This is a genomic window from Streptomyces sp. WM6378, from assembly GCF_001279695.1.
In the GTDB taxonomy this organism is placed as follows: Bacteria; Actinomycetota; Actinomycetes; order Streptomycetales; family Streptomycetaceae; genus Streptomyces.
In genome coordinates this window covers 113,977-165,421 of the sequence record NZ_LGDD01000293.1, presented here as the reverse complement: position 1 = coordinate 165,421, position 51,445 = coordinate 113,977, and the positions used below count along the sequence as shown (strand labels likewise).

Here is a 51,445-nt window from a genome sequence, read left to right as displayed (position 1 = left end):
GCCTGCTACGACCCCGCCATCCACCGAACCAACGGGAAGATCAATACGCCCGCCGACCCGCCCCAAGCGCCATAGAGGTTGACTCAGGGAACTCATGACCAGACGTCCAGTCGCAGGATGCCCGCGGCCAGGCACATCACGGCGCCGATGGACAGGAGCACGATCAGGCTCTTCGGCATCCCCTGCTTGACGAAGGAGATGATTCCGCCGATCAGGAAGAGGCCGACCACGATCAGGATGGTGTTGAGACCGTTCATGCTTACAGGGCACCCTTGGTGGAAGGAAGGATTCCGGCAGCGCGCGGGTCACGCTCGGAGGCATAGCGCAGCGCCCGGGCGAGCGCCTTGAACTGGCACTCCACGATGTGGTGCGCGTTGCGCCCGTACGGTACGTGGATGTGGAGCGCGACCTGGGCCTGGGCGACGAAGGACTCGAAGATGTGCCGGGTCATCGTCGTGTCGTACTCGCCGATCATCGGCGCCATGTTCTCGGGCTCGGTGTGCACGAGGTAGGGGCGGCCCGACAGGTCGACGGTCACCTGGGCGAGCGACTCGTCGAGCGGGACGGTGCAGTTGCCGAAGCGGTAGATGCCGACCTTGTCACCGAGCGCCTGCTTGAAGGCGGCGCCGAGCGCGAGCGCGGTGTCCTCGATGGTGTGGTGGGTGTCGATGTGCAGATCGCCGTCGGTCTTGACCGTGAGGTCGAACAGGCCGTGCCGGCCGAGCTGGTCGAGCATGTGGTCGTAGAAGCCGACGCCTGTCGACACGTCGACCTTTCCGCTGCCGTCGAGATCGATCTCGACGAGGACGGACGTCTCCTTGGTGGTGCGTTCCACTCTGCCAACGCGGCTCATGCGCTCTGCTCCTTCTTGAGTTGACGGACCGCGTCGAGGAACGCGTCGTTCTCGGCCGGGGTGCCCGCGGTGACCCGCAGCCATCCCGGTACCCCGTTGTCCCGGACCAGGACGCCCCGGTCGAGGATCTGCTGCCAGACGGTGTGGCTGTCGTCGAAGCGGCCGAACTGGACGAAGTTGGCGTCCGATTCGGTCACTTCGTAGCCGATCGCGCGCAGCTCGCCGACCAGCCGGTCCCGCTCCCGCTTGAGCTGCTCGACGTAGCCGAGCAGGGTGTCCGTGTGCTCCAGGGCCGCGAGCGCGGTCGCCTGGGTGACGGCGGACAGGTGGTAGGGCAGGCGGACGAGCTGGACGGCGTCGACCACCGCGGGGTGCGCGGCGAGGTAGCCCAGGCGCAGCCCGGCCGCGCCGAAGGCCTTCGACATGGTCCGCGAGACCACCAGGTTCGGGCGGCCCTCGATGAGCGGGAGCAGCGAGTCGCGGTGGCTGAACTCGACGTACGCCTCGTCCACGATCACGATCGACGGCTTCGCGGCCTGGGCGGCCTCGTACAGCGCGAGGACCGTCTCGGCGGCGACCGCGGTGCCCGTGGGGTTGTTGGGCGAGGTGATGAAGACGACGTCCGGCGCGTGCTCGGCGATGGCCTGCTCGGCGGCGGCGAGGTCGATGGTGAAGTCGTCGTTGCGGGGCCCGGAGATCCAGCCGGTGCCGGTGCCACGGGCGATCAGGGCGTGCATCGAGTACGAGGGCTCGAAGCCGATCGCGGTGCGGCCGGGGCCGCCGAAGGTCTGGAGCAGCTGCTGGATGACCTCGTTGGACCCGTTGGCCGCCCACACGTTCTCGACCGCGACCGGGTGCTTGCCGGTCCGGGTGAGGTACTTGGCGAGCTCGGTGCGCAGCTCGACCGCGTCGCGGTCGGGGTAGCGGTTGAGGCCCCGGGCCGCCTCGGCGACCCGCTCCGCGATCCGTTCGACCAGCGGCTCGGGGAGCGGGTACGGGTTCTCGTTGGTGTTCAGCTGGACGGGAGTGTCCAACTGGGGCGCGCCGTAAGGGGACTTGCCGCGCAGCTCGTCCCGTACGGGGAGGTCGTCGATTCCGAACGTGGTCACTTCTGCGGCACCTTCCAACCGAAGCGGGCCTTCAGGGCAGCCCCGTGCGCCGGCAGGTCCTCTGCTTCGGCCAGGGTCACCACGTGGTGGGTGACCTCGGCGAGCGCGTCGCGCGTGTAGTCGACGATGTGGATGCCGCGCAGGAAGGACTGGACGGACAGGCCCGAGGAGTGGCAGGCGCAGCCGCCGGTGGGCAGCACGTGGTTGGAGCCGGCGCAGTAGTCGCCGAGCGAGACCGGGGCCCAGGGGCCGACGAAGATCGCGCCCGCGTTGCGGACCCGGTCGGCCACGGCCGCGGCGTCGGCGGTCTGGATCTCCAGGTGCTCGGCGCCGTAGGCGTCGACGACCTTGAGGCCGTCTTCGAGGGAGTCGACCAGGACGATCGCGGACTGGCGCCCGGCGAGCGCCGGCTTGATCCGGTCCTCGATGTGCTTGGTGGCCGCGACCTGCGGCTCAAGCTCCTTCTCGACCGCTTCGGCGAGCGCGAGGGAGTCGGTGACCAGGACGGCGGCCGCGAGCGGGTCGTGCTCGGCCTGGCTGATCAGGTCGGCGGCGACGTGCACCGGGTCGGCGGTGTCGTCGGCGAGGACGGCGATCTCGGTCGGGCCGGCCTCGGTGTCGATGCCGATGCGGCCGGTGAAGTAGCGCTTGGCGGCGGCGACCCAGATGTTGCCGGGGCCGGTCACCATGTTCGCGGGTGCACATCCGTCGGCACCCGAGGTCCCGTACGCGAACATCGCGACGGCCTGGGCGCCGCCCGCCGCGTACACCTCGTCGACGCCGAGCAGCGCGCACGCCGCAAGGATCGTCGGGTGCGGCAGGCCGCCGAAGTCCGCCTGCGGCGGCGACGCGAGCGCGATGGAGGTGACGCCCGCCTCCTGCGCCGGGACCACGTTCATGATCACGGAGGACGGGTAGACCGAGCGGCCGCCGGGCGCGTACAGGCCCACGCGCTCGACCGGCACCCACTTCTCGGTGACGGTGCCGCCGGGTACGACCTGGGTGGTGTGCGGGTCGCGGCGCTGCTCGCGGTGGACGATGCGGGCCCGCCGGATGGACTCCTCCAGAGCGGCCCTGACCTGCGGGTCGAGTTCCGCCAGGGCTTCCTTGAGCGCCTCGGCGGGCACCCGGACCCGGTCAAGCCTCACGCCGTCGAACTTCTCCGCGTACTCGATCAGCGCCGCCGTGCCGCGATGATGCACGTCCTCGCAGATGGGCCGCACCTTCTCCAGGGCGGCTTCCACGTCGAACTCGGCACGGGGCAGCAGGTCGCGCAGGGCGCCACCCTCGGGGAGGGTGTTGCCGCGCAGATCGATTCGGGAGATCACGTATCCAATTCTCTCAGACGGCTCCGGAGCACTGGACGCCTGTATCAGTGGCTGATACGCAACCCGGAGGTCACCCGCTGTCACCCGTGGCCACTAGCGTTCCTCCTGTCAGGGTGGACGGCGAGGGGGACGGCATTGACCGAGGCGCCCGATCTTGGTGAGGCTCCGGACTGGCTCAGCCCGGCGGAGCTGGGCATGTGGCAGGCCTTCCGCAACGGCAGTACCTACGATCTGCGCACCCGCAATCCGGTACGCGACGATCCGTTCGCGGCGCGCCCCTGGGGGCCCGAGCGCAGCGTGCGGGCCCGGGTGGTGGCGCTGCTCCTGCTCAGCGGTCCGCCCGCGCTGCCCGGGCGGGTCGCGGCGCTGAAGCTGAACGGGGTGCAGATCACCGGCACGCTCAACCTGTCGGGCGGCACGATCACCCCGTACGTCGAGCTGAACAACTGCCGCTTCGAGAACGAACTCCTGCTCCCCGAGGCCCACTTCACGACCGTACGCATGGTGAGCTGCTCGATTCCGCGGATCGAGGCGGCCCGGCTGACCACCGAGGGCGATCTGCACCTGCCGCGCTGCCGGGTCGCGGGCGGCATCCGGCTGACCGACGCGCACATCGGCACCGACCTCCTGATCAGCCAGGCCGTGGTGCACAGCGACCGCAACGGCCGCTCGATCGCCGCCGACGGGCTATCGGTCGCGCAGGACCTCCAGGCCGATCTGATCGAGTCGTACGGGGAGCTGAGCCTGCGGGCCGCGAAGGTCGGCGTGACGCTGAGCCTGCGCGGCAGCAGGCTGATCAACCCGGACGGCCAGCGGGCGCTGAACGCCCCGCAGCTGATCGTCGAGCGCACCCTGTATCTCACCTCGGCGGCCGTCTACCCGAGCGGCAACCAGGCGGGCACCACTCCCCCGTACGGGACGAACTACACCAACACGCCCGTGCGGGGCACCCTGATCCAGCCGTTCGAATGCCGGGGCGGGCTACGGCTCGACGACGGGCGGTTCGGGGACGCGGTGGACCTGGCGCAGTCCCGGGTCGTCATGACCGACGCACAGGAGCTGTCGCTGCGCCGCATCCAGACGCCGGAGCTGCGCTTCACCGGGCAGCGTCCCGAGCGCGGCAAGGTCGTGCTCTCCGGGGCCCGGGTCGGCAACCTGGTCGACATGGCGGACAGCTGGCCCGGTCCCGGCCACCTGACGATGAACGGTTTCGCCTACGAGAACCTCATCCCGATCGGCACCTTCACGCTGGCCCAGCGCCTGGACTGGGTGACGGCGGCGACCCCCGAGTACGCGCCCGAACCGTACGAGCGGCTCGCGGCCGTGCTGCGGGGCAGCGGCGAGGACGCGGACGCCCGCGAGGTGCTGCTCGCCAAGCAGCGCAGGCGCCGCGAGACGCTGCCGCTGGCCGCCAAGGCATGGGGCGTGCTCCAGGACCTGACGGTGGCGTACGGCTACCGGCCGGGCCGGGCCGCGCTGTGGATGGCCGTCCTGTGGGCGGCCGGCACCCTCGCCTTCTCGCACTACGACCCCCAGCCGATCAAGGCCGACGAACACCCCGAGTGGAACGCGTCGCTGTACGCGCTCGACCTCCTCATCCCGGTGGTCAACCTGGGCCAGGACGGCTACTGGAAACTCACCGGCGCCTGGCAGTGGGGGGCGGCCCTGCTGATCATGCTGGGCTGGATCCTGGCGACGACGGTGGCGGCGGGCGCCTCCCGGCTGCTGCGGAGGGGGTGAGTTCCGGGCGGGCCGAGCCGACGGTTCCCGTACGCGGGCCGCAGGGTTTTCGCGGGCTCCGCGCAGGGTCTTCACGCGCTCCGCGCGAGCCCGCGCTGACTGAATTTGCCGGGCCTTGACCCCGTGCCGTACAACCCTCACCACCGATACAGAAGCTTCACAGTGGCCCCCCTGGCGCCGCCCCCACCTGCGGATTTCAATGGTCCGCACCATGACTTTCGTATCCGCGCTGATCCGCACCGCACGGCGGGCCAGGCATACGCCTGTTCTCGCCACGGGCCTGCCCGATGGCCGGGAAGTGCTGCTCGACGCCCCCGACGCCCGGCTCGCTCCCGCGCTGGTCTCGGCCGCGCTCGGCGAGTACGAGGCAGCGGCCGAACTCCTCGCCACCACCCGCGAGCTGGCCGAGTGGGAGAACCGGGACCGCTACACGGTCCGGCTCGCGGCCTTCGCGGTCGGCAGACCGGACTGGCTCGCCAACTGGCTGGCCGACGCGCCCCGCGACCCCGACGCGCTGCTCGTCAAGGCGGAGCTCGCGATCGTCCAGGCCTGGGGCTCGCCGGCCCGGGCCGAGCGGCTGCGCGAGGTGGCGCCGCTGATCCACTCGGCGGCCGAGGGCGACCCGGCGGACCCGGTGCCCTGGCGGATCGCGCTCGACCACGCCCGCGGCACCCATGCGCCGCACACCGTTTTCGAGGAACTGTGGGGCGAGGCCATACGCCGTTCCTCGCACCACTACGGCTGTCATGTGGCGGCGCTCCAGTACCTCTCCGCCCAGTGGTACGGCTCGCACCGCGAGTGCTTCGACTTCGCCGAGCGGGCCGCCGAGGACTCCCTGCCGGGCTCCCTGATCCGCGCGCTCCCGGCCCGCGCGGCCTTCGCCTACCTCGTGGGCGGCGCGGGCCGGGCCATCCCGTACGAGCGGATCGACGCGGCGGCCGACCTCGGCATCGAGCTGTCCGCCGCCTACGAGCCGGGCGACCCGTGGCCGGCCGAGGTCCGCAATCTGCTCGCCTATGTGCTCGTCGTGCGCAGACGCTGGCCGGAGACACTGGAGGAATTCCGGCGTATCGGGCCGTATGCCACGTCTTTCCCGTGGCTGCATCTCGCCGCCGACCCGCTGGGGCAGTTCCTCGAACTGCGCGAGTTCGTGGGAACCGAGGTCGCCGCGGGCATGCCGTGGGGACGGGACCGTCAGAAGCCCGGACGAGCCCGGTCCGACGGCCATTACGCTTGAGCGTTGTGACCACCGCACGCCTTCCGCTCTTCCCGCTCAACTCGGTGCTGTTCCCCGGGCTCGTCCTGCCGCTGAACATCTTCGAGGAGCGTTATCGCGCCATGATGCGCGATCTGCTGAAGACCGGCACCGACGCTTCCGGCCCCTCCGGCTCCGGCGACGAGGCCGGCGACGAGCCGCGCCGCTTCGCCGTCGTGGCGATCCGCGACGGCCGGGAGGTCGCGCCGACCGCCCCCGGGCTGCCCGACCAGACCGCGCAGCCCGAGAAGGGCCCGGCGGCGGGCTTCGGGTCCGACCCGATCCAGGCCTTCCACCGGGTCGGCTGCGTCGCGGACGCGGCCACCATCCGGGAGCGCTCGGACGGCAGCTTCGAGGTGCTCGCCACCGGTACGACCCGGATCCGCATCCTGTCGGTGGACACGAGCGGGCCGTATCTGACGGCCGAGTACGAGGAGATCCCCGAGGAGCCGGGCGAGGAGGCGGGCGCGCTCGCCGAGGGCGTGCTTCGCGCCTTCCGCTCGTACCAGAAGCGGCTCGCGGGGGCCAGGGAGCGCTCCCTGGCCGGCACCGCGGACCTGCCCGACGAGCCGTCGGTGGTGTCCTATCTGGTCGCCGCGGCCGCGGTCCTGGACGTGCCGGCCAAGCAGCGCCTGCTCCAGGCGCCCGACACCGCGACCCGGCTGCGCGAGGAGCTCCAGCTCCTTCGCGCGGAGACCGCGGTCATCCGCCACCTGCCCTCGCTCCCGGCGGTGGACCTGACGCGCGCCCCGACCAGCCCCAACTGACGTACCGGAGAGCCGAGTTGGCCAAGAAGAAGCAGCAGAGCGGGGGGACTCCGGCGACGGTGGCCCTGACGAAGGCGGGCACCGCGTTCACCGTGCACGCCTACGAGCACGACCCGTCCGCCGCCTCGTACGGCGAGGAGGCGGCGCAGGCTCTGGGGGTCACCCCGGACCGGGTGTTCAAGACGCTGGTCGCCGACGTGGACGGCGAGCTGACCGTCGCGGTGGTCCCGGTGGCCGGATCGCTCGACCTGAAGGCGCTGGCCTCGGCGGTCGGCGGCAAGCGGGCCGCGATGGCGGACCCTGCGGCCGCCGAGCGCTCCACCGGCTATGTGCGCGGCGGCATCTCGCCGCTCGGCCAGCGCAAGAGGCTGCGCACGGTCCTGGACGACTCGGCGTCCGGGCACGCCACGATCTGCGTCTCGGCGGGCCGCCGCGGCCTGGAGGTCGAGCTGTCCCCGACCGACCTGGCGGCCCTCACGGGGGCACTGCTCGCCCCGATCGGGCGTGTTTAAGGGCTCGACGCGCCCCTCGTCCTCGACTAGAACCCGAGGGCGGGAGGTACGCCCATGTCGAAGCGGACCCGCAAGCGGAAGTGGCGCATCAAGAAGGGCCGGGCCAACCACGGGAGGCGCCCGGCCTGACGCACCGTCAGAGGCCGGCCGAGTCCGGCCTTCCCGGTCCCGGGTCCTCCAGCGGCGGCACCTGCCACACCGGATCCGGGTCCCGGGGCCCGAACAGCGCCGTGAGGCCCAGGTGGACGGCCATGGCGGCGATCGGCCAGGCGAGCAGCGCGCCCTTCGCGTCGAGCTTCAGCGGGGCGTCGAACGTGACGCCCTTGCCGGCCGCCTTCGCCGCGGCCACCACGTCCTGGTTCGGGCCGAGCCAGATGCCGAGGCGCCAGGCGAGCACCGAGCCGAGCAGCGCGCCGACCGCGAGGCCGACGACCAGGGCGATGCCGCCCTTCTTGCGGAACAGGAAGACCGCGGCCGCGCTGAGCGCGCCGAGTCCGAGCGCGAGCAAGATGAACGTTCCGTCACCGCCGATCGCCTCCTCCCCCTCGGTGTCCTTGAGGAAGACGGCCTTGTCGTCGGCGATCAGCGGCACCTTCGGCGCCAGCCACAGCCACAGCAGCCCGAGCGCCACCCCGGCCAGCGTCACGGCGAGGGCGACGAGCACCGCGTCCCGCAGGTCCTTCTTCATCGCGGGCGCCTCCTCGACGGGCCCGGGATGCGATCCCCCGGTGTTCGTCTGCCACGGGTCGTTGCCCGGGGGCTGCTGATGGGGCGGTGTCAGAGGTGCGGTCACCCTGACATCGTGCCAGGCGTGTCTGTGCGTTGCCTCACCGGACCGCCGCCCGGCGGTAGGCCCACGCGGCCACGGCCAGCGAGACGACGCCGACGGCCACGCACACCCCGAGGTCGAGCCCCACGAGAGACCAGTCGGGGTGCGCGTCGAAGCTGTGCGCGAACGCCTCGACGCCGTACGTGGAGGGCAGCAGATCACGGGCGTACGCGATGGGTCCCGGCATTCGGCCGGCCGGGAGCACGCCGAGGAGCAGCGCCGCCGACATCCCCAACTGGCCGAACAGCGTGGCGAGTTCCTGCCGCGGCGCGAGCAGCCCGAGGGCCGCGCCGAGTCCGGCGAGCGCGGCTCCGGCGAGCGGGATCACCGCGGCGAGGATCCACAGGTGCGCCATCGGAAGCCCGAACAGGACACAGCCGAACACGGCCGTGACGGCGACGCCGGGCACCGTGAAGGAGGCGTACGCGGCGGCCGTCCCGAGCACCACGGACGCGGGCGGCACGGGCAGCGTCGCGTAGTGGTCGAGGCCGCCGCCGGCCCGCAGCTGGCCGAAGTACTGGGCGAGCAGGTTGAGCGCGACGAAGGCGACGACGAGCACGCTCGATCCGGCGACCACCGCGCGGGCCTCGCTCCCGCCGTCCACCACCCCGCGCATCAGGATCATGATGCCGACCGACTGGAAGGTCGCGACGAAGAGCAGCGGGATCCGCGCGACGCGGGCCCGCGAGAGCTGGGCGCGGTAGACGGCGGCGAGCGCGGGCAGCAGCCGGGCGCGGGGAGCGAGCGGGGCGGCGTCCGCGGCGCCGGGGCGCTGGGCGGCGCCGCCGGCCGGAGCCCGGCCGGCCACGGCCTCCACGCTGCTCTCCAGAGGAATGGCGCTCACGCCTTCACCAGGCCTTCCGTGCGGCCGCCGAGCGCGAGGTAGACGTCTTCCAGGCTCGGCGTGGCCAGGGTGAAGTCGTCGAGGGCGGCGAAGGCGGGGCCGCCGGTGACGGTGGCCACGGCGGCGCGGGCCCGCTCGGGGCTGAGCCGCAGCGTCCAGCGCCGGCCGGCCTCCTGGGCCTCGGCGCGCAGCGCGGCGACCTCGGGGACCTCGACGGGGGCGCGGTCGCGCCACACGAGCTCGACCCGCACCTCGTCGGCGACCCGGGCCTTGAGCCCGGCGGGGGTGTCGCAGGCGATGACCTTGCCGCGTTCGATCACGGCGACCCGGTCGAGCACGGTCTCGGCCTCGATGACGTTGTGGGTGACGAGCAGGACGGTCGCGCCGCGCTCGGCCCGCCGCCGGTCGACGGCGGCCCACACGGCGCGCCGGGCGACCGGGTCCATGCCGGTGGTGGGCTCGTCGAGGACGAGGACGGGGCGCTCGCCGACGAGGGCGGCGGCGAGGCACGCGAGACGCCGCTGGCCGCCGGAGAGCTTCTTGAGCGGCCGCCCGGCGATCTCGTCAAGACCGAGTTCGGCCAGCACCGCGTCGCGTTCGGCGCGGGCGTCGCGCAGGGTGAGTCCGCGCAGCCGGCCGGTGGTCTCGGCGGCGAGCGCGACGGTCAGCTCGTCGAGCGCGGTGGATTCCTGGCCGAGGTGGGCGATGAGGCGGGCGGCCCGTTCGGGGTGGCGCACCAGGTCGTGGCCGAGCACCTCCACGGAGCCGGAGTCGGGCCGCAGGAGCCCGGTCAGCTGGCGTACCAGGGTGGACTTGCCGGCGCCGTTGGGCCCGAGCAGTCCGAAGATCTCGCCGCGCCGCACGTCGAGGCTGATTCCGTCGGTGGCCCGGACCTCGGGCGTACCGGGCGCACCTCGGCGGCCCCTGGTCGCGGGGTACGTCTTGACCAGGCCCCGCACCGCGCAAACGGTGCCGGCCCGCGCCGCTGCTGTGCCGGTACTCACGGGGAACGAGCCTAAGGGGTCGAAGGACCCACCCGGCCCCGGGGGCGGTCATAAGCCGCCCCCTTGTCGTGGGCTACTCGCCGGCCGGCTGGCGTTCGGCGGCGGCCCGGACGTCGATCTCGCGCCAGAAGCCGGCCCGGATCGCGTACCGGTCGTGCTCGTCGATCTGGTCGTCCTTGTGCGCGAGGAGGCCGAACCGGGCGGCGTAGCGCAGGAGTTCACCGTCGATGCGGTGCGGGATGCGCGGGTACATGGTGGAGAGCTTCTGTACGTGCGAGGGCTCGGGGAGGCGTTCCATCCAGCGCCGGGCGAAGACCTGGCCGACTTCGTAGGGGTCGCCGCCGACGGTGGTGATGTCCTCCTCGCGGTCGGCCCAGCGCTGCTCGGCGCTGGTCAGCTGGGCCAGGGTCGGCAGGGAGGCGGTCTCGGGGGACTCGCCGAGGGCCGCGCCGGGGCGCTCGACCCACCCTTTGTCGGACGACCAGCGCAGGGTGGCGGCCGAGGCGGGCGCGGGGGCGGCCGGGGCGCTGCCGGGCCCGCGCAGCGAGGCCAGGTCCTTCGGCGTCGGTACGCCCTTGACGCCGCTCGGGGCGGGCACCGCCGCGCCGTTCTCACCGGGGGCCTCGGGGGGCGCGGTGCCGTTGCGCACGGAGGGGGCCTGGGCTTCGGCGGCCCGCTCGGCGGAGGCGGCGAGGGCGGATTCGGGCAGCGGCGCGGAGAGGATCGCGGCGATCTCGGGGCGGGGCGCGGGGGCCGGGGAGCAGATGCCGGTGAGGTCCCTGGCGCGGACGGCCTGGGTGATCCAGGCGCGGTCGAGCACCCGGCGCTCGTCGGCCTCGGCGACCAGGTCCTCGGACTGGTTGTAGTCGCCGTCGGCGGCCTGCACGGCCCACAGGTGGACGGCGACACCGTGTTCCTTCGCGGACATCAGACCCGGCAGCAGGTCGCCGTCGCCGGTCACCAGGACCACGTCCGAGCAGGCGCGGTTGCGGGCGAGTTCGGTCAGCTCTGCGTGCATCGCGGCGTCCACGCCCTTCTGCGCCCAGCGGCCGTCGCTGCGGGTCAGCGCGCCGAGCCGGACCGTCACCCTGGGCATCACGCGCAGCCGGCGGTGCTCGGGCTGCGGGACCCGGTCGGGGGCGCCGTCGAACCAGTAGATGCGGAGCAAGGGCTGCTGGGTGTCGGCCTCAGCGCGCTCGCGCAGCCCCTGGATCAGGGCGGCATGGTCGACGGTGATGCGGGAACGGGCCGGTTCCCCGGCCAGCAGACTCGCGGCGGCACCGAGCAGGTAACCGGCATCCACCAGGACGACGCAGCGGTCCATGCGTTCCACCCTCTTTCGGGAACGGAAAAGCCGAAGAAAAAGAAATAACAGGAGCGGGGGTACGGGAGATCACCCAATGAACTTCGGGTTTCCTTCGAGTCTGCCCGACCGCGCAAGGGTTGAGCACCGGAACTCGATCATCGGCGTGGCGGATTGGCGGGTCACTTCTCCGTCACACACGGTAATGATCCGAAATGCGCCCTTTGTTCATCTGTGTGAGTCTGACAGCGGCCCTGGCCCCGAGTTCCCCCACAGGAGGCAGCACCATGGCCAAGAACAAGAACCGCAAGTCGGGCAGTCAGCAGGACCGTTCCCAGGCCGCCGAGCGCGGACAGGAGCAGTCGAAGTCCGCCGCCTTCGAGTCCCAGGCCGTGCCGCAGTCGCAGGCCCAGGGCAGCCCGGCAGATGTTGCCCGTAAGCACCAGCGTCGCTTCGGTCATAACTAGCCGCCATTGCGAGAAGAAGGGGCGCACCGATGGGTGCGCCCCTTTCCCGTACCGGAAACGTCTTCGGAGGTCAGCCGGCCAGGCAGGACGGGCCGAGCAGCACCTTCAGGTCACCGAAAAGGGCCGGATCCGGCTGGACCCGGTGCCGGTCGAGCCGCAGCACCGTCGTCGAGCGCGGCCCCTGGAGCTTGATCCGCACCTCGGTGTTGCCCTTGTGGTGCCCCAGGATCTCGCCGAGCCTGCTGACCATCGGCGGGGTGACCTTCACCGTGGGGATGGTCAGGACGACCGGCGCGTTGGTGCCCGCCGACGACAGGTCGGGGACCATCAGCTCCATCGCGACCAGGCGCGGAATGTCCTCGCGCTTGTCGAGGCGTCCCTTGACGAACACCACGGCGTCCTCGACGAGCTGGGTCGAGACCAGTTGGTAGGTGGCCGGGAAGAACATGCACTCGATGGAACCGGCCAGGTCTTCGACGGTGGCGATCGCCCAGGCGTTGCCCTGCTTGGTCATCTTGCGCTGGAGGCCCGAGATGATGCCGCCGATGGTGACGATCGAGCCGTCCGCGTAGTCCCCGCCGGTGAGCTGGCCGATGCCCGCGTCCGCCTTGTCGGACAGGACGTGCTCCAGGCCGAAGAGCGGATGGTCGGAGACGTACAGGCCGAGCATCTCGCGCTCCTGGGCGAGCAGGTAGGACTTCTCCCACTCCACGTCGCCGAACTCGACGTCGAGGCCGAAGCCCGGCTCGCTGCTGTCCTCGTCCATGCCGCCGAAGAGGTCGAACTGGCCCTCGGCCTCCTTGCGCTTGACCTGCACCACGTTGTCGATCATGGGCTCGAACTGGGCGGTCAGGCCCTTGCGGGTGTGGCCCATCGTGTCGAAGGCGCCCGCCTTGATGAGCGATTCCGTGGTGCGCTTGTTGCAGGCGGCGGCCTCGACCTTGTCCAGGTAGTCGGGGAAGGAGGCGAACTTCCCCTTCGCCTTGCGGGAGCGGATGATCGAGTCGACCACGTTCGTACCGACGTTGCGGACGGCCTCCAGGCCGAACAGGATCACGTCGTCGCCCTGGGCGGCGAAGTTGTGCACCGACTCGTTCACGTTCGGCGGCAGCACCTTGATGCCCATGCGCCGGCACTCGTTGAGGTAGACGGCCGACTTGTCCTTGTCGTCCTTCACCGAGGTGAGCAGCGCTGCCATGTACTCGGCCGGGTAGTTGGCCTTCAGGTACGCGGTCCAGTAGGTGACCAGGCCGTACGCCGAGGAGTGCGCCTTGTTGAACGCGTAGCCGGCGAACGGCACCAGGACGTCCCACAGGGCCTGGATCGCCTGGTCCGAGAAGCCGTTCTTCTTGGCGCCCGCCTGGAAGATGGTGAAGTTCTTCGCCAGCTCCTCGGGCTTCTTCTTGCCCATCACGCGGCGCAGGATGTCGGCCTCGCCGAGCGAGTACCCGGCGATGATCTGGGCGGCCTTCTGTACCTGCTCCTGGTACACGATGAGGCCGTAGGTCAGACCGAGCGTCTCCTTCAGGGGCTCTTCGAGCTCCGGGTGGATCGGCGTGATCTCCTGGCGGCCGTTCTTGCGCTCGGCATAGTTCGTATGCGAGTTCATGCCCATCGGGCCCGGCCGGTACAGGGCCGAAACGGCGGAAATGTCCTCGAAGTTGTCGGGCTGCATCTGGCGGAGCAGCGAGCGCATCGGGCCGCCGTCGAACTGGAACACGCCCAGCGTGTCACCGCGGCAGAGCAGCTGGTACGTCTTCGGGTCGTCCAGCGGCAGCTCCAGGAGCTCCAGGTCGATGCCCTTGTTGGACTTCACCATCTTGACGGCGTCGTCCATGATCGTCAGGTTGCGCAGGCCCAGGAAGTCCATCTTGATCAGGCCGAGCGCCTCGCACTGGGGGTAGTCCCACTGCGTGATGGTGACGCCGTCGGTGTGCCGCACCCAGATCGGGGCGTGGTCGACGATCGGCTCGCTGGACATGATCACGCCGGCCGCGTGCACACCCATCTGCCGGACCAGGCCCTCGACGCCCTTGGCGGTGTCGATGACCTTCTTCACGTCCGGCTCGTTCTCGTACATCGCCCGGATCTCGCCCGCCTCGCTGTAGCGCGGGTGCTTGGGGTCGGTGATGCCGGAGAGGTCGATGCCCTTGCCGAGGACGTCGGCGGGCATCGCCTTGGTGAGGCGGTCGCCCATCGCGTACGGGTAGCCGAGCACCCGCGCGGAGTCCTTGATGGCGTTCTTCGCCTTGATCTTTCCGTAGGTGCCGATCATGGCGACCTTGTCGGAGCCGTACTTCTCCGTCACGTACCTGATCACTTCGACGCGCCTGCGCTCGTCGAAGTCGATGTCGACATCGGGCATGGAGACGCGCTCGGGGTTGAGGAACCGCTCGAAGATCAGGCCGTGCGTGATCGGGTCGAGGTCGGTGATGCCCATGGCGTACGCGACGATCGAACCGGCGGCGGAGCCGCGGCCGGGGCCGACCGCGATGCCGTTGTTCTTGGCCCACATGATGAAGTCGGCGACCACGAGGAAGTACCCGGGGAAGCCCATCTCCAGGATGATCCCGATCTCGTACTCGACCTGCCGCTGGCGGTCCTCGGGGACGCCTGACGGGTAGCGCCGCTTCATCCCGCGCGCGATCTCCTCGCGGAACCAGGTGACCTCGGTGTATCCCTCGGGGATGTCGAACTTCGGCATCAGGTTCTTCTCGGCGAACATCCCCTCGGTGTCGATCTGCTGCGCGACCAGGAGGGTGTTGGCGCACCCTTCCTGCCAGGCGTCCGAGGAGTCCACCGCGTACATCTCCTCGGTGGACTTGAGGTAGTAGCCCGTGCCGTCGAAGCGGAAGCGGTCCGGGTCCGAGAGGTTCTTGCCGGTCTGGATGCAGAGCAGGGCGTCGTGCGCGGTCGCCTCGTGGGCGTACGTGTAGTGCGAGTCGTTGGTGACGAGCGGCGGGATGCCCAGCTTCTTGCCGATCTCCAGGAGCCCGTCGCGGACCCGGCGCTCGATCTCGATGCCGTGGTCCATCAGCTCCAGGAAGTACTTGCCCTCGCCGAAGATGTCCTTGTAGTCGGAGGCCGCCTGCACCGCCTCGTCGAACTGGCCGAGCCGCAGCCGCGTCTGGACCTCGCCGGAGGGGCAGCCGGTGGAGGCGATCAGCCCCTCCGACCACTGCGAGATCGTCTCCTTGTCCATCCGCGGCCACTTCTGCAGCCAGCCCTCGGCGTACGCGTCCGAGGACAGGCGGAACAGGTTGTGCAGGCCCGTCTTGTTGTGCGCCCAGATCGTCTTGTGCGTATAACCACCCGAACCGGACACGTCGTCGCGCTTCTGGTGCGGCTGGCCCCACTGGATCTTGCGCTTGTTGCGCCGCGACTCGGGGGCCACGTACGCCTCGATGCCGATGATCGGCGTGACGCCCGCCTTCTTCGCCGAATGGAAGAAGTCGTAGGCACCGTGCAGGTTGCCGTGGTCGGACATGGCGATGTGCGTCATGCCCATCTCATTGCAGGCGTCGAACATGTCCTTGAGCCGCGCGGCACCGTCCAGCAGCGAGTACTGGGTGTGGACGTGAAGGTGCGTGAACGGTGTCTTGGACGTGCCAGTCACGGGTGGGGCCTCCAACGGCAAGAGGGGGTTCGCGGAGCGGGGGGACAGCCTTGGAGTCTACGTCGCCCCGCTGACAGCCGAGCGGGGAACCGCGGCGCGAAGCGCCCCGACGAGGGGCGGTGGCCGGGCGGCGGGCGGGCACTCCGAGGTACGGTCGCGCGTTGGAAGGGGCACACCCCGTCCCGATCGTGACGCAGGCAGTACGCACCAGGAGGCACCCAGCGATGTCGGTCCCGCAGCCCAGCGCGGAGACGCGCGGCGAAGAGATACTCGCCGTTTTCGAGACCGCGTTCGGCGAGCTGCTGGCCGCCGACCCGGCCGCTTTCCGGGTCAAGTTCCGCAAGATGGCGGCCTCGGCGTTCGCCTTCTACCGGGGCACGGCCTGCCTGTTCTACGCCGACCTGGAGCGCGAACAGCACGGCGGCCCCTACCTGGACGAGCGCACCGGCCGGGTCTGGATCCACGGCGACCTGCACGCCGAGAACTTCGGCACGTACATGGACGCCAACGGCCGCCTGATCTTCAACGTCAACGACTTCGACGAGGCGTACGTGGGCCCCTTCACCTGGGACCTCAAGCGGCTCGCCGCCTCGCTCGCCCTGATCGGCTACACCAAGGCGTTCAGCGACGAGCAGATCACCTCCCTGGTGCGCACCTACGCCGCCGCCTACCGCGAGCGCATCCACGCCCTCGCCTCGGGCGCCAAGGACGACGAGGTGCCGCCGTTCACCCTGGACACGGCCGAGGGCCCGCTGCTCGGCGCGCTGCGCGACGCCCGCGCCCGGACCCGGTTCGCGCTGCTCGACTCGATGACCGAGATCCGGGAGTACGAACGCCGGTTCACCGAGGGAGACGGCTCGATCGAGCTGGACGCGGCGACCCGCTACAAGGTCCTCGCCGCCTTCGACGGCTACCTGGAGACGCTGCCCGAGGAGAGCCTGGTCCGCCCCGACTCCTACCGCGTGAAGGACGTCGTCGGGCGCCGCGGGATCGGGATCGGCTCGGCCGGTCTGCCCTCGTACAACATCCTTCTGGAGGGGCACAGCGACGCCCTGGAGAACGATGTCGTGATCTACATCAAGCAGGCGCAGACCCCGGCCGTGTCCCGGCACATCACGGACCCGGCGGTGCGCGGCTACTTCGAGCACGAGGGGCACCGCACGGTGATCTCGCAGCGGGCGCTGCAGGCCGCCGCCGACCCGTGGCTGGGCTGGACCGAGCTGGACGGGGCGGGCCAGCTGGTCGCCGAGGTCTCGCCGTACGCGGTGGACCTGGACTGGTCGGACGTCGACGACCCCGACGAGATCGCGGCGGTCGTCGCCGACCTCGGCCGGGCCACGGCCACGATGCACGCGGCGGCGGACGACGAGAGCGGCCACTCCGAGCTGGTGCCGTTCTCCACCGAGCGCGCCATCGACGCGGCGATCGCCGCCGACGAGGAGGGCTTCGCGGGCCTGCTCGTCGACTTCGCGCACTCCTACGGGGCGCGGGCCCGGGCCGACCACCAGATCTTCGTCGACCTGTTCCGCAACGGTCGGATTCCGGGTCTTTAGGGCCTGCCCGGCGGGTCCGCTCGCCGTCGGGGTGCCCGCGCCCCGGGCGGGATCCGCCGAGCAGTCCCCAGTCTCACCGAACTCTTAGGCACAGCAGACGGCCGGACATGGCACACTCACCCGCGATGGACATATCCGGGACGCAGCTCAGAGCGGCACGCGCGGCGCTTTTCACGGCGCTCGTCGTGACGCTCTCCGCCGCGTCCCACGTGCTGCTCTCGCAGGTCCCGCTGCCGCTCACGCTGGTGGCCGCGGCGGCCGGCGCGGTGTTCGTCATCGCGTACGCGCTGGCCGGCCGCGAGCGCGGCTACTGGGCGATCGCGGGGGCGCTCGTCCCGCTGGAGCTGGCCGCCGACACCCTGTTCACCACCGGCCAGCACGTCTGTTACGGCCCGGCCGGCGGGCCCGTCGCGGGCGCCCTGCGCGCGGTCGGCTTCGACGTGCTGTGCGGCGGCGGCACACTGGGCGCGGTGCGCGCCCCGGCGAATGCGGCCACCCTGCTGACCCACCCGGGCCCGGCCGTGCCCTGGCTGCTGCTCGCGGCCCACCTGACGGTCGGACTGCTCGCCGCCCTGTGGCTGCGCCGGGGCGAGGCGGCGCTGGCCCGGCTGCTGCGCGCGGTCGCCGCGTTCGCGTTCCGGCCGCTGCTCGTCGCGGCCGCCGTGGTGCGCGCCGCTGTCGGCGCCGAGCGCCCGCTCACGCGCCCGGCGCACGGCAGGCCCGGCCCGTCGCGCACTCGCCTCCTGGTGCACTCCGTGGCACGAAGGGGACCGCCCTGCTCGTCGCCCGGCCTCGTCTGAGGTCCGGGATCCGAGCACAGCAGTCCCCCGTCACCTTTCCCACCTGCCATCCGGAGAAAAAGATCATGAGTTCCCGCAACAGCCAGGCCAACAAGGCTGCCGCCCGCGAGCGGCTGCGAGCGGAGCGCGAGCGCGAGGCGAAGAAGGCCAAGACCCGCCGGCAGATCATCGTGGCCGTGTCCGCCGTGGGCGTCCTCGCCGTCGTGGGCGGTGCCAGCTACGCGATCATGCAGGCCATGAAGCCCACCGCGTGGGAGGCCGCCAAGGACAAGACGCTGGTGAAGCCCGCCAACTCGGGAACCGACGGCACGACCGTCGTCATCGGCAAGGCCGACGCGAAGAAGACCCTGGAGATGTACGAGGACCCGCGCTGCCCGATCTGCTCGCAGTTCGAGCAGGCCGTCGGCCCGACGATCAAGAAGGACGTCGACGCGGGCAAGTACAAGATCCAGTTCATCGGTGCCACGTTCATCGACAACGGCAGCCCGGGCACCGGCTCCAAGACCGCGCTGAGCGCGCTCGGCGCCGCGCTGAACGTCAGCCCCGAGGCGTTCCTGGAGTACAAGTCGGCGCTCTACTCGGCCAAGTTCCACCCCGAGGAGACCACCGACAAGTTCAAGGACCGCGATTACCTGATCCAGATCGCCGACACCGTTCCGGCGCTCAAGGGCAACGCGGCCTTCGACAAGGCGGTCAAGGACGGCACCTACGACAAGTGGGCGCTGGTCATGTCGGACAAGTTCAACAAGAGCGGCGTCCAGGGCACGCCCACGCTGAAGATGGACGGCAAGAAGATCACCGCGGACGGCTCGGACAACGCGCCGTCCGACCCGGCCTCCTTCACGGCCGCGATCGACAAGGCACTCAAGGGCTGATCCCCCGACAGCCGTTGAACGGGCAGTGCGAACCTCCGGGTCCGCGCTGCCCGTTCGGCGTTTCCGCGCGTCTACTCGCCGGCCAGGCCGTCGAGGAAGCCAAGGGCGGTGCGCCAGGTCAGCTCGGCGGCCGCCTCGTCGTAGTCGGGGAGCTGCGGGTCGGTGTAGAGGTGACCGGCGCCCGGGTAGCGGTAGATCTCCACGTCCGCGCCGGCCCGCTGCATCTGGAGGTACCAGGAATTGAGCCAGTCCGCCGACTCGAACGGGTCCGGGTCGGCGACGTGCAGCTGGACGGGCAGCTCGTCCACGGCCGTGTTCTCCGCCATGTCCGAGGTGCCGTGGAGCAGCAGCAGGCCGCGGGCCCTCTCGTCGCCGAGCGCCAGGGTCTGCGCGATGGAACCGCCGAGCGAGAACCCGGCGTAGACGAGACCGCGCTCGGAGTACGGGGCGGCGGCGAGAATGGCTCGTTTCAGGAGCTCGTCCTTGCCGATCTCGTCCTTGACCTCCCTGCCCTCCTCGACGGTCTCCACGGTGCGGCCTTCGTACAGGTCGGGGACGTGCACCTGGTGGCCGGCGGCCCGCAGCCGCTCGGCCGCCTCCTGTACGGCGGGACGCAGACCGTAGACCGAATGGAAAAGCATGATGTTCATGGGGCCATCGTGCCAGTTACGGTCGAAGGCATGGAGAACGTGCTGCGTCCGTTGATCGTCATCGGCGGCTCGGTCGTGCTCACGCTGGTGGTGGGGTGGCTGGCCGACCGGCTGCTGCGCAGAGCCGACGCCCGGCACCGCGAGACCCCGCTGTGGGGCCTGCTGCGGCGCTGCCGCATACCGCTGCGCCTCGTCCTGCTCACCGCGATATTGCGCGGCTCGTACGACGCGATCAAGTGGCGGCCGGTGCAGGACCACGAGGCGGGCCTCGGCCAGGCCCTGACGCTGGTCCTGATCGGCGCGAGCGCCTGGCTGGTGGTGCGGATCGCGACGGCCGTCGTGGAGTCCTCGTACACCCGTTACGCGGCCTCGACGCGCGATCCGGCCCGGGTCCGCCGGGTCCGCACCCAGGTCACGCTGATCCAGCGGGTGGTCAGCGCGATCGTCGCCGTGGTCGCCATCGCGTCGATGCTGCTCACCTTCCCCGCGATGCGCACGGCGGGCACCTCCCTGCTGGCCTCGGCGGGCATCCTGGGCATCGTCGCCGGTGTGGCCGCGCAGTCCACGCTCGGCAACCTCTTCGCGGGGCTCCAGATCGCCTTCGGCGACATGGTGCGGATCGGCGACACGGTGGTGGTGGACGGCGAGTGGGGCGTCGTCGAGGAGATCACGCTGACCTTCCTCGCGGTACGCACCTGGGACGAGCGCCGCCTGACCATGCCGGTCTCGTACTTCACCAGCAAGCCCTTCCAGAACTGGTCCCGCGGCGGCGCCCAGATGACCGGCACGGTCTTCTTCCACCTGGACCACTCGGCCCCGCTCCCCCTGATGCGCGAACGCCTCGCCCTGATCCTGAAGGAGTGCCCGGCCTGGGACGGCCGCGACTCCTCCCTCGCGGTGACGGACACGACCCCGTCCACGATCCAGGTGCGGGCGACGGTGACGGCGAAGGACGCGGACGACATCTGGACGGTGAGAGTGACGGTCCGGGAGCAGATGGTGGCGTGGCTGTACGCGGAGCATCCCTACGCGCTGCCGAGGATCACGACCCAGGACCGGCCCCCGTCCCCTCCGCCGGGCTGACACGCCCCCGGGGTCACCGCAGGCTGCGCACGTCCAGCTGCCGCAGCACCCGGTCCACGATCTCCGGGTCGGCTCCCGGCTCGCTGCGCGCGGACAGCACCTCGTGCCGAGCCGCGGACATCATCTCGCGCTGGATGCGCTGAACGGCCCGGAGCCGCTCCACCCGCTTGGCGTACGACTCCCGCCGCTCTTCATCGATCATGTCGGGACTGATCCGCGCCCCCACGTCGTACGCCCGCCGCTGCAACTGCTCCATGACGTCCTCGGGCAGCTCCTCGACGTCCTCGATCTCCTTCAGGCGCCGCTTCGCGGCCTTCGCGGCCCGGATCGCCAGGTCCCGCTCCAGGACGCGCTCGGCATCCGTGTCGGCCCGTACGCCCAGCTTCTTGACCAGCCAGGGCAGGGTGAGCCCCTGGAAGACCAGGGTGGTCATGATCACGGCGAAGGCGATGAAGACGATCTCGTCGCGGCCGGGGAAGGGCGAGCCGTCGTCCGTCTTCAGCGGGATGGCGAGCGCGAGGGCCACCGAGGCCACGCCCCGCATCCCGGCCCACCACATGACGATGGTCTCCCGCCAGGACGTGGGGATCTCCTCGTCGTAGTCGCGCTTGGTGTGCAGCCGCTTGGCGAGCCAGGTCGCCGGCAGCAGCCACAGCAGCCGTACGCCCACGACGACGCCGACCACGGCCGCCGCCCAGCCGAACATGTGCAGTTCGCGGCCGGTCGCGGTGCCGAACACGTTGTGGAGTTCGAGCCCGATGAGGCCGAACGCGACGCCGGTGACCAGGGTGTCGACGATCTGCCAGAACGTGGCCCCGGCGAGCCGGCCCTGTACGTCGTCGGCGTCCATCGTGTGCTCGGCGAGGAACAGCGCCACGGTCAGCACGGCGAGCACGCCGGAGCCGCCGAACTCCTCGGCCAGTACGTAGCCGACGAACGGGACCAGGAGGGTGAGCCCGATCTGGAGGGTGGGGTCGCCGAGCAGGCCCATCAGCTTGTTGGCGGCCCAGCCGAGGGCGAGGCCGACGACGACCGCGACCACGGCGGACAGCACCAGTTCGCCGGCCGCCGACGCCCAGGAGAAGCTCCCGCTCACGGCCGCCGCGATCGCCACGTGGTAGAGCACGATCGCGGTGACGTCGTTGAACAGGCCCTCGCCCTCCAGGATCGACACCAGGCGGCGCGGCAGCCCGAGCGAGCCCGCGACCGCGGTCGCGGCGACCGGGTCGGGCGGTGCGACGAGCGCGCCGAGCGCGACGGCCGCGGCGATCGGCAGCCCCGGCACGATGGAGCTGGCGACGGCCGCGACGGCGGCCGTGGTCACGAAGACCAGCGCCACCGCGAGCAGGAGGATCGGCCGGACGTTGGCAGTGAACTGCCGCCAGGAAGTGCGCTGCACGGAGGCGTAGAGCAGCGGCGGAAGCACCAGCGGAAGGATGAACTCCGGCGGGACGTCCACGTTCGGCACGAACGGCAGCAGCGCCATCACGATCCCGCCGATCGTCATGAGCACCGGCGCGGGCAGCCCGAGGCGGTCCCCCAACGGGACCGTGACCACCGCGCCGAGAAGGAGCACGAGCAGCAGGGCCAGCTGATCCACGGATGCCCTCCGGGGCGGTGCGGGCCTGGGCGGCCTGGACGATCAAGGCCTCCAGCGTGCCACGCAACCCGCCCGAACCGCCCACCGAGGGGCAAAGCGCTCGGAGAGCGGCGCTACGGGAGCGCCCGCCGCATCGCGCGGTGCTCGATCCCCGCGTCCTGGAACTCCGGGCCGTACGCCTCGTACCCGAGCCGCTCGTAGAAGCCCAGCGCCTGCGTCTGCGCGTGCAGGTCGACCGCGGTGAGGCCGCGCTCACGGGCGGCGTCCTCGATGGCGCGCACCAGGGCCGCGCCCACGCCGAGCCCGCGAGCCGCCGCGGTGACCGCGAGCCGGCCGAGCGAGCCGACGCCCGCGTCCCCGGTCTTGTGCAGCGCGTCGGGCCCGTACAGGAGCCGCCCGGTGCCGAGGGGCCCCTGGTCTCCCTCGGCGAGGACGTGCAGGGCGCGCGCGTCGTACGCGTCGTACTCCACGTCCTCGGGGACCTGCTGCTCGATCACGAACACCTGCTTGCGAACGGCGAAGCAGGCCTCCCGGTCGGCGGCGTCCTCGGCGATGCGGACCCGGTGGGCGGTCACTCGCTCTCGGCCCGGATCGCGTCGAGGGCGTACTGGAGGTCCTCCGGGTACTGGCTCTCGAACTCGACCCACTGGCCGTCGGAGGGGTGCTCGAAGCCGAGGCGCACCGCGTGCAGCCACTGGCGCGTCAGCTTGAGGCGCTTGGCGATGGTGGGGTCGGCGCCGTAGGTGAGGTCGCCGACGCAGGGATGGCGGTGGGCCGACATGTGCACGCGGATCTGGTGCGTGCGGCCCGTCTCCAGCTTGATGTCGAGCAGCGAGGCGGCGCGGAAGGCCTCGATCAGGTCGTAGTGCGTGACCGACGGCTTGCCCTCGGCGGTCACGGCCCACTTGTAGTCGTGGTTGGGGTGGCGCCCGATCGGGGCGTCGATGGTGCCGCTCATCGGGTCCGGGTGGCCCTGCACGAGCGCGTGGTAGCGCTTGTCGACGACCCGCTCGCGGAACTGCGCCTTGAGCGAGGTGTAGGCCCGCTCGGACTTGGCGACGACCATCAGGCCGGAGGTGCCGACGTCGAGGCGGTGCACGATGCCCTGACGCTCGGCGGCGCCGGAGGTGGAGATGCGGTAACCGGCCGCGGCGAGGCCGCCGATGACCGTGGTGCCCGTCCAGCCCGGGCTCGGGTGGGCGGCGACGCCCACCGGCTTCATGATCACGACAATGTCGTCGTCGTCGTGGACGATCTCCATGCCCTCGACGGGCTCTGCGACGATCTGGACGGGGGCCGCCGCCTGCGGCATCTCGACCTCCAGCCAGGCCCCGCCGTGCACCCGCTCGGACTTGCCGACCACGGCGCCGTCGACCTGGACCTTCCCCGCCGCGGCAAGCTCGGCCGCCTTGGTACGGGAAAACCCGAACATGCGGGAGATGGCGGCGTCGACGCGCTCGCCTTCGAGGCCGTCGGGAACGGGCAGGGTGCGGATCTCGGGAATCGTGCTCACCCGTCGAGTATGCCTTGCCCCACCGACATCCCCCGCCGCGCGTCCGGCGCCGGGGCCCCGGGCGAGGTGCTCAGTCCTTGTGGACGGTGCCGTCCGGGTCGAGGCCGCGGAAGGAGAGGATCACGATCAGGATGCCGCCGCACACGATCGCCGAGTCGGCGAGGTTGAAGACCGCGAAGCCCTTCGGGGCGATGAAGTCGACGACCGCGCCCTCGAAGATGCCGGGCGAACGGAAGATCCGGTCGGTGAGGTTGCCGAGCGCACCGCCGAGCAGCAGGCCGAGCGCGATCGCCCACGGCAGGCTGTAGAGCTTGCGCGCGAGCCGCGCGATCACCACGATCACGGTCGCCGCGATGATCGTGAAGATCACCGTGAACGCCTCGCCGATCCCGAAGGCGGCGCCCGCGTTCCTGATCGCGTTCAGCTGGAGCAGATCACCGATGACCTTGATCGGCTCGTGGTGCTCCAGCCTGGCCACCACGAGCATCTTGCTGCCGAGGTCGAGAAGGTAGGCGAAGAGTGCCACCGCGAACAGCACGGCGATCTTCCGCTTGCCCTTCGGCTGCTCGGCAGGGGCCGCCTGCTCGTCGGCCCCTTCCACATCCGGCGTACCGATGATGCGCTCCGCCTCTGCCACGTGAGTCCCTCAACCGACTAGGTGCCTGACTGAGCACGAGGGTACGGCACACCTGTACGGAGTCAGCCCCGCCGTTCCTGCTTCTGCTTGTCCTCGACGCACAGGGTGGCGCGCGGGAACGCCTGCATCCGGGCCTTGCCGATCGGCTTCCCGCAGACCTCGCAATAGCCGTACGTCCCGGCGTCCAGGCGCTCCAGGGCGTGCTCGGTCTGCTCCAGGGTCTCGCGGGCGTTGGCGGCGAGCGCCATCTCGTGCTCGCGGGTGATGTTCTTGGTCCCGGTGTCGGCGTCGTCGTCGCCCGCCCCGTCACCCGAGTCACGCATCAGGCCGCTCAGTGCCGTCTCCGAGGCCGCGATCTCGCTGCGCAGCCGCAGCACCTCACTGGCCAGCTCGTTACGGGCCTCGGCGACCTCCTCCGGGGTCCACGGGTCCTCGCCGGGCCGGACCGGAAGCTCCCCCGGGGCGGTCGTGGCGACGGCACGGGCCGCCGGCACCGCCGACGCCGCGGCGGCCCTGGCCGCCGTTGCCCCTCCCGCAGTCTTCTTCGCAACCACCTTTTTGGCTCCCGTCTCTTCCGCGGCCGCAGCCGCCCTCTGGGCCGCGGTCGCGGCCTTCTTGGCGCCCGCCCCGGCCGACTTCGCCGGCGCCGTCTTGTCGGTCGCCTTGTCGGACGCGGCCCGCGCCGTCCCGGTTGCCTTGCCGGCCGCGGCCTTCTTGGCGACGGCCTTTTTCGCGGCCTTCTTGACTGTCTTGTCGGCCGCCTTCTTGACGGGCGCCGCCTCGGCCGTCTCCTTGGCGGCTGCCTTCCCGGCCGTCGTCTCCTCGGCCTCGGCCGCCTTCGCCGAAGCGGTCCCGGCAGCCTTGGCCGCCTTGGCGGTCTTGGCACCAGCGGTCTTCTTCGCCGCCGTCTTCTTGGCGGCGGTGCTCTTCTTCCCGTTCGTGTCCTTGGCCGCCGAGCCCGTGGTGGCACCTGCGGCAGCACGTGTGGCACCGGCTCTCTTGGACGCCGTTGTGGTCTCTACGGCGGTCTTCTTCGCCACCATGGCCGCGGCCCCTTCACATATTGTGATCTTGCACGCGAATCGTGCTGGGACGATAAATCGACCCCAGGCCCGCGGCAACGGGGCACGCCGCCGGTTCGCCCCGCCCCGGACCGGCGGCAAGACGAACCTGCATCCGTTGTGCCCAGCTCCCGGCCCGGTAATCCGCCGGACGGGCGGAGCCGGACTCCGCCGGGAGCCGTATGGCCATTCGGGTCATGTACGCGCCCCCGGCCACGGTCCGGCGAAAACCGGTCGGCCGCCCTTCGCCGGGCCCCGTACACTGGCCGCAGCGAGAGGCGTGGACGGGACGAGTAGCGGCGTACGCAGCCAAGAGCGATCCGGGGACGGTGTGAGCCCGGAGGCGAGCGCGCGGTGAAGATCACCCCCGAGCCGCCGGAAGAAAGACTCCCCACCGGGGAGTCCGGTAGAACCGGCTTCGCGACCCCAATGAGGGGGCGGTGTTCCGCACACCGCCAAGGAGGGTGGTACCGCGGGAAGCGCCCCACGAGGGCCGCCTCTCGTCCCTCCGACGGAACCGCACGACGATCCGCCGGAGGATGAACGGATGTCGCAGTACCGCCAGGTGCCCGCCCAGGTAGACCTGCCCGCCCTTGAGCACGCCGTGCTCGACTTCTGGGAGCGGTCCAAGGTCTTCGCCAAGAGCCTCGAACAGTCCGAGGGCCGCCCCGAGTGGGTCTTCTACGAGGGCCCGCCCACGGCCAACGGCATGCCGGGCGCGCACCACATCGAGGCCCGCGTCTTCAAGGACGTCTTCCCCCGCTTCCGCACGATGCAGGGCTACCACGTGGCCCGCAAGGCCGGCTGGGACTGCCACGGCCTGCCCGTCGAGCTGGCGGTCGAGAAGGAGCTCGGCTTCAACGGCAAGAAGGACATCGAGGCGTACGGCATCGCCGAGTTCAACGCCAAGTGCCGCGAGTCCGTGACCCGCCACACCGACGCCTTCGCCGACCTCACGACCCGGATGGGCTACTGGGTCGACCTGGACGACGCCTACCGCACCATGGACCCGCAGTACGTCGAGTCCGTGTGGTGGTCCCTGAAGGAGATCTTCAACAAGGGCCTGCTCACCCAGGACCACCGCGTCGCCCCCTGGTGCCCGCGCTGCGGCACCGGTCTCTCGGACCACGAGCTGGCGCAGGGCTACGAGACGGTCGTCGACCCCTCCGTCTTCGTCCGCTTCCCCCTCACCAGCGGCCCGCTCGCGGGCGAGGCGGCCCTCCTGGTGTGGACGACGACCCCGTGGACCCTGGTGTCCAACACGGCGGTCGCGGCCCACCCCGAGGTGACGTACGTCGTCGCGACGAACGGCGAAGAGAAGCTGGTCGTGGCCGAGCCGCTCCTGGAGAAGGCGCTCGGCGAGGGCTGGGAGGCCACCGGCCAGTCGTTCACCGGCGCCGAGATGGAGCGCTGGACCTACCAGCGCCCCTTCGAGCTGGTCGAGTTCCCGGCGCCCGCCCACTACGTGGTGAACGCCGACTACGTCACGACCGAGGACGGTACGGGTCTGGTCCACCAGTCCCCCGCCTTCGGCGCCGACGACCTCCTGGTCTGCAAGGCGTACGGCCTTCCGGTCGTGAACCCGGTCCGCCCCGACGGCACCTTCGAGGAGGACGTCCCGCTGGTCGGCGGCGTCTTCTTCAAGAAGGCGGACGAAAAGCTGACGGAGGACCTCAAGGAGCGCGGCCTCCTCTTCCGCCACGTCCCGTACGAGCACAGCTACCCGCACTGCTGGCGCTGCCACACCGCGCTGCTCTACTACGCGCAGCCGTCCTGGTACATCCGCACCACCGCCGTCAAGGACGCGATGCTGCGGGAGAACGAGAAGACCAACTGGTTCCCCGACTCGGTCAAGGAAGGCCGCTTCGGCGACTGGCTGAAGAACAACATCGACTGGGCGCTGTCCCGCAACCGCTACTGGGGCACCCCGCTGCCCATCTGGCGCTGCGAGGAGGGCCACCTGACCTGCGTCGGCTCCCGCGCCGAGCTGACCGAGCTGACCGGCACGGACCAGTCGGCCCTGGACCCGCACCGCCCGTACATCGACGACGTGACGTTCCCCTGCACCGACGAAGGCTGCGCCCTGACCGCGGTGCGCGTGCCGGAGGTCATCGACGCCTGGTACGACTCGGGTTCGATGCCGTTCGCGCAGTACGGCTACCCGCACCGGAACAAGGAGCTCTTCGAGTCCCGCTACCCGGCGCAGTTCATCAGCGAGGCCATCGACCAGACCCGCGGCTGGTTCTACACGCTGATGGCCGTGGGCACCCTGGTCTTCGACAAGTCCAGTTACGAGAACGTCGTGTGCCTGGGCCACATCCTGGCCGAGGACGGCCGCAAGATGTCCAAGCACCTCGGCAACACCCTCCAGCCGATCCCGCTGATGGACCAGCACGGCGCCGACGCGGTGCGCTGGTTCATGGCGGCCGGCGGCTCCCCGTGGGCCGCGCGCCGGGTGGGCCACGGCACGATCCAGGAGGTCGTCCGCAAGACGCTCCTGACCTACTGGAACACGATCGCCTTCCAGGCCCTGTACGCCCGTACGTCCAACTGGGCGCCCAGCACGGCGGACCCGGCCCCGGCCGACCGCACGGTCCTGGACCGCTGGCTGCTGAGCGAGCTCAACTCCCTTGTGGAGGGCGTCACTTCGGCCCTGGAGTCGTACGACACCCAGAAGGCGGGCAAGCTGCTCTCCTCCTTCGTCGACGACCTCTCCAACTGGTACGTACGCCGCTCGCGCCGCCGCTTCTGGCAGGGCGACAAGGCGGCCCTTCGCACCCTGCACGACGTGGTCGAGACGGTCACCCGCCTGATGGCCCCGCTGACGCCGTTCATCACCGAGCGCGTCTGGCAGGACATGGTGGTGCCGGTGACCCCGGACGCCCCGGAGTCCGTCCACCTCACGTCCTGGCCGAAGGCGGACACGGCGGCGATCGACCCGGCCCTCTCACAGCAGATGGCGCTGGTACGCCGCCTGGTGGAGCTGGGCCGGGCCACCCGCGCGGAGTCGGGCGTCAAGACCCGCCAGCCGCTCTCGCGCGCCCTGGTCGCGGTGACGGGCTTCGAGACCCTCTCGACCGAACTGCACGCACAGATCACGGAGGAACTGAACGTCTCCTCCCTGGCCTCCCTCTCCGAGGTCGGCGGCTCGCTGGTCGACACCACGGCGAAGGCCAACTTCCGGGCCCTGGGCAAGCGGTTCGGCAAGGGCGTGCAGGACGTGGCGAAGGCGGTGGCGGCGGCGGACGCGGCGGCCCTTTCCGCCTCGCTGCGCGACACGGGCACGGCGTCGGTCGAGGTCAACGGCGAGCCCGTATCGCTGGCGCCCGACGAGGTCATCATCACCGAGACCCCCCGCGAGGGCTGGTCGGTGGCCTCGGACTCCGGCGCGACCGTCGCCCTCGACCTGGAGATCACCCCGGAGCTGCGCCTTGCGGGCCTGGCCCGTGACGCGATCCGGCTGATCCAGGAGGCGCGCAAGAACAGCGGCCTGGACGTGGCGGACCGGATCGCGGTGCGCTGGGAGTCCACAGACCCGGAGGTCACCTCGGCCCTGACGGCCCACGCGGGCCTGATCGCGGACGAGGTCCTGGCGACGGACTACGCGGCGGGGTCTGCCGACGCCACGTACGGCGAGGAGTTCAAGGACGAGCCGCTCTCCCTGACCTTCCGGCTGCGCAAGGTGTAGCGCCCCCCTCGCACCGACGGCCCGCCCCTGGAATCCCGGGGGCGGGCCGTCGCGTTTTGCCTCCCCCACCCCGCCCCTTCCCGAGACCCTCCGGGGGTGGGGGTGGGGAGGGTCGTTTCCTGGGGGCTGCGACCCCAGACCCCCGACGGGGGCTGCCGCCCCGCGCCCCCGCTCCGGGGCTCCGCCCCGGACCCCGTTCGCGCCTGAAGGGCGCTCGTCCTCGATCGCCGGACGGGCTGAAGATGCTGATGCTGACCCGCACCGGTTCTGCCCAGGGGCGCGAGGCTGTGACATTGTGCGGCTCCGCCGCGTGGGCGCGAGCAACCACGCACGACCCGCAGCCGACGCACTCTCCCCCGGAGGGTTTAGGGAAGGGGCGGGGAGGGGCCAACAGGGTCCGGGGCGGAGCCCCGGCGCATCCTGCCCGGACGCAAACCCGCCCCCGGAGCCACGCGGCGGAGCCGCAGAGTGTCACAGCGGAAAGGGGCGGGGTGGGGGCAAAGCCCGCCGCAAGCGCCCGCCACCTGCAGTCGGCCGGCCGCCCCGCCCAGGGGCACGGCAAAGGGCCGGTACCAGGGGGAAACCCCGGTACCGGCCCTCGCAGCCTGCCGACGGCTACGCGCGGGTCACGCGCGCAGACCCCGTCAGTTGTCGTCCTCATCGATCAGGAAGCCGCGCATCGGCGAAGGAGCCTGCTGCATGGGCGAAGGCCCCTGCGGCCGCACCGGCGCCATCGGCTGTGTCATCGCCGGCGACATCTGCTGCTGACCACCGTAGGACGGCGCACTCGGCATGGACTGCTGGCCGCCCATGGACGGCTGGCCACCCATCGGGTGCCCCATCGCACCGGCACCGGCCGACGCCATGGACCCGCTCATCTGCGGAGCCGGCGGCAGCGACGCGGTCGCCGGGGTACGCGGCGGCGCGAGCGAGTCGTCGGCCTGGGTCTCCAGCTGACGCAGCTGGGACTCCAGGTAGGACTTCAGCCGCGTGCGGTACTCGCGCTCGAAGCCGCGCAGGTCCTCGACCTTGCGCTCCAGCGTGGCGCGGGCGGACTCCAGGGAGCCCATCGCGACGCGGTGCTTTTCCTGCGCGTCCCGCTCCAGGGCGTCCGCCTTGGCACGGGCGTCGCGCTCCAGACCCTCGGCACGGGACCGGGCCTCGCCGACGATCTTGTTGGCCTCGGAACGGGCCTCCGCGATCGCCTGGTCAGCGGTCTGCTGCGCGAGCGAGAGCACCCGGGCGGCGCTGTCGCCACCGGGAGCCTGGGCCGGCTGTCCCATCTGCGGACCGTGGCCGCCCATGGGGCCACCCATCTGGCCCATGGGGCCCTGACCGAGCTGGTTCTGGCCCATGGGGCCCTGACCCAGCTGGTTCTGGCCCATCGGACCCTGACCCATGGGGCCCTGGCCCATCTGGCCCGGGCCGTGCTGGCCCTGCGGGCCGTGGCCGCCAGGTCCTGCGGGCAGCTGCGGCGCACCGCTGGGCAGCTGGGGCGGACCCATCTGCGGCTGCTGCTGGACCTGCGGCGGACCGGATATGGCGGCGGGCACGGGGGCACCCGGGCCTCGGCCGTCCTGCGGCTCCTGCTTGCGCATGCCCTGCTGCTGGTTCTGGGCGGCGGCGCGGGTGGCGGCGGCCAGCTTGGCGCGCAGATCCTCGTTCTCGCGCAGCAGTCGCGTCAGCTCCGACTCGACCTCGTCGAGGAAGGCATCAACCTCGTCCTCGTCATAGCCTTCTCGGAGGCGGACCGTCGTGAACTGCTTGTTCCGCACGTCCTCGGGGGTCAGCGGCATCTCTTCTTCACCTCTACGTAGTCGTCGGCAGTCGGCAGGACCGTATCGTTCACAACCTGACCACGATGCTGATCAGGATGTAGACGATGATCATCAGAACGAAGAAGGACAGGTCGAGTGCCACGCCCCCGAGACGCAGCGGCGGAATGAACCGCCGCAGAAGCTTGAGCGGTGGATCGGTGACAGTGTAGGTGGCCTCAAGAATGACCACCATCGCCTTGCCGGGTTGCCATGAACGGGCGAACTGGAAGACGTAGTCCATGACGAGCCGGAAGATCAGCACGATGAGGAAGCACATCAGCGCGATGTAGACCACCTGTAGTGCGACGCCCATCTCGCGCTTCCCTCTCCCCTTGCTTCACAAGCCCCGGCCCGTTCCCGGCCGGTTCGTTCCCGGTGTCGTGTCTCAGCTCTGGTTGAAGAATCCGCCCTCTGCGATGCGGGCCTTGTCCTCCGCCGTGACATCGACGTTAGCAGGAGACAGCAGGAACACCTTCTGCGTCACCCGTTCAATGCTGCCGTGCAGGCCGAAGACGAGTCCGGCGGCAAAGTCGACAAGTCGCTTCGCGTCGGTGTCGTCCATCTCCGTGAGATTCATGATCACCGGGGTGCCCTCGCGGAAGTGTTCCCCGATGGTACGGGCCTCGTTGTAGGTCCGCGGGTGCAGCGTGGTGATGCGGTACGGCTCCCGCTCGGACACGACCTTGGGCATGATCACCGGTGCGTTCTTCTCCAGGCTCGGACGTTCAGGTGTGATGGACGCCACGGGTGCAATTCGCGCCGGACGCCCGCTTTCTACCGATAGCTGAACCGGTTCTCTCGGCGCCGGAGGCTGAGTTGCTCGTACCGGTTCGTCCCGTTCGTCCTGGAGCGGGGACTGGTGCGGGGGCTGGTGCCGCCGACGGTCGCGCTCCGGTTCGGGCTCGGGCTCGAAATCGTCGTCGGGGTCGAATCCCCGGCCGTCGTACCCATCGTCCTCCACGAGGCCGAGGTAGACCGCCATCTTGCGCATCGCGCCGGCCATGCTCAGATTCCTCCGCTCTGTGGTGGATCGCTCCTGTCGCCAAGTGGCAGCGTCACCAAGGGCCCACGATCCACGCGGTCTGCCCACCGAAGAGTGGGAATGACCATATTTTCTGCTGTGGTCCGACTTGCTTCGCGACGTTACCCGAGCCGGGGTCGGACTCCGAGTACCGCCGTTCCGACGCGTACATGTGTCGCTCCGGCCGCAACGGCCTCTTCGAGGTCCGCACTCATCCCTGCTGACACCATGTTCGCAGCCGGATGGTCCGCGCGCAGGCGGGATGAGAATTCCAGCAGCCGCTCGAAGGCGGCCCGTTGCCGGCCGGCGTACTCACCGGCCAGCGGCGCCACCGTCATCAGACCGTCGAGCCGGAGCCCGGGCGCCTGGTCGACCAGCGCGGCCAACTCTTCGATTCCGTCGGGGGCGACGCCTCCGCGCTCGCCCCGCGCGCCGGACTCGGCGTCCAGGGCGACCTGGATCAGGCAGCCCAGCTCCCGCCCGGCCCGGACGGCCGCGGTCGAGAGCGAGCCGATCAGCTTGGCCCGGTCGATCGACTGCACCATATCGGCATAACCAGCAACAGAACGAACCTTGTTGGTCTGCAACTGGCCCACGAAGTGCCAGGTCAGGTCGAGGTCCGCACAGGCCGCCGCCTTGGGGGCCGCGTCCTGGTCGCGGTTCTCCGCGACATGGCGTACGCCCAGCTCGTGCAGCAGGCGCACGTCGCTCGCCGGGTAGGTCTTGGTGACCACGATGAGGGTCACGTCCGCCCGCTTGCGCCCGGCCGCGGCGCAGGCGGAGACGATACGTTCCTCCACCCGTGCCAGGTTCGCGGCGAGTTCCGTCTTGCGATCCGTCATGAGTCGTCAGTCCAGCCAGACATATCCGGCGAGCCGCCCAGTGGTGCGGTCGCGGCGGTACGAGAAGTGGTCGAGCGATTCGAGCGTGCAGACCGGTGAGGCCTCGACGTCGGTGACGCCGAGGGCCGCCAGTTGTGCGTGCACCCCCGCGGTGACGTCCACGGCGGGCGTGCCCCAGCTGGTCTCGGACCAGGCGGCGGGCTCGGCCTCGGCGACCTCGGCCCGCATCCGCTCGGGCACTTCGTAACAGCGTCCGCAGACGGCGGGGCCGGTGCGGGCGACGATCCGGGCCGGGTCGGCGCCGAGCGAGACCATCGCCTCGACGGCGGCGGGCACCACGCCCGCCACCATTCCCGGCCGGCCCGCGTGGGCCGCGCCCGCGACCCCCGCCACCGGGTCGGCGAGGAGGACCGGGGTGCAGTCCGCGGTGAGTACGGCGAGCGCGGTGTCGCGACGGCCCGTCACCACCGCGTCCACCGCGGTCGCGTCACCCGGGCCGAAGGGGCCGTCGACGACGGCGACCTCGCGGCCGTGCACCTGGTTCATCCAGACCACCCGGGCCGGGTCAAGACCGAGCGACCCGGCGGCGAGCTCGCGGTTGGTGCGGACCGAGGCGGGGTCGTCGCCGACCGCGCCGCCGAGGTTGAGCTCCTCGTACGGAACGGCGCTCACCCCGCCCCACCGGTCGGTGAAGGCGAAGTGCGCGCCGCTCACAGTGCCCTGCTCTCGTATCACTTCAAGAGATCGCTTCGAAACGTCACTTCAGTCACTTGAGGAAGTCCGGGACGTCCAGCTCTTCGGCCTGGCTGTCCGGGTAGGGGCGGGCCGTCGGGATGGCCGAGGGGGCCGGGGCCTCGTTGACCGGGGCGGGCTCGACCGGGGCGGCCGGGGCCGGCGGCTCCTCGCGGACCGTGCCGAGTCCGCCGAGCGGGCGGGACACCTCGGACGGGCGCGAAGGCGCGGGCTCGTCGCGCTTGCCGGCGGAGGCGCTGAGCACGTTGTCCCGGCGGGCCGGCGGCTGTCCGCCGTCGAAGCCGGCCGCGATGACCGTGACGCGGACCTCGTCGCCGAGGGCATCGTCGATGACCGCGCCGAAGATGATGTTGGCCTCGGGGTGGGCGGCCTCGCTGACCAGCTGGGCCGCCTCGTTGATCTCGAAGAGGCCGAGGTCCGAGCCGCCGGAGATGGACAGGAGCACGCCGCGGGCGCCGTCGATGGAGGCTTCCAGGAGCGGCGAGGAGATCGCCATCTCGGCCGCAGCCACCGCGCGGTCGTCGCCGCGGGCCGAGCCGATGCCCATGAGCGCCGAACCGGCTTCCGACATGACCGACTTGACGTCGGCGAAGTCGAGGTTGATCAGGCCCGGCGTGGTGATCAGGTCCGTGATGCCCTGGACACCGCTGAGCAGCACCTGGTCGGCGGACTTGAACGCGTCCAGGACGCTGACCTGGCGGTCGGAGATGGAGAGCAGCCGGTCGTTCGGGATGACGATGAGGGTGTCGACCTCTTCGCGGAGCTCGGCGATGCCGTCCTCCGCCTGGTTCGCCCGGCGCCGGCCCTCGAAGGTGAACGGGCGGGTGACCACACCGATCGTCAGGGCGCCGAGGGAGCGCGCGATGTTGGCGACCACGGGGGCGCCGCCGGTGCCGGTGCCGCCGCCTTCGCCGGCGGTGACGAAGACCATGTCGGCCCCCTTGAGGACCTCCTCGATCTCCTCACGGTGGTCCTCTGCCGCCTTGCGGCCGACTGCCGGGTTGGCTCCGGCCCCGAGACCGCGGGTGAGTTCACGGCCGACGTCGAGCTTGACGTCGGCGTCGCTCATCAACAGTGCTTGTGCGTCAGTGTTGATCGCGATGAACTCGACGCCCTTGAGGCCGACCTCGATCATTCGGTTGATGGCATTGACACCACCGCCGCCGACACCGATGACCTTGATGACTGCGAGGTAGTTCTGCGGTGCTGCCACGTCGAAGGCCTCTCGCCTCGAGTTACGGGTCGTCACTTCGCGGTTGCCGCAAGGTGACGACGAATGCCGATTGGGACGGTCCGTATCGCCGGCCCGAACCCTAACGTTGAAGTTTAGGGTTACCAGTGTGTCTGTTCGCTGGACTCTTCCGAACAGGACACTAAGTCGACAAGTGGCGCGCGTTCAACGAACACGCCGAACCTCCCGTTTTTCTTTTCACCCTATGTGATCACCCGTGTCGCTGACCAACCAGGGTGCTGGCCAGCGCATATGTCCGTCAACTACCCGATACCGCAGGGGCGGTGGGGGCGCTCACATCGAAGCGGGCCGACTTCGGCCGCGCTTTCATCAGTGCACTGAGGGTACGTCCCTTCAGCTCACCTTCCTCGTCGCTTCCCCACAGGACGGTGCGGCCGCCGGTCAACTCCAGCGTGACGGAGTCGTACGTGGAAATCTTGACGGAACGCGTCTCCTTGGCGACGGCGGGCGGGAGTTCGCCCGTGATGCGTACCGCTTCGAGGACGAGCCGGTCGGTGCCGAAGCGCCGCTGGCTCGGGGACTTCGAGGGGGTCAATTCGAGCAGCGGGACGCCGCCCAGGGGCTGTTGGATGGTGGCGAAACGCACACCCTTCGCGTCCACTTCGTCGAACTTCGCGCCGTTCTTCATGACCAGTGCGGGCTTGCGTTCGGTCACTTTCAGACCGATCCCGTGCGGCCATGAACGGACCACCTCGACGGAGTCGATACGCGGCAGCTTCTGGCGCAATCGCGCCCCAATCGCGCCTGTATCGACGGAAATCAGCGGCGAACCGATCGGCACCGCGGCCGCCGCCTCCACCTCATCGGGCGTCAGAACCTGCGTCCCGGTGGCCTTCACGTGCTCGACGCGCAGCCAGGTGGAGGCGTAAAGCACCCAGATGGCGCCCGCACCGAGCAGCGCGGCGGCGACGCCGAGGACGATCAGGCCGCGACGACGGGGCAGCCGGAAGCGGCGGCCGCGCTGGGGACGGGGGCCGGACCAGCCGGACTTCACGGACTTCTTGGTCTGTCCGCCACCGCGCTGAGCGGTCGCCTGTCCGGCCACGGTCCCTGCCTTCCGTCAGTTGATCAGCGTCCTGCGATGGCCTCGTACACCATCTGCACGAGGAGTTGGTCGGCGTCGCGCCGCCCGAACTCGGCGGCGGAGCGCGACATCTCGTACAGCCGGTGCGGGTCGGCGAGTACCGGGAGGACGTTGCCCTGCACCCACTCCGGGGTGAGTTCGGCGTCGTCGACGAGGAGGCCGCCGCCGGCCTTGACCACCGGCTGGGCGTTCAGCCGCTGTTCGCCGTTGCCGATCGGCAACGGTACGTAGGCGGCGGGCAGCCCGACGGCGGAGAGTTCGGCGACGGTCATCGCGCCCGCGCGGCAGAGCATCATGTCGGCCGCGGCGTACGCGAGATCCATCCGGTCCACGTACGGTACCGGGACATACGGCGGCATCCCGGGCATGTTGTCGACACGCGGCAGTTCGTTCTTCGGGCCGACCGCGTGCAGGATCTGGATTCCGGAGCGCTGGAGCACCGGGGCGATCTGCTGGATGACCTCGTTCAGGCGCCGGGCGCCCTGCGAGCCGCCGGAGACGAGCAGCGTCGGAAGGCCGGGGTCGAGCCCGAACGCGGCGCGCGCCTCGGGGCGGACCCGGGCCCGGTCGAGGGTCGCGATCGAGTAGCGCAGCGGGATGCCGATGTAGCGGGAGTTGCGCAGCTTGCTGTCCGGGGTGGCGACGGCCACCGAGGCCGCGTACCGCGAGCCGATCTTGTTGGCGAGGCCCGGCCGGGCGTTGGCCTCGTGGACCACGATCGGCACCCCGAGCCGCTTGGCCGCGAGGTAGCCGGGCAGCGCCACGTAGCCGCCGAAGCCGACGACGCAGTCGGCCTTGGTGCGCTCCAGGATCTGCTCGGCGGCCTTGATGGTGCCGCGCAGCCGCCCGGGGACGGTGATCAGCTCAGGGGTGGGCCTGCGGGGCAGCGGGACGGCCGGGATGAGCGCGAGCTCGTAGCCGCGCTCGGGCACGAGCCGGGTCTCCAGGCCCTTCTCCGTACCGAGTGCCGTGATCCCCACGGTGGGGTCCTGCCTGCGCAGGGCGTCCGCGAGGGCGAGCGCGGGCTCGATGTGGCCGGCGGTCCCCCCACCGGCGAGTACGACATGCACCGAAATTCACCGCTCTCCGGACGGACGCTTCTTGACGCGCCGTCTCATCGACTTCCAACTCACCCGAGGCTGCCGCATGGCAAGGGCCGCCCGCGCAGCGGGGTCGTCCCGCGCGAACGCGATCAGCAGCCCCACGGCGAACATGGTCGGCAGCAGCGCGGACCCTCCGTAGGAGAACAGCGGGAGCGGGACACCGGCGATCGGCAGCAGGCCGAGCACCGCACCGATGTTGATCACGGCCTGCGCCACGATCCAGGTGGTCACACCTCCCGCGGCGTACCTCACGAAGGGGTCCTCCGTGCGTCCGGCCACGCGGATACCCGCATAGCCTAGAGCCGCGAAGAGGGCGACGACCGACAGCGTCCCTGCCAGACCCAGTTCCTCGCCGGTGACGGCGAAGATGAAGTCGGTGTGGGGCTCGGGGAGTTGACCCCATTTCTCCACACTTGCGCCCAGGCCGGATCCGAACCATCCGCCGGAGGCGAGCGCGTAGATTCCGTGCACCGCCTGCCAGCACTGGTCCTGCGGGCCCGGGTCGGTGGCGCCGATGCAGTTGAGCCGGCCCATCCGGTGCGGGCTGATCTTGATGAAGAGGGCGGCCAGCGCGCCCGCGACGGCGAGCACGCCCGCGAAGAGCCGGGTGGGGGCGCCGGCCAGCCAGAGCAGGCCGAACAGGATCGCCGTCAGGATGATCGTGGTGCCCATGTCGCCGCCGAGCATGATGAGCCCGAGCAGCAGGAGGGCCACCGGCACGAGCGGCACCAGCATGTGCTTCCACTCGGTCAGCAACCGCTTGTCCTGCTTGCGGGAGAGCAGGTCGGCGCCCCACAGGAGCAGCGCCAGCTTGGCGAACTCGCTGGGCTGGAGCTGGAAGGGGCCGCCGAGGTAGATCCAGTTCTGGTTGCCGTTGACCGACTTCCCTATCCCGGGGATCTGCACGAGGATCAGCAGGAAGACCGTGCCGGCCAGTATCGGGTAGGCGAGCGCCCGGTGCAGCTTGGCGGGCATCCGGGCCGCGGCGATCATCAGGCCGCCGCCGATGAGGGCCGCGAGGAACTGCTTGCGGAAGAAGTACGAGCCCGGCAGCGACAGTTCGAGGGCCTTGATCATCGAGGCGGAGTAGACCATCACCAGGCCGAGCACGGTGATGAGCAGGGCGCTGCCGAGGATCAGGTAGTACGCCGTCAGGGGGCGGTCCCAGGCCCTCCTGAACTGCTCGATCAGGCGCCCGGGGCCGCGCGGTCCGGGCCGCCGGGGAGCGCCCGCGGGGCCGCCGCGGGCCGACGGGCCGCGCACGGGTCCGGCGGTGCGGCTGCGCAGGAGAAGACCGGCGAGTGCGGGGACGCCGCGCGGGGCGTCCCCGGAGCCGCCAAGAACATCGGCCGCCATGTGTGCTGACCCCTCCAGTCGTGCCCGGCGCCGCCGGTCCGTGGAACGGGTGGTCCGGCTAGGCGCGCCCTGCGGCGAGTTCGCGGACCGCTTCCGCGAAGGCCTCGCCGCGCTTGTTGTAGTTCGCGAACATGTCCATCGAGGCGCAGGCCGGGGCCAACAGGACGGTGTCTCCCGGCCGGGCGAGCCCCGCCGCCTCGCGGACCGCCGCCGGCATCGCCCCAGTGTCGGTCCGGTCGAGGTCGACCACCGGGACCTCGGGCGCGTGTCGCGCCAGCGCTTCGGCGATCAGGTGGCGCTCGGCGCCGATCAGGACGACTCCGCGCAGCCGCTTCGCCGACCGCTGGACGAGCTCGTCGAAGGACGCGCCCTTGGCCAGTCCCCCGGCGATCCAGACGATCGGGTCGTACGCCGCCAAGGAGGCCTCGGCGGCATGGGTGTTGGTGGCCTTGGAGTCGTCGATGTACGCGACGTCCGCGACGTCCGCGACGTGTTCGATGCGGTGCGCGTCGGGGCGGAAGGCCTTCAGGCCCTCGCGTACGGCCTTGGGCTCGACGCCGAAGGCGCGCGCCAGGGCGGCCGCCGCGAGGGCGTTGGCGATGTTGTGCGGGGCCGGCGGGAAGACGTCGGCGACCTCGGCGAGCTCCTGGGCGTTCTTCTGCCGGTTCTGCACGAAGGCCCGGTCGACGAGGATGCCGTCGACCACGCCGAGCTGCGAGGGGCCCGGCGTGGCCAGGGTGAAGCCGATCGCCCGGCAGCCCTCCTCCACGTCGGCCTCGCGCACCAGGTCCTCGGTCGCCTTGTCCTGCGCGTTGTAGACGCAGGCGATGGTGTTGCCCTCGTAGATGCGGCCCTTGTCGGCGGCGTACGCCTCCATGGAGCCGTGCCAGTCGAGGTGGTCCGGCGCCAGGTTGAGGACGGCGGCCGAGTGGGCGCGCAGCGAGGGCGCCCAGTGCAGCTGGTAGCTGGAGAGCTCGACGGCCAGGACGTCGTACCGCTCCTCGCCGAGGACCACGTCGAGCAGCGAGACGCCGATGTTGCCGACGGCGGCGGTACGCAGGCCCGCCGCGCGCAGGATGGAGGCGAGCATCTGGGTGGTGGTGGTCTTGCCGTTGGTGCCGGTGATCGCGAGCCAGGGGGCCGGCTCGCGGCCGTCCAGGTCGCGCAGCCGCCAGGCCAGTTCCACGTCGCCCCAGACCGGCACGCCCGCCTCGGCGGCGGCCGCGAACAGCGGCTTGTCGGGCCGCCAGCCGGGCGTGGTGACGATGAGCTCGGTGCCCTCGGGCAGGGTGGCCCCGTCGCCGAGGCGCACGGTGATGCCCTGCGCCTCCAACTCCGCGGCCTGCGTGCGGGAGCGCTCGTCGGCGCCCTCGTTGACGACCGTGACGGCGGCGCCGAGCCCGTTCAGGACCCGGGCCACCGGCATCCCGGAGACACCGAGACCGGCCACCGTCACGCGCTTGCCCTGCCAGGTGGTGCTCACTTGTCGGCTGCCCATCCCGCGTAGAAGAGTCCGAGACCCACGATCACGCACATGCCCTGGATGATCCAGAACCGGACCACGACAAGGACTTCGGACCACCCCTTGAGTTCGAAGTGGTGCTGGAGCGGCGCCATCCGGAAGACCCGCTTGCCGGTCATCTTGAACGAGCCGACCTGGATGACCACGGACATCGTGATCAGTACGAACAGGCCGCCGAGCAGGGCGATCAGGAACTCCGTGCGGGAGCAGATCGCGAGGCCGGCGAGCGCGCCGCCGAGCGCGAGGGAACCGGTGTCGCCCATGAAGATCTTGGCGGGCGAGGTGTTCCACCACAGGAAGCCGAAGCAGGAGCCCATCAGGGCCGAGGCGACGACCGCGAGGTCGAGCGGATCTCGCACCTCGAAGCAGGCGTTGGGGTTGGTCAGGGTCTGCGCGTTGGCGCAGGACTCCTGGAACTGCCAGAGCCCGATGAAGGTGTACGCGCCGAAGACCATCACGGAGGCGCCGGTGGCCAGGCCGTCCAGACCGTCCGTCAGGTTCACGCCGTTCGACATCGCGAGGATCATGAACAGCGCCCAGACCACGAAGATCACCGGGCCGATGGACCAGCCGAAGTCGTTGATGAACGACAGCCTGGTGGAGGCCGGGGTGTTGCCCCGGGCGTCCGCGAACTGGAGGGCGAGCACCGCGAAGGCGATGCCCACGATCAGCTGTCCGGCCATCTTGGCCTTGGCCCGCAGGCCGAGCGAACGCTGCTTGACGATCTTGATGTAGTCGTCGAGGAAGCCGACCATGCCCATGCCGGCGGTCAGGAAGAGCACGAGCAGGCCCGAGAAGGTCGGGTCCTCGCTGGTGATCACCTTGGTCAGCGCGTACGCGATCAGCGTGGCCAGGATGAAGGCGATGCCACCCATGGTGGGTGTGCCCTTCTTCCCGGCGTGACCGCGCGGGCCGTCGTCCCGGATGAACTGGCCGTAGCCCTTGCGGGCGAGCAGCTTGATGAGCAGCGGGGTCCCGACCAGGGTCAGGAACAGGCCGATGGCTCCCGCGAAGAGGATCTGCCTCATCGGGCGGCGACCTCACCCTCGACGGCGCCTTCGAGCAGCGCCAGTGCCACCCGCTCCAGGCCGATCGACCTGGATGCCTTCACCAGCACGACGTCTCCCGGCCGCAGTTCACTGCGCAGCAGGTCGACGGCCGCCTGTGCGTCGGACACGTGCACCGACTCCTCACCCCACGAACCCTCGTTATATGCGCCCAGTTGCAGCCAGGACGCTTCCCGGCCCCCGACTGCCACGAGCTTGCTGACGTTGAGCCGGACGGCGAGCCGTCCGACCGCGTCGTGCTCGGCGAGCGAGTCGTCGCCGAGCTCGGCCATCGGACCGAGCACCGCCCACGTGCGGCGCCCGGTACCCATGGCCGCGAGCGCGCGAAGGGCGGCTCGCATGGATTCGGGGTTCGCGTTGTAGGCGTCGTTGACGACCGTCACACCGTCCGGACGCTCGGTGACCTCCATACGCCAGCGGGAGAGGGTGCCCGCCTCGGAGAGCGCGCGGGCGATCTCGTCTGCGGACATGCCCAGCTCATGGGCGACGGCGGCCGCGGCGAGCGCGTTCGACACGTGGTGCTCACCGTACAGGCGCAACGTCACATCGCTGCACCCGGAGGGTGTGTGAAGGCTGAAGGAGGGCTGTCCGGACGCCGTGAGCCGGACATTCTCGGCACGTACGTCCGCGTCCTTGGCCTCGCCGAAGAACAGCACGCGCGCCTTGGTGCGGGACGCCATGGCCCGCACCAGGGGGTCGTCCGCGTTCAGGACGGCGCAGCCGTCTTCGGGCAGGCCCTCCACCAACTCGCCCTTGGCCAGGGCGATCTGGTCCCGGCCGCCGAACTCGCCGATGTGGGCGGTCCCGACGTTGAGGACGAGACCGATCCTGGGCGGGGTCAGGCCGGTGAGGTAGCGGATGTGACCGACGCCGCGCGCGCCCATCTCCAGGACCAGGTGTCTGGTGTCCGCGGAGGCGGTGAGCGCGGTCAGCGGCAGACCGATCTCGTTGTTGAGGGAGCCCGGCGTGAACACGGTCGGCGCGTGGCGCTGGAGCACCTGCGCGATCAGGTCCTTGGTGGAGGTCTTGCCGGACGAGCCGGTGAGGGCGACGACTTCGGTGCCGAGGCGGCGTACGACGTCGCGGGCGAGGGCGCCGAGGGCGGCCTGTACGTCGTCGACGACGATCGCGGGCACGCCGACCGGGCGGGCCGCCAGGACCGCCGCGCAGCCCGCCTCGAAGGCGCGCCGCGCGTAGTCGTGGCCGTCGACGTGTTCGCCGGCGAAGGCCACGAAGAGCGAACCGGCCGCCACCTGGCGGGAGTCGATGACGACGGGTCCGGTGACCGTGACGGACGGATCCGGTATGTCGTGCGGCTGCCCGCCGACGATTTCGGCGATCTCGGCGAGGGAGAGGGCGATCACTACTTCATCCCTGACTTTTCTGGATGGCGGCGCGGAGCACCAGTCGGTCGTCGAAGGGGCGGACCACTCCGTGGATGTCCTGGCCCTGTTCATGGCCCTTGCCCGCGACCAGCACGGTGTCGCCGGGTTCGGCGCGGGCGACGGCCGACGCGATGGCGGCGGCACGGTCCTCGAAGACCTGGACCTCGCCGCGCTCGTGCGCGGGCACCTCGGCGGCGCCCGCCAGCATCGCGGCGAGGATCGCGAGGGGGTCCTCGGAGCGGGGGTTGTCGGAGGTCAGTACGGCGGTGTCGGCGAGCCGGGCGGCGGCGGCCCCCATCGGGGCCCGCTTGGTCTGGTCGCGGTCGCCGCCGCAGCCGAGCACGATGTGCAGCTTGCCCTCGGTGACCTTGCGCAGCGAGCGCAGGACCGACTCGACGGCGTCCGTCTTGTGGGCGTAGTCGACGACGGCGAGGTAGGGCTGGCCCGCGTCCACGCGCTCCAGGCGGCCGGGCACGCCGGGTACGGCGGCCACTCCGTCGGCGGCGGTCTGCGCATCGAGGCCGGCGACGGCCAGCGTGACGATGGCGGCGAGGGTGTTCGCCACGTTGAACGGGCCCGGCAGCGGGGCGGTGGCCGAGATCCGCTCGCCCTTGGGGCCGACGACGGTGAAGGTGCTGCTGTCCTGGCGGATCTGGACGTCCTCGGCGCGCCAGTCGGCGTCGGGGTGGCCCTCGGCGGAGAACGTGGTGATCTCGATCCCCGCCTCCGTCACGAGGCGGCGGCCGTACTCGTCGTCGAAGTTGACGACGCCGCGCTTGGCCCGCTCGGGGGTGAACAGCTGCGCCTTGGCCCGGAAGTAGTCCTCCATGTCGGAGTGGAACTCCATGTGTTCCGGGCTGAGGTTGTTGAAGACGGCGACGTCGAAGACGCAGCCGTCGACCCGGCCGAGCACGAGGGCGTGGCTGGAGACCTCCATGGCGACCGAGTCGACGCCGCGCTCGCGCATGACCGCGAACAGCGCCTGGAGGTCGGTGGCCTCGGGGGTGGTGCGCTCCGACTTGATGCGCTCGTCGCCGATCCGCATCTCGACCGTGCCGATCAGGCCGGTGGCGTGTCCGGCGCCGCGCAGGCCGCCCTCGACGAGGTAGGCGGTCGTGGTCTTGCCGGAGGTTCCGGTGATGCCGAGCTGGAGCAGCTCTCGCCCGGGGTGTCCGTAGATCTCGGCGGCGAGCTCGCCCATCCGGCCGCGCGGGTCGCCCGCGACCAGGACCGGCAGGCCGGTCGCGGCGGCGCGCTCGCGGCCCGCCGGGTCGGTGAGGATCGCGACGGCCCCGAGGCTCGCGGCCTGGGCGGCGAAGTCGGCGCCGTGCGCGTTGGCGCCCGGCAGTGCGGCGTACAGGTCTCCGGGGCGTACCGCCCGGGAGTCGTGCGTGATGCCGGTGACCTCTCCCGATCCGGGGTTGCTCGTCCCCAGTCGCTCGGCCAGCGCGCCGAGCGAGGTCGGACGGGCCTGTTCCGGTCGGGGCGCTCCCGGCTGTTTCGCGGGGGCGTCCTGCTGGGCGGTTCGGTACTGATCAGCGTGTGGCACGGCGGTGAGCGTACCGGGCGCACCCGCCGGGTCGCCAAAAGAGGGGGGCACGGCGTCCTGGGTCCCGTCCTGGTTCCCAGGGCCCTGGGTGATGGTTGTCACTGAGGCTTCCGGATTCAGTCGTTGCCGCCGAAGGTGACGGGCAGGTTGGGAGGCTGGGCTCCGGTCGGCGGGATCTGGAGGGTCTTGAGGGCGAACTCCATGACCTGCTTGTAGATGGGTCCGCAGATCTGGCCGCCGAAGTAGCTGCCCCTGGTGGGGTTCTGGATGGCGCAGTAGACGGTGATCTTGGGGTTGTCGGCGGGGGCGAAGCCCGCGAAGGACGCGGTGTAGCCCCGGTAGGTGCCGGTCTTGGGGTCGATGCGGTTGGCCGTGCCGGTCTTGCCCGCGACCCGGTAGCCGGGGATGGCGGCCTTGGTTCCGGTGCCCTCGGCGTCGCCGACGACCGATTCGAGCATCTGGGCCAGCGTCTTGGCGGTCTTCTCGCTGACCACCCGGGACTGCTTGGGCGCGGGAGCGGGGGTGAACCGCCCGTCCGGGCCCTTGGTGCCGCGCACCAGGGTCGGCTCCACCCGTACGCCGCCGTTGGCGATGGTCGAGTACACCGAGGCGGCCTGCATCGCGTTGAGCGAGAGGCCCTGGCCGAACCGGACCGTGTACTGCTGCGAGGTCGACCACTTGCTCGCGGGGGCCAGGATGCCCGGGGTCTCGCCGGGGAAGTTGAGCCCGCTGGGCGAGCCGATGCCGAACTTGCGCAGGTAGGAGTACAGGACGTTGTCGGCCTCGGCGTCGGTCTTGCCCAGCTGCTCGACGGCGAGGATGGTGCCGATGTTGCTGGACTTGGCGAGCACGCCGTTCAGCGTCAGGTTCCAGGTGGGGTGGTCGATGTCGTCCTTGAAGAGGCGGTCGCCGCGCTGGAGCCGGTTGGGCACCACCACATGGGTCCCGGGCGTGGCGACGCCCTGCTCCAGGACCGCCGCCATGGACATGACCTTGGCGGTGGATCCGGGCTCGAAGGCGTCCTGGAGCGCGGCGTTGCCCATGGCGGCCGAGTTGGCCTGGGCGATGTTGTTCGGGTCGAAGCCGGGCGCGTTCGCCATGGCCAGGACCTCGCCGGTGTCGGACCGTTGCACTATGACGTAGCCCCGGTCGGCCCCGGACGTGGCGACCTGGTCCGAGATCGCCTTCTGCGCCATCCACTGGATGTCCCGGTCGATGGTCAGCTCGACGTCGGAGCCGGGCACGGCCGGGGTCTCGTGGGTGCCGGCGGTGGGCACCCGGCGCCCCCCGGACTGGGCGTAGGAGATCTTGCCGTCGGTGCCGGCCAGCTCCTTGTTCAGGGACGACTCCAGGCCGCCGGCGCCCTTGCCCTCGGCGTTGACGTACCCCAGTATCCCGGCGGCGAGGTCGCCGTTGGGGTACACGCGCTTGGTGCTGGACTCGTTGAGGACGCCGGCCAGCACATTGGCGCCGGGGCCACCCTTGGCGCGGTCGGCGGACGCCTTCTCGCCGAGCACCTTCTTCAGGTCCTTGATCTGGTTCCAGACCTGCGGGGTCTGCCGGCGGGCGAGCACCACGTAGCGGGTCTTGGGCGTCTTGAGCTTCTTGGTGAGGTCCGCCTGGCCCTTGCCGATCAGCGGCGCGAGCAGCGCGGCCGCCTGCGCGGCGGCGTCGGGGATCTTGGTGGCCTCGGGGGTGAAGAGCGTGGGGTCGGCGGTGATGTCGTACGCGTCGACGCTGGTGGCGAGGGCGATGCCGGCCCGGTCGGTGATCCGGCCGCGCTCCGCGGGCAGCGCGTAGCTGGCGTACCGGTTCTTGTCGGCCTTGGCGGCGTACGCGCTGGCGTCGACGGCCTGCACCTGGAGCAGCCGTACGACGAAGGCCAGCATGACCAGGGTGAGCCCGAGGCTGACCAGGCGCAGCCGGGGCCGGGGGCTGCCGAGCTTGAGCTTCTTGGCGGGCGCGGGGCGGCGGGCCGCCGGCCGGGAGCGCGCGGGCGGGGGGACCCGGCGGCGCGGGGGTTCCTTGGGGCTCACTGCGTCACCTGCCGGGGGCCGGGGTCGGGGAGGTCTTCGCGGGCTGCCGGGGCCGGGGGGCCGGGGTGTGGTGCTTGGGGCCTGCGGAGGCCGGGCTCTGCGCCAGGGGCAGCGGCGTGGGCTCGGCGGCCTCGGCCGGGGAAGCGTCGCCGGCCGAGGCGAGGACGCCCTTGACGGTGCCGTCCGGGCCGAGGAAGACGGGGGTGCCGCCGGGGACCATGCCGAGGTCGGCGGCCCGGCGGGACAGCGCGTCGGGGGCGGACAGGTCGTCCACGTCCCGTTGCAGCGCCTGCTGTTCGTCGGTGCGTTCGGTGGTCTGTCTGTGGTACTCGCTGAGCTTGAACGAGCCCGCGTTCAGCGCCGAGTTCAGCACCAGGAGTGCGATGAGCCCGCCGCCGAGGAGGGCGACGACGAGGAGTACGAACGGGGTGCGGGCGGCGCTGTTGGCCCCCTGCGAAGGCATCAGCCTGCCGAGCCGCGCGGCCGTGCCGCGCAGCTGCCTGGCCGGTTTGCTCACACGTCCTCCCTGATCCGCTGGACCCCCCGGAGCCGGGCGGGGGCCGCGCGCCGGTTCTCGGCGACCTCCTCCTCCGTGGGGAGTTCGGCACCGCGGGTGAGGAGCTTGAGCCGCGGCTGGTAACGCTCGGGCACCACCGGAAGCCCGGGCGGCGCGGTGTTGGCTGCGCCGGCCGCGAAGACCTGCTTGACGATGCGGTCTTCGAGGGACTGGTAGGAGAGCACCGCGACCCGGCCGCCGACCGCGATGGCCTCGACGGCGGCGGGGATCGCCCGCTCGACGCTGGCGAGTTCGCCGTTGACCTCGATGCGCAGCGCCTGGAAGGTGCGCTTGGAGGGGTTGCCGCCGGTGCGCTTGGCGGCCTGCGGCAGCGAGTCGCGGATCAGCTCGACGAGCCGGGCGCTGTTGCTGAAGGGCTCCTTCTCGCGCTCGCGGACGATCGCCGAGACGATCCGCTTGGCCTGCTTCTCCTCGCCGTACGCCCGCAGGATCCGCACGAGTTCACCGGCCGGGTAGGTGTTGAGCACCTCGGCGGCGCTCATCCCGGTCGACTGGTCCATGCGCATGTCCAGGGGCGCGTCCTGGGCGTAGGCGAAGCCCCGGTCGGCCTCGTCGAGCTGCATGGAGGAGACGCCCAGGTCGAACAGGACGCCCTGGACGCGGGGGGTGCCGAGACGTTCGAGCACCTCGGGCAGCTCGTCGTAGACGGCGTGCACCAAGGTGGCGCGCTCCCCGAAGGGGGCCAGGCGCTCGCCGGACAGGCGCAGCGCCTCCTTGTCCCGGTCGAGGGCGATCAGGCGCGCCTCGGGGAACTGGGTCAGGAGTGCCTCGCTGTGGCCGCCGAGGCCGAGGGTGCAGTCGACGACGACCGCACCCGGCTGGGCCAGGGCCGGGGCCAACATGTCCAAGCATCGCTGGAGCATCACCGGGACGTGTCGCTGGCTCAAAGCCGCCCTCTCAAGGATCCGGCGCAGCGTCGCGCATACGTGCCGGATCCCCGCTCCCCCGGGGTGGGGGGACGAACGGTGGCGCCGGGGAAGGGGCGTCAGCCGACCGGAGGGCGGGAGGAGGCCGAGCCGTACGTGCGCCGCGCACGCGGGTAAACGTAGGTCCGGGAGACAGTGGTTCCCGGAAGCTTGGGATTCCGTAAAGGGGGAGACCGTGTGTCACGCCTCCCACTTCGCGCCACTTTAGTCCACTCGTCCTTCGGGTCAATCAACCCTCCAGCGCGCCGCCGAGCACTTTTTTCACTCGTTCGGGTTACGCCTGACAGGGCCTGTGGGTTACCTCACAGACGTCCGAGTTGACAGTCTTTTTCCGCCCCCATGACGCGACCGGACGATCAGTGGCGGCTACCGTCGTATACATGTCGACTCCTGCGCACATACCCGCAGAGCCTCCTGCCCGCCGTCCGCGCCTGACCGTCCAGAGCGGAGGGACGGTGACCGACCGGCTCGTCGAGGCGAACCGCCGGTACGCCGCCGCGTTCGACGACCCCGGCATGGATGCCCGCCCCGTCCTCCACGTCGCCGTCGTGGCCTGCATGGATGCCCGGCTCGACCTGCACGCGGCGCTCGGTCTCGAACTCGGCGACTGCCACACCATCCGCAACGCGGGCGGTGTGGTCACCGATGACGTGATCCGCTCCCTCACCATCAGCCAGCGGGCCCTCGGCACGACGAGCGTCATGCTCGTGCACCACACCGGCTGCGGCCTCGAAGCGCTCACCGAGGACTTCCGGCACGAGCTGGAGGACGAGGTCGGGCAGCGGCCGGCCTGGGCGGTCGAGTCGTTCCGCGATGTCGACCAGGACGTACGCCAGTCCATGCAGCGAGTGCGGACCTCTCCGTTCCTGCCGCACATCGATGACGTCCGCGGATTCGTCTTCGATGTGACGACGGGCCTGCTGCGGGAAATCGATCCGGCCGGCTGAGAATCACAGGAACGGAAATAGGGGGACAACTCACAATCAATCCCCCGCAGTTGTCCACAGGCGAGTGACACGACGCGGTAACGGCAACAAGAATGCGGAAGTGACACCGGTCCGAACCGTTCGGCCGCGCTGTCCGTATTCCGGGGTGGGCCGGGCCGTTCGCAGTGCACCGGCCCGTATGAAAGGGCCGAGGAGGGCCGGGTGACGACCTATGACGATCGAGCGAGCCTCACAGATCTGACCGCCACAGCGGAGCGAGTCCGCAGGTCGGTGGAGAGTGTGATCGAGGGCAAGCCCGAGGTCGTACGGCTTTCGCTGACCGTACTGCTCGCGGAGGGGCACCTCCTGATCGAGGACGTGCCCGGCGTGGGCAAGACCATGCTGGCCAAGACGCTGGCCCGGTCCATCGACTGCTCGGTCCGGCGCATTCAGTTCACGCCGGACCTGCTGCCCTCGGACATCACCGGTGTGTCGATCTACGACCAGCAGCGGCGGGACTTCGAGTTCAAGCCCGGCGCGATCTTCGCCCAGATCGTGATCGGCGACGAGATCAACCGCGCCTCGCCCAAGACCCAGTCCGCGCTCCTGGAGTCCATGGAGGAGCGGCAGGTCACCATCGACGGGCAGACCTACGAACTGCCCAGCCCCTTCATGGTCGTGGCCACCCAGAACCCGGTCGAGATGGAGGGCACCTACCCGCTGCCCGAGGCCCAGCGCGACCGGTTCATGGCCCGCGTCTCGATGGGATACCCGACGCCCGAGGCCGAGCTCCAGATGCTCGACGTGCACGGCGCGGTCTCCCCGCTCGACGACCTCCAGCCGGTGGCGCACGCCCACGACATCGCCAAGCTGATCGACGCGGTCCGCAAGGTGCACGTGGCGGACTCGGTGCGGCGGTACGCGGTGCAGCTGGTCGGCGCGACCCGCAACCACCCGGATCTCAGACTCGGCGCCTCGCCGCGCGCCACGCTCCATCTGCTGCGCGCGGCGAAGGCGTCCGCCGCCCTCAGCGGCCGGGAGTACGCGCTCCCCGACGACGTGCAGGCCCTGGCGGTCGCCGTCCTCGCACACCGGCTGCTGCCCACCGCACAGGCCCAGCTCAACCGGCGCACCGCCGAGCAGGTCGTCCTGGAGATCCTCCAGCACACGCCCGTTCCGCAGGCCGGGAATCCGCTGTACGGCCAGCAGCCGCCCGGCGCCCGGCGGCTGTGATGGCGGCCGGGGGGCTCCCCGCGGAGCCCGCCGAGGAACAGGCCAAGGGCGGGCTGTGGGCCGCCCTGTCCGGCCTGACCACCCGCGGTCGCTCCTTCCTCGCGGCCGGCATCGCCGCCGCGATCTGCGCCTTCGTGCTCGGCCAGGAGGACCTGCTGCGGGTCGGGCTGCTGCTCGCCGTGCTGCCGCTGGTCTGCACGGTCGTGCTCTACCGCACCCGCTACCGCGTCGCGGGCAGCCGGGGGCTCGCCCCCGGCCGGGTCCCGGCCGGCTCCGAGGCCCGCGTCCAGCTGCGGATCGACAACGTCTCGCGGCTGCCCACCGGCCTGCTCATGCTCCAGGACCGGGTGCCGTACGTGCTCGGCCCGCGCCCCCGCTTCGTACTGGACCGGGTCGAGGCGGGCGGCAAGCGCGAAGTGTCCTACCGGGTGCGCTCCGACCTGCGCGGGCGCTATCCGCTGGGGCCGTTGCAGCTGCGGCTCACCGACCCCTTCGGGATGTGCGAGCTGACCCGCGCCTTCAGCGCGTACGACACGCTGACCGTCATCCCCAGGACCGAACCGCTGCCGCCGGTGCGGCTGTCCGGCGAGGCCGCCGGATACGGCGACGGGCGGCACCGCTCGCTCGCGCTCGCCGGTGAGGACGACGTCATTCCGCGCGAATACCGCCACGGCGACGACCTGCGCCGGGTGCACTGGCGCTCCACCGCGCGCTACGGCGAGCTGATGGTGCGCCGCGAGGAGCAGCCGCAGCGGGCCCGCTGCACGGTGCTGCTCGACACCCGGGACATCGCGTACGCGGGCGCGGGCCCCGACTCGGCCTTCGAGTGGGCGGTCTCGGGCGCGGCCTCCGCCCTGGTGCACATGCTGGAACGGGGCTTCTCCGTACGGCTTCTGACCGACACCGGCAGTTCGGTGCCCGGCGAGGGCGCGGGCGGGTTCGCGGGCTCGACCCAGGACTCCTCGGACTCGGCCGGGCTGATGATGGACACCCTGGCGGTCGTCGACCACTCCGACGGCGGCGGCCTCTCGCGCGCGTACGACGTGCTGCGCGGCGGCAACGAAGGGCTGCTCATCGGGTTCTTCGGCGACCTCGACGAGGAGCAGGCGGCGGTCGCGGCGAAGATGCGCCGACGCAGCGGGGCGGCGGTCGCCTTCGTGCTCGACAGCGGTCTTTGGATGCACGGCTCCGAGGAGCGCGGCCCCGTCGAGGAGCGGCTGCGGCTGCTGCGCGAGGCGGGCTGGACGGCGCTCGCGGTGCGGCCGGGCGCGGCCCTGCCCGAGCTGTGGCGCCTGGCGGGCCAGGAACGTACGAACGCGGGAGCGGCGCCCGGCGGCGCGGCCGGCACGGCAGGGGGATGGTCATGAGCGGGCGCGGACGGCTGGCGCTGTGCGCCTACGCGGCCACGGTGATGGCGGCGTGCTCGATGCTGCCGCTGGTCGACCCGGCGAGCTGGATCCTCCAGGCCGCGTTCCTGCTCGCGATCCTGAGCGGCGTCGGCGCGCTGGCCCGGCGAGTGCCGCTGGCCCGGCCGCTGACCGTGCTCGCCCAGGCCGTGGTGGCCCTGTTGGTGCTGACCCTGGTGTTCGCGCGCCAGCAGGCGATCGGCGGGGTGCTGCCCGGCCCCGAGGCGTTCGAGCAGCTCAACTCCCTTCTGCAGCAAGGCGCTTCGGACGTCGGGCAGTACGCGATCCCGGCGCCGGCCACCCCGGGGATCCGGCTGATGATGGTCGGCGGGGTGCTGATCATCGGCCTCGCGGTGGACGCGCTCGCGGTGACGTTCCGCAGCGCGGCCCCGGCGGGCCTGCCGCTGCTCGCGCTGTACTCGGTGGCCGCGGGGCTCTCCGCGGGCGGCGCGAGCTGGCTCTGGTTCGTGCTCGCGGCCGCCGGCTACCTGCTGCTCCTGCTC

Annotated in this window: 45 protein-coding genes (1 of these 45 cut by a window edge); 14 read left to right on the top strand and 31 right to left on the bottom strand. The window is 71.1% G+C overall.

The genetic code is table 11. The features are described 5' to 3' along the window. Positions 1 to 92: 92 nt before the first annotated feature. From ADK54_RS46830 to hisD, 4 genes are read right to left on the bottom strand one after another with little or no spacing between them, the layout of a single operon-like run. A complete protein-coding gene (locus tag ADK54_RS46830; RefSeq protein WP_053727806.1) occupies positions 93 to 257 on the bottom strand; it encodes a hypothetical protein in 165 nt (54 codons plus the stop codon). Between the two features lie 2 nt (positions 258 to 259). Then, on the bottom strand, positions 260 to 853 hold the full coding sequence (gene hisB / locus ADK54_RS24230) for an imidazoleglycerol-phosphate dehydratase HisB (protein WP_053727805.1): 594 nt from the start codon (positions 851 to 853) through the stop codon (positions 260 to 262). Beyond that, positions 850 to 1,962, bottom strand: a complete 1,113-nt coding sequence (locus tag ADK54_RS24225) for a histidinol-phosphate transaminase (protein WP_053727804.1) — start codon at positions 1,960 to 1,962, stop codon at positions 850 to 852. Before ADK54_RS24225 ends, hisB begins: the two co-directional genes overlap by 4 nt. Beyond that, positions 1,959 to 3,290: a histidinol dehydrogenase gene (gene hisD, locus ADK54_RS24220; protein ID WP_053727803.1), complete on the bottom strand. Its 1,332-nt coding sequence runs from the start codon at positions 3,288 to 3,290 to the stop codon at positions 1,959 to 1,961. Before hisD ends, ADK54_RS24225 begins: the two co-directional genes overlap by 4 nt. A gap of 135 nt (positions 3,291 to 3,425) precedes the next feature. On the opposite strand from hisD, the gene ADK54_RS24215 reads away from it, so the two are divergent. The 4 genes from ADK54_RS24215 to ybaK all read left to right on the top strand — a co-directional run bounded on the left by ADK54_RS24215 (position 3,426) and on the right by ybaK (position 7,564). Further along, complete coding sequence (locus ADK54_RS24215) at positions 3,426 to 5,030, top strand: hypothetical protein (protein ID WP_053727802.1); 1,605 nt, start codon at positions 3,426 to 3,428, stop codon at positions 5,028 to 5,030. A gap of 199 nt (positions 5,031 to 5,229) precedes the next feature. Continuing rightward, the gene (locus tag ADK54_RS24210) at positions 5,230 to 6,267 is read left to right on the top strand and encodes a hypothetical protein (protein WP_053727801.1); all 1,038 of its coding nucleotides are present in this window, start codon (positions 5,230 to 5,232) and stop codon (positions 6,265 to 6,267) included. A 5-nt stretch (positions 6,268 to 6,272) separates the two neighbouring features. After that, positions 6,273 to 7,052, top strand: coding sequence for an LON peptidase substrate-binding domain-containing protein (locus ADK54_RS24205; protein WP_053727800.1), 780 nt, complete (start codon positions 6,273 to 6,275; stop codon positions 7,050 to 7,052). Positions 7,053 to 7,069: 17 nt separating this feature from the next. Further along, on the top strand, positions 7,070 to 7,564 hold the full coding sequence (ybaK, locus tag ADK54_RS24200) for a Cys-tRNA(Pro) deacylase (protein ID WP_053727799.1): 495 nt from the start codon (positions 7,070 to 7,072) through the stop codon (positions 7,562 to 7,564). A 136-nt stretch (positions 7,565 to 7,700) separates the two neighbouring features. On the opposite strand, the gene ADK54_RS24195 is transcribed toward ybaK, so the two are convergent. From ADK54_RS24195 to ADK54_RS24180, 4 genes are all read right to left on the bottom strand, one after another. After that, complete coding sequence (locus ADK54_RS24195) at positions 7,701 to 8,357, bottom strand: hypothetical protein (RefSeq protein WP_053727798.1); 657 nt, start codon at positions 8,355 to 8,357, stop codon at positions 7,701 to 7,703. A 34-nt stretch (positions 8,358 to 8,391) separates the two neighbouring features. Continuing rightward, complete coding sequence (locus ADK54_RS24190; RefSeq protein WP_053727815.1) at positions 8,392 to 9,201, bottom strand: ABC transporter permease; 810 nt, start codon at positions 9,199 to 9,201, stop codon at positions 8,392 to 8,394. Between the two features lie 32 nt (positions 9,202 to 9,233). Continuing rightward, positions 9,234 to 10,241, bottom strand: coding sequence for an ABC transporter ATP-binding protein (locus ADK54_RS24185; protein WP_078966578.1), 1,008 nt, complete (start codon positions 10,239 to 10,241; stop codon positions 9,234 to 9,236). Between the two features lie 73 nt (positions 10,242 to 10,314). Continuing rightward, the gene (locus tag ADK54_RS24180) at positions 10,315 to 11,565 is read right to left on the bottom strand and encodes an NYN domain-containing protein (protein ID WP_053727796.1); all 1,251 of its coding nucleotides are present in this window, start codon (positions 11,563 to 11,565) and stop codon (positions 10,315 to 10,317) included. Positions 11,566 to 11,831: 266 nt separating this feature from the next. Between ADK54_RS24180 and ADK54_RS24175 the strand changes: the two genes are divergently transcribed. After that, on the top strand, positions 11,832 to 12,011 hold the full coding sequence (locus ADK54_RS24175) for a hypothetical protein (protein WP_053727795.1): 180 nt from the start codon (positions 11,832 to 11,834) through the stop codon (positions 12,009 to 12,011). Between the two features lie 70 nt (positions 12,012 to 12,081). Here ADK54_RS24175 and dnaE read toward each other — a convergent pair whose 3' ends face one another. Continuing rightward, positions 12,082 to 15,627, bottom strand: a complete 3,546-nt coding sequence (dnaE, locus tag ADK54_RS24170) for a DNA polymerase III subunit alpha (RefSeq protein WP_199827024.1) — start codon at positions 15,625 to 15,627, stop codon at positions 12,082 to 12,084. Positions 15,628 to 15,851: 224 nt separating this feature from the next. On the opposite strand from dnaE, the gene ADK54_RS24165 reads away from it, so the two are divergent. The 3 genes from ADK54_RS24165 to ADK54_RS24155 all read left to right on the top strand — a co-directional run bounded on the left by ADK54_RS24165 (position 15,852) and on the right by ADK54_RS24155 (position 18,855). Continuing rightward, positions 15,852 to 17,180 carry a DUF2252 domain-containing protein gene (locus ADK54_RS24165; RefSeq protein ID WP_053727793.1) on the top strand — a complete coding sequence of 443 codons (1,329 nt, stop codon included), beginning with the start codon at positions 15,852 to 15,854 and terminating at the stop codon, positions 17,178 to 17,180. Positions 17,181 to 17,305: 125 nt separating this feature from the next. Continuing rightward, on the top strand, positions 17,306 to 17,980 hold the full coding sequence (locus ADK54_RS24160) for a hypothetical protein (RefSeq protein WP_053727792.1): 675 nt from the start codon (positions 17,306 to 17,308) through the stop codon (positions 17,978 to 17,980). A 65-nt stretch (positions 17,981 to 18,045) separates the two neighbouring features. Beyond that, entirely contained in the window at positions 18,046 to 18,855 is an 810-nt protein-coding gene (locus tag ADK54_RS24155) for a thioredoxin domain-containing protein (protein WP_053727791.1), read from the top strand. Positions 18,856 to 18,926: 71 nt separating this feature from the next. Here ADK54_RS24155 and ADK54_RS24150 read toward each other — a convergent pair whose 3' ends face one another. Further along, the gene (locus ADK54_RS24150; protein ID WP_053727790.1) at positions 18,927 to 19,505 is read right to left on the bottom strand and encodes a dienelactone hydrolase family protein; all 579 of its coding nucleotides are present in this window, start codon (positions 19,503 to 19,505) and stop codon (positions 18,927 to 18,929) included. A gap of 30 nt (positions 19,506 to 19,535) precedes the next feature. Here ADK54_RS24150 and ADK54_RS24145 point away from each other — a divergent pair, with 30 nt between their 5' ends. Next, positions 19,536 to 20,588 carry a mechanosensitive ion channel family protein gene (locus ADK54_RS24145; RefSeq protein WP_053727789.1) on the top strand — a complete coding sequence of 351 codons (1,053 nt, stop codon included), beginning with the start codon at positions 19,536 to 19,538 and terminating at the stop codon, positions 20,586 to 20,588. A gap of 13 nt (positions 20,589 to 20,601) precedes the next feature. On the opposite strand, the gene ADK54_RS24140 is transcribed toward ADK54_RS24145, so the two are convergent. The 5 genes from ADK54_RS24140 to ADK54_RS24120 all read right to left on the bottom strand — a co-directional run bounded on the left by ADK54_RS24140 (position 20,602) and on the right by ADK54_RS24120 (position 25,381). Beyond that, the gene (locus tag ADK54_RS24140) at positions 20,602 to 22,188 is read right to left on the bottom strand and encodes a Na+/H+ antiporter (RefSeq protein WP_053727788.1); all 1,587 of its coding nucleotides are present in this window, start codon (positions 22,186 to 22,188) and stop codon (positions 20,602 to 20,604) included. A gap of 113 nt (positions 22,189 to 22,301) precedes the next feature. Then, positions 22,302 to 22,763: a GNAT family N-acetyltransferase gene (locus tag ADK54_RS24135; RefSeq protein WP_053727787.1), complete on the bottom strand. Its 462-nt coding sequence runs from the start codon at positions 22,761 to 22,763 to the stop codon at positions 22,302 to 22,304. Further along, a complete protein-coding gene (locus tag ADK54_RS24130; protein ID WP_053727786.1) occupies positions 22,760 to 23,701 on the bottom strand; it encodes an RluA family pseudouridine synthase in 942 nt (313 codons plus the stop codon). Before ADK54_RS24130 ends, ADK54_RS24135 begins: the two co-directional genes overlap by 4 nt. A 70-nt stretch (positions 23,702 to 23,771) precedes the next feature. After that, positions 23,772 to 24,338 carry a signal peptidase II gene (gene lspA / locus ADK54_RS24125; RefSeq protein WP_053727785.1) on the bottom strand — a complete coding sequence of 189 codons (567 nt, stop codon included), beginning with the start codon at positions 24,336 to 24,338 and terminating at the stop codon, positions 23,772 to 23,774. Between the two features lie 62 nt (positions 24,339 to 24,400). Continuing rightward, a complete protein-coding gene (locus tag ADK54_RS24120; protein ID WP_053727784.1) occupies positions 24,401 to 25,381 on the bottom strand; it encodes a TraR/DksA family transcriptional regulator in 981 nt (326 codons plus the stop codon). A gap of 565 nt (positions 25,382 to 25,946) precedes the next feature. Here ADK54_RS24120 and ileS point away from each other — a divergent pair. Continuing rightward, positions 25,947 to 29,087 carry an isoleucine--tRNA ligase gene (ileS, locus tag ADK54_RS24115; protein ID WP_053727783.1) on the top strand — a complete coding sequence of 1,047 codons (3,141 nt, stop codon included), beginning with the start codon at positions 25,947 to 25,949 and terminating at the stop codon, positions 29,085 to 29,087. Between the two features lie 644 nt (positions 29,088 to 29,731). Here ileS and ADK54_RS24110 read toward each other — a convergent pair. The 16 genes from ADK54_RS24110 to rsmH form a co-directional block, all read right to left on the bottom strand. Further along, positions 29,732 to 30,883: a DivIVA domain-containing protein gene (locus tag ADK54_RS24110; protein WP_053727782.1), complete on the bottom strand. Its 1,152-nt coding sequence runs from the start codon at positions 30,881 to 30,883 to the stop codon at positions 29,732 to 29,734. A gap of 49 nt (positions 30,884 to 30,932) precedes the next feature. Beyond that, the gene (locus ADK54_RS24105; RefSeq protein ID WP_053727781.1) at positions 30,933 to 31,217 is read right to left on the bottom strand and encodes a YggT family protein; all 285 of its coding nucleotides are present in this window, start codon (positions 31,215 to 31,217) and stop codon (positions 30,933 to 30,935) included. Between the two features lie 72 nt (positions 31,218 to 31,289). Continuing rightward, positions 31,290 to 31,907: a cell division protein SepF gene (locus ADK54_RS24100; protein WP_053727780.1), complete on the bottom strand. Its 618-nt coding sequence runs from the start codon at positions 31,905 to 31,907 to the stop codon at positions 31,290 to 31,292. Positions 31,908 to 32,047: 140 nt separating this feature from the next. Then, a complete protein-coding gene (locus ADK54_RS24095; RefSeq protein WP_053727779.1) occupies positions 32,048 to 32,767 on the bottom strand; it encodes a YggS family pyridoxal phosphate-dependent enzyme in 720 nt (239 codons plus the stop codon). 6 nt (positions 32,768 to 32,773) lie between these two features. Next, on the bottom strand, positions 32,774 to 33,481 hold the full coding sequence (gene pgeF, locus ADK54_RS24090) for a peptidoglycan editing factor PgeF (RefSeq protein WP_420717361.1): 708 nt from the start codon (positions 33,479 to 33,481) through the stop codon (positions 32,774 to 32,776). Between the two features lie 52 nt (positions 33,482 to 33,533). Continuing rightward, positions 33,534 to 34,733 (bottom strand): cell division protein FtsZ, encoded by a 1,200-nt coding sequence (gene ftsZ, locus ADK54_RS24085; protein WP_053727777.1) that lies wholly within the window; start codon positions 34,731 to 34,733, stop codon positions 33,534 to 33,536. Positions 34,734 to 35,010: 277 nt separating this feature from the next. Continuing rightward, a complete protein-coding gene (locus tag ADK54_RS24080) occupies positions 35,011 to 35,817 on the bottom strand; it encodes a cell division protein FtsQ/DivIB (RefSeq protein WP_053727776.1) in 807 nt (268 codons plus the stop codon). A 23-nt stretch (positions 35,818 to 35,840) separates the two neighbouring features. Then, on the bottom strand, positions 35,841 to 36,926 hold the full coding sequence (gene murG / locus ADK54_RS24075) for an undecaprenyldiphospho-muramoylpentapeptide beta-N-acetylglucosaminyltransferase (RefSeq protein ID WP_053727775.1): 1,086 nt from the start codon (positions 36,924 to 36,926) through the stop codon (positions 35,841 to 35,843). 6 nt (positions 36,927 to 36,932) lie between these two features. Beyond that, on the bottom strand, positions 36,933 to 38,315 hold the full coding sequence (ftsW, locus tag ADK54_RS24070) for a putative lipid II flippase FtsW (protein ID WP_078966576.1): 1,383 nt from the start codon (positions 38,313 to 38,315) through the stop codon (positions 36,933 to 36,935). Between the two features lie 58 nt (positions 38,316 to 38,373). After that, positions 38,374 to 39,813, bottom strand: coding sequence for a UDP-N-acetylmuramoyl-L-alanine--D-glutamate ligase (gene murD, locus ADK54_RS24065; RefSeq protein WP_053727774.1), 1,440 nt, complete (start codon positions 39,811 to 39,813; stop codon positions 38,374 to 38,376). Further along, positions 39,795 to 40,865, bottom strand: coding sequence for a phospho-N-acetylmuramoyl-pentapeptide-transferase (gene mraY / locus ADK54_RS24060; protein ID WP_053727773.1), 1,071 nt, complete (start codon positions 40,863 to 40,865; stop codon positions 39,795 to 39,797). Before mraY ends, murD begins: the two co-directional genes overlap by 19 nt. Beyond that, a complete protein-coding gene (locus tag ADK54_RS24055) occupies positions 40,862 to 42,268 on the bottom strand; it encodes a UDP-N-acetylmuramoyl-tripeptide--D-alanyl-D-alanine ligase (RefSeq protein WP_053727772.1) in 1,407 nt (468 codons plus the stop codon). Before ADK54_RS24055 ends, mraY begins: the two co-directional genes overlap by 4 nt. A gap of 4 nt (positions 42,269 to 42,272) precedes the next feature. Continuing rightward, positions 42,273 to 43,940 carry a UDP-N-acetylmuramoyl-L-alanyl-D-glutamate--2,6-diaminopimelate ligase gene (locus ADK54_RS24050; RefSeq protein WP_053727771.1) on the bottom strand — a complete coding sequence of 556 codons (1,668 nt, stop codon included), beginning with the start codon at positions 43,938 to 43,940 and terminating at the stop codon, positions 42,273 to 42,275. A 14-nt stretch (positions 43,941 to 43,954) separates the two neighbouring features. Further along, positions 43,955 to 45,874, bottom strand: a complete 1,920-nt coding sequence (locus tag ADK54_RS24045) for a peptidoglycan D,D-transpeptidase FtsI family protein (protein WP_053727770.1) — start codon at positions 45,872 to 45,874, stop codon at positions 43,955 to 43,957. Positions 45,875 to 45,878: 4 nt separating this feature from the next. Next, positions 45,879 to 46,391, bottom strand: coding sequence for a hypothetical protein (locus ADK54_RS24040; RefSeq protein WP_234392180.1), 513 nt, complete (start codon positions 46,389 to 46,391; stop codon positions 45,879 to 45,881). Beyond that, on the bottom strand, positions 46,388 to 47,338 hold the full coding sequence (gene rsmH, locus ADK54_RS24035; RefSeq protein ID WP_078966575.1) for a 16S rRNA (cytosine(1402)-N(4))-methyltransferase RsmH: 951 nt from the start codon (positions 47,336 to 47,338) through the stop codon (positions 46,388 to 46,390). The genes ADK54_RS24040 and rsmH overlap by 4 nt, the downstream gene beginning before the upstream one ends. A gap of 419 nt (positions 47,339 to 47,757) precedes the next feature. Between rsmH and ADK54_RS24030 the strand changes: the two genes are divergently transcribed. From ADK54_RS24030 to ADK54_RS24015, 4 genes are all read left to right on the top strand, one after another. Next, positions 47,758 to 48,324: a beta-class carbonic anhydrase gene (locus ADK54_RS24030; protein ID WP_053727768.1), complete on the top strand. Its 567-nt coding sequence runs from the start codon at positions 47,758 to 47,760 to the stop codon at positions 48,322 to 48,324. Positions 48,325 to 48,525: 201 nt separating this feature from the next. Beyond that, positions 48,526 to 49,536: an AAA family ATPase gene (locus ADK54_RS24025; RefSeq protein ID WP_053727767.1), complete on the top strand. Its 1,011-nt coding sequence runs from the start codon at positions 48,526 to 48,528 to the stop codon at positions 49,534 to 49,536. Then, a complete protein-coding gene (locus ADK54_RS24020; protein ID WP_053727766.1) occupies positions 49,536 to 50,903 on the top strand; it encodes a DUF58 domain-containing protein in 1,368 nt (455 codons plus the stop codon). Before ADK54_RS24025 ends, ADK54_RS24020 begins: the two co-directional genes overlap by 1 nt. After that, positions 50,900 to 51,445 carry the beginning of a transglutaminaseTgpA domain-containing protein gene (locus ADK54_RS24015; protein ID WP_053727765.1) on the top strand. 1,890 nt of this gene lie beyond the right edge of the window, so the window shows 546 of its 2,436 coding nt (coding positions 1-546); the start codon lies at positions 50,900 to 50,902; its stop codon lies beyond the right edge, outside the window. Before ADK54_RS24020 ends, ADK54_RS24015 begins: the two co-directional genes overlap by 4 nt.

Excerpts from the sequence above, each read along its gene's own strand:
- ADK54_RS46830 (WP_053727806.1), bottom strand. The coding sequence starts at position 257 with ATGAACGGTCTCAACACCATCCTGATCGTGGTCGGCCTCTTCCTGATC.
- hisB (WP_053727805.1), bottom strand. The coding sequence starts at position 853 with ATGAGCCGCGTTGGCAGAGTGGAACGCACCACCAAGGAGACGTCCGTC.
- ADK54_RS24210 (WP_053727801.1), top strand. The coding sequence starts at position 5,230 with ATGGTCCGCACCATGACTTTCGTATCCGCGCTGATCCGCACCGCACGG.
- ADK54_RS24180 (WP_053727796.1), bottom strand. The coding sequence starts at position 11,565 with ATGGACCGCTGCGTCGTCCTGGTGGATGCCGGTTACCTGCTCGGTGCC.
- ADK54_RS24175 (WP_053727795.1), top strand. The coding sequence starts at position 11,832 with ATGGCCAAGAACAAGAACCGCAAGTCGGGCAGTCAGCAGGACCGTTCC.
- ADK54_RS24165 (WP_053727793.1), top strand. The coding sequence starts at position 15,852 with ATGTCGGTCCCGCAGCCCAGCGCGGAGACGCGCGGCGAAGAGATACTC.
- ADK54_RS24160 (WP_053727792.1), top strand. The coding sequence starts at position 17,306 with ATGGACATATCCGGGACGCAGCTCAGAGCGGCACGCGCGGCGCTTTTC.
- ADK54_RS24155 (WP_053727791.1), top strand. The coding sequence starts at position 18,046 with ATGAGTTCCCGCAACAGCCAGGCCAACAAGGCTGCCGCCCGCGAGCGG.
- ADK54_RS24150 (WP_053727790.1), bottom strand. The coding sequence starts at position 19,505 with ATGAACATCATGCTTTTCCATTCGGTCTACGGTCTGCGTCCCGCCGTA.
- ADK54_RS24145 (WP_053727789.1), top strand. The coding sequence starts at position 19,536 with ATGGAGAACGTGCTGCGTCCGTTGATCGTCATCGGCGGCTCGGTCGTG.
- ADK54_RS24120 (WP_053727784.1), bottom strand. The coding sequence starts at position 25,381 with ATGGTGGCGAAGAAGACCGCCGTAGAGACCACAACGGCGTCCAAGAGA.
- ileS (WP_053727783.1), top strand. The coding sequence starts at position 25,947 with ATGTCGCAGTACCGCCAGGTGCCCGCCCAGGTAGACCTGCCCGCCCTT.
- ADK54_RS24110 (WP_053727782.1), bottom strand. The coding sequence starts at position 30,883 with ATGCCGCTGACCCCCGAGGACGTGCGGAACAAGCAGTTCACGACGGTC.
- ADK54_RS24105 (WP_053727781.1), bottom strand. The coding sequence starts at position 31,217 with ATGGGCGTCGCACTACAGGTGGTCTACATCGCGCTGATGTGCTTCCTC.
- ADK54_RS24100 (WP_053727780.1), bottom strand. The coding sequence starts at position 31,907 with ATGGCCGGCGCGATGCGCAAGATGGCGGTCTACCTCGGCCTCGTGGAG.
- ADK54_RS24095 (WP_053727779.1), bottom strand. The coding sequence starts at position 32,767 with ATGACGGATCGCAAGACGGAACTCGCCGCGAACCTGGCACGGGTGGAG.
- ftsW (WP_078966576.1), bottom strand. The coding sequence starts at position 38,315 with ATGGCGGCCGATGTTCTTGGCGGCTCCGGGGACGCCCCGCGCGGCGTC.
- murD (WP_053727774.1), bottom strand. The coding sequence starts at position 39,813 with ATGGGCAGCCGACAAGTGAGCACCACCTGGCAGGGCAAGCGCGTGACG.
- mraY (WP_053727773.1), bottom strand. The coding sequence starts at position 40,865 with ATGAGGCAGATCCTCTTCGCGGGAGCCATCGGCCTGTTCCTGACCCTG.
- ADK54_RS24030 (WP_053727768.1), top strand. The coding sequence starts at position 47,758 with ATGTCGACTCCTGCGCACATACCCGCAGAGCCTCCTGCCCGCCGTCCG.
- ADK54_RS24020 (WP_053727766.1), top strand. The coding sequence starts at position 49,536 with ATGGCGGCCGGGGGGCTCCCCGCGGAGCCCGCCGAGGAACAGGCCAAG.